This window comes from Syntrophales bacterium, assembly GCA_030655775.1.
Lineage (GTDB): Bacteria > Desulfobacterota > Syntrophia > Syntrophales > JADFWA01 > JAUSPI01.
In genome coordinates, this window is the sequence record JAUSPI010000186.1 from 1 (window position 1) to 57,671 (window position 57,671).

The 57,671-nt window shown below is 43.5% G+C and carries 48 protein-coding genes (1 of these 48 running past the window's edge); 18 read left to right on the top strand and 30 right to left on the bottom strand.

Going from position 1 to position 57,671, the window contains the following annotated elements; translation table 11 throughout:
- Positions 1-269: 269 nt before the first annotated feature.
- The 3 genes from Q7J27_09790 to Q7J27_09800 form a co-directional block, all read right to left on the bottom strand.
- Positions 270-1,475: a beta-ketoacyl-[acyl-carrier-protein] synthase family protein gene (locus tag Q7J27_09790; GenBank protein MDO9529438.1), complete on the bottom strand. Its 1,206-nt coding sequence runs from the start codon at positions 1,473-1,475 to the stop codon at positions 270-272.
- A 2-nt stretch (positions 1,476-1,477) separates the two neighbouring features.
- Complete coding sequence (locus Q7J27_09795) at positions 1,478-2,110, bottom strand: nitroreductase family protein (protein MDO9529439.1); 633 nt, start codon at positions 2,108-2,110, stop codon at positions 1,478-1,480.
- A 202-nt stretch (positions 2,111-2,312) separates the two neighbouring features.
- Complete coding sequence (locus Q7J27_09800) at positions 2,313-2,678, bottom strand: acyl carrier protein (GenBank protein MDO9529440.1); 366 nt, start codon at positions 2,676-2,678, stop codon at positions 2,313-2,315.
- Positions 2,679-2,871: 193 nt separating this feature from the next.
- On the opposite strand from Q7J27_09800, the gene Q7J27_09805 reads away from it, so the two are divergent.
- Positions 2,872-3,120 (top strand): type II toxin-antitoxin system prevent-host-death family antitoxin, encoded by a 249-nt coding sequence (locus tag Q7J27_09805; protein MDO9529441.1) that lies wholly within the window; start codon positions 2,872-2,874, stop codon positions 3,118-3,120.
- The gene (locus tag Q7J27_09810) at positions 3,117-3,533 is read left to right on the top strand and encodes a type II toxin-antitoxin system VapC family toxin (GenBank protein ID MDO9529442.1); all 417 of its coding nucleotides are present in this window, start codon (positions 3,117-3,119) and stop codon (positions 3,531-3,533) included. Before Q7J27_09805 ends, Q7J27_09810 begins: the two co-directional genes overlap by 4 nt.
- On the opposite strand, the gene Q7J27_09815 is transcribed toward Q7J27_09810, so the two are convergent.
- On the bottom strand, positions 3,519-3,752 hold the full coding sequence (locus Q7J27_09815) for a hypothetical protein (protein MDO9529443.1): 234 nt from the start codon (positions 3,750-3,752) through the stop codon (positions 3,519-3,521). The genes Q7J27_09810 and Q7J27_09815 overlap by 15 nt on opposite strands.
- A gap of 47 nt (positions 3,753-3,799) precedes the next feature.
- On the opposite strand from Q7J27_09815, the gene Q7J27_09820 reads away from it, so the two are divergent.
- Entirely contained in the window at positions 3,800-5,038 is a 1,239-nt protein-coding gene (locus Q7J27_09820) for an ATP-binding protein (GenBank protein MDO9529444.1), read from the top strand.
- 101 nt (positions 5,039-5,139) lie between these two features.
- Here the strand turns inward: Q7J27_09820 and Q7J27_09825 are convergent, their stop codons facing one another.
- The 4 genes from Q7J27_09825 to bioB all read right to left on the bottom strand — a co-directional run bounded on the left by Q7J27_09825 (position 5,140) and on the right by bioB (position 8,598).
- On the bottom strand, positions 5,140-5,883 hold the full coding sequence (locus Q7J27_09825) for an SDR family oxidoreductase (protein MDO9529445.1): 744 nt from the start codon (positions 5,881-5,883) through the stop codon (positions 5,140-5,142).
- Positions 5,880-6,164: a hypothetical protein gene (locus tag Q7J27_09830; protein ID MDO9529446.1), complete on the bottom strand. Its 285-nt coding sequence runs from the start codon at positions 6,162-6,164 to the stop codon at positions 5,880-5,882. Before Q7J27_09830 ends, Q7J27_09825 begins: the two co-directional genes overlap by 4 nt.
- Before the next feature lie 84 nt (positions 6,165-6,248).
- The gene (gene bioA, locus Q7J27_09835; GenBank protein MDO9529447.1) at positions 6,249-7,619 is read right to left on the bottom strand and encodes an adenosylmethionine--8-amino-7-oxononanoate transaminase; all 1,371 of its coding nucleotides are present in this window, start codon (positions 7,617-7,619) and stop codon (positions 6,249-6,251) included.
- Position 7,620: 1 nt separating this feature from the next.
- Positions 7,621-8,598: a biotin synthase BioB gene (bioB, locus tag Q7J27_09840; GenBank protein MDO9529448.1), complete on the bottom strand. Its 978-nt coding sequence runs from the start codon at positions 8,596-8,598 to the stop codon at positions 7,621-7,623.
- Positions 8,599-8,731: 133 nt separating this feature from the next.
- Here bioB and Q7J27_09845 point away from each other — a divergent pair, with 133 nt between their 5' ends.
- The 7 genes from Q7J27_09845 (at position 8,732) to Q7J27_09875 (ending at position 18,555) form a co-directional block, all read left to right on the top strand.
- The gene (locus Q7J27_09845; GenBank protein ID MDO9529449.1) at positions 8,732-9,721 is read left to right on the top strand and encodes a biotin--[acetyl-CoA-carboxylase] ligase; all 990 of its coding nucleotides are present in this window, start codon (positions 8,732-8,734) and stop codon (positions 9,719-9,721) included.
- A gap of 257 nt (positions 9,722-9,978) precedes the next feature.
- On the top strand, positions 9,979-10,341 hold the full coding sequence (locus Q7J27_09850) for a GTPase (GenBank protein MDO9529450.1): 363 nt from the start codon (positions 9,979-9,981) through the stop codon (positions 10,339-10,341).
- Positions 10,342-10,377: 36 nt separating this feature from the next.
- A complete protein-coding gene (locus Q7J27_09855) occupies positions 10,378-11,046 on the top strand; it encodes a DUF933 domain-containing protein (protein MDO9529451.1) in 669 nt (222 codons plus the stop codon).
- A gap of 41 nt (positions 11,047-11,087) precedes the next feature.
- Positions 11,088-12,899, top strand: coding sequence for a translational GTPase TypA (gene typA, locus Q7J27_09860; GenBank protein MDO9529452.1), 1,812 nt, complete (start codon positions 11,088-11,090; stop codon positions 12,897-12,899).
- Positions 12,900-13,210: 311 nt separating this feature from the next.
- Entirely contained in the window at positions 13,211-14,026 is an 816-nt protein-coding gene (locus Q7J27_09865) for an outer membrane lipoprotein-sorting protein (protein MDO9529453.1), read from the top strand.
- Between the two features lie 304 nt (positions 14,027-14,330).
- Positions 14,331-17,075, top strand: coding sequence for an MMPL family transporter (locus tag Q7J27_09870; protein ID MDO9529454.1), 2,745 nt, complete (start codon positions 14,331-14,333; stop codon positions 17,073-17,075).
- A gap of 22 nt (positions 17,076-17,097) precedes the next feature.
- The gene (locus tag Q7J27_09875) at positions 17,098-18,555 is read left to right on the top strand and encodes a hypothetical protein (protein ID MDO9529455.1); all 1,458 of its coding nucleotides are present in this window, start codon (positions 17,098-17,100) and stop codon (positions 18,553-18,555) included.
- 227 nt (positions 18,556-18,782) lie between these two features.
- Here Q7J27_09875 and Q7J27_09880 read toward each other — a convergent pair whose 3' ends face one another.
- From Q7J27_09880 to Q7J27_09955, 16 genes are all read right to left on the bottom strand, one after another.
- Positions 18,783-19,805: an aspartate-semialdehyde dehydrogenase gene (locus Q7J27_09880; protein ID MDO9529456.1), complete on the bottom strand. Its 1,023-nt coding sequence runs from the start codon at positions 19,803-19,805 to the stop codon at positions 18,783-18,785.
- Between the two features lie 168 nt (positions 19,806-19,973).
- On the bottom strand, positions 19,974-20,756 hold the full coding sequence (gene pssA, locus Q7J27_09885) for a CDP-diacylglycerol--serine O-phosphatidyltransferase (protein ID MDO9529457.1): 783 nt from the start codon (positions 20,754-20,756) through the stop codon (positions 19,974-19,976).
- Positions 20,753-21,394 carry a phosphatidylserine decarboxylase family protein gene (locus tag Q7J27_09890; protein ID MDO9529458.1) on the bottom strand — a complete coding sequence of 214 codons (642 nt, stop codon included), beginning with the start codon at positions 21,392-21,394 and terminating at the stop codon, positions 20,753-20,755. Before Q7J27_09890 ends, pssA begins: the two co-directional genes overlap by 4 nt.
- Positions 21,395-21,407: 13 nt before the next feature.
- Positions 21,408-21,632, bottom strand: coding sequence for a hypothetical protein (locus tag Q7J27_09895; protein ID MDO9529459.1), 225 nt, complete (start codon positions 21,630-21,632; stop codon positions 21,408-21,410).
- Positions 21,633-21,700: 68 nt separating this feature from the next.
- Positions 21,701-22,393: a tRNA (adenosine(37)-N6)-threonylcarbamoyltransferase complex dimerization subunit type 1 TsaB gene (gene tsaB / locus Q7J27_09900; GenBank protein MDO9529460.1), complete on the bottom strand. Its 693-nt coding sequence runs from the start codon at positions 22,391-22,393 to the stop codon at positions 21,701-21,703.
- A 132-nt stretch (positions 22,394-22,525) separates the two neighbouring features.
- The gene (gene rseP / locus Q7J27_09905; GenBank protein ID MDO9529461.1) at positions 22,526-23,593 is read right to left on the bottom strand and encodes an RIP metalloprotease RseP; all 1,068 of its coding nucleotides are present in this window, start codon (positions 23,591-23,593) and stop codon (positions 22,526-22,528) included.
- 4 nt (positions 23,594-23,597) lie between these two features.
- Positions 23,598-24,764, bottom strand: a complete 1,167-nt coding sequence (locus Q7J27_09910; protein ID MDO9529462.1) for a 1-deoxy-D-xylulose-5-phosphate reductoisomerase — start codon at positions 24,762-24,764, stop codon at positions 23,598-23,600.
- Complete coding sequence (locus Q7J27_09915) at positions 24,761-25,567, bottom strand: phosphatidate cytidylyltransferase (protein MDO9529463.1); 807 nt, start codon at positions 25,565-25,567, stop codon at positions 24,761-24,763. Before Q7J27_09915 ends, Q7J27_09910 begins: the two co-directional genes overlap by 4 nt.
- A 27-nt stretch (positions 25,568-25,594) precedes the next feature.
- Positions 25,595-26,326 carry an isoprenyl transferase gene (locus Q7J27_09920; GenBank protein ID MDO9529464.1) on the bottom strand — a complete coding sequence of 244 codons (732 nt, stop codon included), beginning with the start codon at positions 26,324-26,326 and terminating at the stop codon, positions 25,595-25,597.
- A gap of 250 nt (positions 26,327-26,576) precedes the next feature.
- Positions 26,577-27,134 (bottom strand): ribosome recycling factor, encoded by a 558-nt coding sequence (gene frr, locus Q7J27_09925; GenBank protein MDO9529465.1) that lies wholly within the window; start codon positions 27,132-27,134, stop codon positions 26,577-26,579.
- Positions 27,135-27,137: 3 nt separating this feature from the next.
- On the bottom strand, positions 27,138-27,854 hold the full coding sequence (gene pyrH / locus Q7J27_09930; protein ID MDO9529466.1) for a UMP kinase: 717 nt from the start codon (positions 27,852-27,854) through the stop codon (positions 27,138-27,140).
- Between the two features lie 447 nt (positions 27,855-28,301).
- Complete coding sequence (gene tsf / locus Q7J27_09935) at positions 28,302-28,901, bottom strand: translation elongation factor Ts (protein MDO9529467.1); 600 nt, start codon at positions 28,899-28,901, stop codon at positions 28,302-28,304.
- Between the two features lie 2 nt (positions 28,902-28,903).
- Complete coding sequence (gene rpsB / locus Q7J27_09940) at positions 28,904-29,767, bottom strand: 30S ribosomal protein S2 (protein ID MDO9529468.1); 864 nt, start codon at positions 29,765-29,767, stop codon at positions 28,904-28,906.
- 299 nt (positions 29,768-30,066) lie between these two features.
- Positions 30,067-31,266 (bottom strand): bifunctional glutamate N-acetyltransferase/amino-acid acetyltransferase ArgJ, encoded by a 1,200-nt coding sequence (argJ, locus tag Q7J27_09945; GenBank protein MDO9529469.1) that lies wholly within the window; start codon positions 31,264-31,266, stop codon positions 30,067-30,069.
- A 392-nt stretch (positions 31,267-31,658) separates the two neighbouring features.
- Complete coding sequence (gene secA, locus Q7J27_09950; protein MDO9529470.1) at positions 31,659-34,181, bottom strand: preprotein translocase subunit SecA; 2,523 nt, start codon at positions 34,179-34,181, stop codon at positions 31,659-31,661.
- Between the two features lie 156 nt (positions 34,182-34,337).
- Positions 34,338-35,228 carry a M23 family metallopeptidase gene (locus Q7J27_09955; GenBank protein ID MDO9529471.1) on the bottom strand — a complete coding sequence of 297 codons (891 nt, stop codon included), beginning with the start codon at positions 35,226-35,228 and terminating at the stop codon, positions 34,338-34,340.
- 265 nt (positions 35,229-35,493) lie between these two features.
- Between Q7J27_09955 and Q7J27_09960 the strand changes: the two genes are divergently transcribed.
- Complete coding sequence (locus Q7J27_09960; GenBank protein MDO9529472.1) at positions 35,494-36,882, top strand: radical SAM protein; 1,389 nt, start codon at positions 35,494-35,496, stop codon at positions 36,880-36,882.
- Between the two features lie 110 nt (positions 36,883-36,992).
- Here Q7J27_09960 and pyk read toward each other — a convergent pair whose 3' ends face one another.
- Entirely contained in the window at positions 36,993-38,408 is a 1,416-nt protein-coding gene (pyk, locus tag Q7J27_09965; protein ID MDO9529473.1) for a pyruvate kinase, read from the bottom strand.
- Positions 38,409-38,840: 432 nt separating this feature from the next.
- Here pyk and Q7J27_09970 point away from each other — a divergent pair, with 432 nt between their 5' ends.
- The 6 genes from Q7J27_09970 to ybeY all read left to right on the top strand — a co-directional run bounded on the left by Q7J27_09970 (position 38,841) and on the right by ybeY (position 47,373).
- Complete coding sequence (locus Q7J27_09970) at positions 38,841-40,355, top strand: pitrilysin family protein (protein MDO9529474.1); 1,515 nt, start codon at positions 38,841-38,843, stop codon at positions 40,353-40,355.
- A gap of 17 nt (positions 40,356-40,372) precedes the next feature.
- Entirely contained in the window at positions 40,373-41,842 is a 1,470-nt protein-coding gene (locus Q7J27_09975; GenBank protein ID MDO9529475.1) for a pitrilysin family protein, read from the top strand.
- Complete coding sequence (locus Q7J27_09980; GenBank protein MDO9529476.1) at positions 41,832-43,070, top strand: M20 family metallo-hydrolase; 1,239 nt, start codon at positions 41,832-41,834, stop codon at positions 43,068-43,070. The genes Q7J27_09975 and Q7J27_09980 overlap by 11 nt, the downstream gene beginning before the upstream one ends.
- A 298-nt stretch (positions 43,071-43,368) precedes the next feature.
- Positions 43,369-44,367, top strand: a complete 999-nt coding sequence (locus Q7J27_09985) for a PhoH family protein (protein MDO9529477.1) — start codon at positions 43,369-43,371, stop codon at positions 44,365-44,367.
- Positions 44,368-44,591: 224 nt separating this feature from the next.
- Entirely contained in the window at positions 44,592-46,916 is a 2,325-nt protein-coding gene (locus Q7J27_09990; GenBank protein MDO9529478.1) for an HDIG domain-containing protein, read from the top strand.
- Between the two features lie 7 nt (positions 46,917-46,923).
- Positions 46,924-47,373, top strand: a complete 450-nt coding sequence (gene ybeY / locus Q7J27_09995) for an rRNA maturation RNase YbeY (GenBank protein ID MDO9529479.1) — start codon at positions 46,924-46,926, stop codon at positions 47,371-47,373.
- A gap of 93 nt (positions 47,374-47,466) precedes the next feature.
- Here the strand turns inward: ybeY and Q7J27_10000 are convergent, their stop codons facing one another.
- The 4 genes from Q7J27_10000 to Q7J27_10015 all read right to left on the bottom strand — a co-directional run bounded on the left by Q7J27_10000 (position 47,467) and on the right by Q7J27_10015 (position 53,224).
- Complete coding sequence (locus Q7J27_10000) at positions 47,467-49,215, bottom strand: LysM peptidoglycan-binding domain-containing protein (protein ID MDO9529480.1); 1,749 nt, start codon at positions 49,213-49,215, stop codon at positions 47,467-47,469.
- Positions 49,216-49,628: 413 nt separating this feature from the next.
- Positions 49,629-50,718 (bottom strand): peptide chain release factor 2 gene (gene prfB, locus Q7J27_10005; GenBank protein MDO9529481.1). Its coding sequence is split into 2 segments (ribosomal slippage): positions 49,629-50,648 and positions 50,650-50,718, totalling 1,089 coding nucleotides; the frame shifts between segments, so codons are not numbered across the junction.
- On the bottom strand, positions 50,675-52,255 hold the full coding sequence (lnt, locus tag Q7J27_10010) for an apolipoprotein N-acyltransferase (GenBank protein ID MDO9529482.1): 1,581 nt from the start codon (positions 52,253-52,255) through the stop codon (positions 50,675-50,677). Before lnt ends, prfB begins: the two co-directional genes overlap by 44 nt.
- A gap of 162 nt (positions 52,256-52,417) precedes the next feature.
- Positions 52,418-53,224 carry a hemolysin family protein gene (locus tag Q7J27_10015; GenBank protein ID MDO9529483.1) on the bottom strand — a complete coding sequence of 269 codons (807 nt, stop codon included), beginning with the start codon at positions 53,222-53,224 and terminating at the stop codon, positions 52,418-52,420.
- A 482-nt stretch (positions 53,225-53,706) separates the two neighbouring features.
- On the opposite strand from Q7J27_10015, the gene Q7J27_10020 reads away from it, so the two are divergent.
- Positions 53,707-54,984: a glyceraldehyde 3-phosphate dehydrogenase NAD-binding domain-containing protein gene (locus Q7J27_10020; GenBank protein MDO9529484.1), complete on the top strand. Its 1,278-nt coding sequence runs from the start codon at positions 53,707-53,709 to the stop codon at positions 54,982-54,984.
- 50 nt (positions 54,985-55,034) lie between these two features.
- On the opposite strand, the gene Q7J27_10025 is transcribed toward Q7J27_10020, so the two are convergent.
- A protein-coding gene (locus Q7J27_10025; protein MDO9529485.1) for a PEP/pyruvate-binding domain-containing protein crosses the window boundary here: on the bottom strand, positions 55,035-57,671 show its 3' portion. The gene runs 1,581 nt beyond the window's last position; 2,637 of the gene's 4,218 nt are visible here — the last part of the coding sequence; its start codon lies beyond the right edge, outside the window; its stop codon occupies positions 55,035-55,037.

Sequence of the window (57,671 nt, forward strand, 5' to 3'; positions counted from 1 at the left end):
GGCGGGATATAGCCGGCTCAAGGGTAACGGTTTGTTGAATACGCTGAATCATTGTCGTCGAAAATTGTTGTCCATAAATTCGCATGATCGTAGTATGCCATGCATTACCCCCGGTGTCAAGTGTGTATTAAGACCAGCCACAGGGCGGGGCTTCCCGGTAAGGAATAATTTAATTATATTGCGCCCCTTGACCCGCCTACAAGGCGGGGCTTGCGGGGTGCGCTCCCGGTCAAATCTTGATGCGCTCTCAGAGTCCTGTTTCTCAAAACTCAAGCTTTTTTGATGACCAAAGCACTGTTATGGCCACCGAAACCGAAGTTTTCCACCACTACCGTATCTATAGAACATGTCTTCCCCTTTCGAACAAAGTTAATCCCTGGATGGCAGGGATCGTCTAAGTTTCTTACCTCGGGGAGATAATCGTTTTGCATGCAGATAAGAGAGATGGCCAGCTCCAGAGCGCCACAGGCAGCCGATATATGCCCGATCCATGATTTCAGCGCAATGACGCAAGGGGTGTGTCGATCATAGATGCGATTTATCATATTCGCTTCCATTGCATCATTGAGAAGCGTACCGGTTCCATGAGCAGAGACAACATCAACCTGATTGGGGGAAATTCCCGCCTCATGAAATGCCGTACGTACCGCCGTTTCTCCCCATTTTCCATCCGGGTCCGGAGCGGTCATGGCGTGACCATCAATCGAGCTCCCGAAACCAGAGATTTCACCATACATTTTTACTTCGCGTCTTTGTGCGTGGCCCATCTCTTCAAGGAGAAAAAAAGCACCTCCCTCCCCGGGAACAAACCCGGCTCTTTTACTGTCAAAGGGCCGGCTTGCACTTTCAGGATCACCATCTCCGGCAAAAAGAGCATACGCTTTTTTGTAGGCGAGGAGTCCTCCAGAACTTAAACGGGAATCACCTCCACCGGCAAATGCCAGATCCAGGTACCCATCTTTTATCTTTCGGAAGGCCTCACCTATGGCCTGCAGCGAAGCAGCACACGCAGCGGTTGATACAATGTTCTCTCCGTGAATTCCTGTTAATCTGGCAATAGAAGAAGCGGCAGTATTCGGGAGAAACTTCAAAATCCAGAGTGCCATAAGATCCTTCCGGTCCAGTTTTCCTTCCTGGATTTCAGGAAACTCCCCACCGATGTCGAGGTTGGGACCGGCTCCCGTGAACAGACCGGCCTTCCCAAGCAGTTCTTCGTCGATTCCTGCGTTTTTCACGGCCTCCATGGCCGATGCCGTTGAGAACTGCGCCCCCCTGTTCAGATAACGTCTGTCTTTAAATGGGCCGGTAAATTTTTTGATATCAAAGTTCCCTACGGGGCATGTAACCACACTGTCATCGAAAGAGGATCTTCCAAACGCAACTTTTCCGTTCTTCAGATTGTCAATGATCTGCCCCGGTGTAAAACCGAGAGAAGAAATGACTCCGATCGATGTAATGACAACTCTTCTCGCCATTCTTAAATCTCACGACAGATATCGGCAACGTTTATTCTTTCAGGTGCATCCGGTTTTTCATCCGGGAAGCCAACGGTAACAAAGCATTTAATCTTTACGTCCTCTATTCCAAGGATATTTTCCACATCCCGGACAAATGTAAAAGGTGCCGTCATGATACACGTACCAAGACCAAGCTCTTCCCCTTTGAGGAGAAATCCCTTTACGGCGAGGCCCACTGTGATATCTATATCGGTATCACCTCTGCCAACTTTTTTATTTATCCCGGTCCGGGGCAATTTCCCTGAAGAACCCCGCTCTGGAGAAACCGCCCCCACAGCAAAAAGGACAGGTGCATCAAACATGAATTTCGAGAATCGCCAGTACATATTGATCCGGTTTTTCAGTTTATTCGGAGTGCTGCTTTTCTGTGCGCTTTGCAAACGTCTCTTTTGCCCATTAGCCATAGCCCGGTAAAGATTATCCCTGCTTTCGGGGGAGACAATTTTGATAAATCTAACCGGACGGCTGTTTTTGGGAGAAGGTGCCATCGCGGCGTAGCGAATCATGCTATTGATCCAATCCTCTGGGGGAACATCAGTTTTATATTTTCTTATACTTCTTCTCTTGTTAATAAGCTCATCTAAATGTGACATCACATCACCCATAAAATGAATTCAAGCTAACAACTCTTCTCGTCATTCTGAACTGAACAGCGAGCACATTATTCTTCGAATTACTTCGTTCCCCGCTGCTTGCGGCGGGGTTAGCGAGCGAATAAAAAATAAATTTTTTCCTTTACAGTCGGAGATTCCCAGCAACTTGTTGCGGGGAGCTTCAATTTATTTCAGAATCTCATCATTCACTCCGCCAGGCTACATAACTGATAAGGTCTTTAACCTTGAGCGTGGGACCACCTTCGAGATCCGACATGATTTCTTCCACCCTGCTTTTGGTGAGGAACGGAAACTTATGCACAAGGTATTGCACGGTATCGCTCCCCTGCTCTTCTGCCTCGGTCATGTGAAACCTGAATGTCCTGAGAAAGAGTTCATCGTCTTTAACTTCTATATTAAATTTTGAGTTCAACGCCACCGCCAGCTCTAAAAGATCAATCGATTCTGCATCCAGATCTCTTATAACGTAGGTTTCAGGTGTAATCTCCTGATTTTCTATATCGAGGATTTCTATCAAAATTTTCTTTATTTGTTCTAAAATATCCATTTATACCTCTTAGATATCCCACCCTGGGGGGAATTTACTTGCCTGATTGGGAGCGCTTTTATATCAAAGGGAGGAATATATGTCAACCACAATTAAATTTCAGGTTGACAATTGGGGTTAGCATGGAATGATAATTGACTATGGTATTTGACCATGGTACACTTCTGCTATATTAATGGGAGGACATGTTTTTATGAAAGAAGAGACTATCGCGATATCAAAATTCAAGGCCACATGCCTGGCGGTTTTGAACAAGGTGAAACAAACAGGACAACCTGTTCTAGTTACGCGCCGGGGAGAACCTATTGCCCTTATTGAACCACCCCCAAAACCACAGATGCGTGAGTCGTGGCTGGGAATGTTCCGTTCGAGGGGAACGATCACGGGAGATATTGTATCTCCTGCAGTCAGTTCACGTGAATGGGAGGCTCTGGGGCAATGATGAAACTGTTACTGGATACACATATTTTATTGTGGAGCCTTCTGGATCCAGCACGCCTCGCCATGGAAGTTTCAGCAGAGTTGGAGAATCCCACCAATGAACTGTGGCTTTCCCCGATCAGCACATGGGAAATAATAATACTTGCTGAAAGGGGGCGCATTGTTTTGGATGCTGAACCGGCACACTGGATGAGGGATGTATTCAAAGCAATCGCTTTTAAAGAAGCTCCTGTTAATCATGAAGTCGCCATTCAGAGCCGCATGATTGATTTTGCCCAGGAGGACCCGGCTGACCGATTTTTGGTTGCAACGGCCATTGTCTATGATCTCACCCTGGTCACCGCTGACAGGTGGCTTATTGATTCTAAAGCGTGTTCTATACTGCCAAATAACACAAGTTCACAAACAGGTTAAGATGAAACTCAAAAAGGTTAGAACTTCTTCCTTTCTGGTTTGCAGGCACTTCTTCGCCCGTCCCGCGTCAACATAACCGGGGCGCAGCGTCACGATGGTGATTCCGCGTCCTCCCAATTCCTTTTCCAGATTTCCGTTCGCTTCGCCGGAATTTTGGCTGGTTTTTGGGGGCAAGGAAACCAACAGGTTAACCCCTTTTTCGACAACATTGTATACCATTACACAAATGTCTTGACAATTATGCAGAGGTATGCATAATAGGCCACATGGAAAGAATTGCAAGCACTTACATATTTGATCCTAAGATGACTGCCGGGAAGATGATCTTCCTGTCAGGTCCCAGGCAGGTCGGTAAGACCACCTTTGCGCAGATGTGGTTGAAGAATACCGGCGCCGAGGGTACATACTTTAACTGGGATGACCCGACGGTAATGGTGGAGTATAAGAGAAATCCGCTTTATTTCAAAAGTATCATAGAGGAAAGGTTTGGAAGAGAGCCCGTTCCGATTGTCTTCGACGAGATACATAAACATAAACAGTGGCGGAACATACTAAAAGGATTTTTTGATATCAACAAAGAGAGAATGCAACTGCTTGTGACGGGTTCGGGTCGGTTCGATACCTATCAGAGATCCGGTGACTCCCTGTTGGGGCGGTACTTTTCATATCAAATGTTTCCCATGGGTATTCCAGAGGCAGTCGGTGATTTTTCATATGTTATCAATAACGGTGACGTCTATGCCGACGGCGATAAACTGGCTAAAATCTCAAGGGACGCGATTGCAGAAGGGGCAGAGGAAGGATCCGAACTACTGTGGAAATTCGGCGGTTTCCCGGAACCTTTTTTAAGGGGGGAGGAAGAATTTCACCGTCGATGGCAGAAAGATTACAAAACATTGATCGCACGGGAAGAGGTGAGAGATCTCTCGCAGATCCAGGATATCAGGGGTGTTGAAACGCTGGTAGAGGTGCTTCCTGCGAAAGTTGGTTCACCATTAAGTATAAAATCGCTCAGCGATGATCTGGGATATAACCAGAGGACAATAGCCCGATGGATCGAGGTGCTGAGTGCGTTATATCTTGTGTTTACTCTACGCCCCTGGCACAAAAAAATTGCCAGGGCAATAAAAAAAGAACCCAAGCTATACTTTTACGATTGGTCCCTCCTGTCTGACCGGGGGAATCGATTTGAAAACTTTGTTGCGGTAAGCCTTATCAGAATGGCGGCAAGGTTAACCGAAAAAGGTCTTGGTGAGTTCGAAATCAACTATATACGGGACCGTGAAAAGAGGGAAGTGGACTTTGTGCTGGTACGGGACGGCAGCCCGATTTGTCTCTTCGAAACAAAAGAAGGCGGCAGGGACATCAGCCGCCACGGAAGGCATTTTAGTGAAAAACTGGGAATCCCGTACTACCAGATTGTCCGCCGGGCGGAAAGAGTAGAAGCGTTTCCAGGAAACTGTTTTATTGTTCCGGCAACAAATTTTCTGATGCTGACGGGATAATATAGCACAGAGGTAAACCCTAAATTTCCATACAGCATGGCTAAAGCCCTGCCCCACATCTGCCCTTGTGTCTTAGTCTATCGGCTTTAGCCGATAGCAGATTACTTCCCCGCGGTCAGCCCGCCATCCAGGACAATTTCGGTGGCGTTAAAGCCCGCGGCGCTGTCTGAAAGGAGAAAGAGGATGGTTTCCGCCACCTCGGCTTCGGTAATGGCCCTTTTTATAGGTACCATCCTGAGAACTTCTTCCTCTCTTGTCTGCATATATGTTTTTCCCCGCCCCGCGTCGATATAACCGGGGCGCAGCGTCACAGTGGTAATCCCGCGTTCTCCCAATTCCACCCCCAGGTTTTTGTAAAGCGCCTCCGAGGCCAGTTTGGCGGCCGCGTAAAAACCCTGACCGGGATTGGGCCTGTCCGCCGCCGATGAGGAAACAAAAACAAGACGCCCCCTTTTCTTTTTCAGCATCGCCCTTGACGCCCTTTTCAGGATTTCCGCGCGAAAAGAAATATTTTCAGCAAAATAACGGCGGACGCTGTCCTCATCGGCGGATGCTATATAGCTTTCAAAATCGCTTTGGGCGAAATCTACCAGAAAATCGATGTCGTCGCCGATCTGCTCAAACAGGGAATCCAGGGAATCACGGTCGCCGAGGTTGAGATAAAAATATCTGTATTTTCCCGCAAATGCCCCCAATTTTTCCGATATGTACTTCTGTCCCTTTTCGTTTCTGTAGGTCAGGATCGGAGAAAGAGACGCTTTAATCACGCATTCGGCAAGAGCTATGGCAAGATCGCAACTGCCGCCCAGGATCAGGGTGCTATTGCCTGAAAAATTGAGTTTCATCTTTTCAAAACCCCTGTGACAAGCGCTTTGTCTCCCCGGTAAAGCCGGCATTTCAGCCGATCCGGCAAAAGCTCGATGCTGAAGGAGTACTCACCGGGAGGAACGAATTCTCGAAACCTGAAATTTTCTATCGTGCAACCATCTGCCGTAAACCCGAGCGTTTTTCCTGCTTCTGAAAATGCATGAACTATCATACTACCCGGAACTACAGGACTTCCAGGGAAATGATCTTCGTAGATTCTGTCGGCCGGATCGAAGTAAAAAGTTCCTTTTGTTTGCATGGGATGTCCTCATCAGTAAGCAGTAAGCAGTAGGCACTTTTTTTACTCCTTACTTCTTGCTGCCTACTGCTTACTCCTTACTGCCTACTCTTCCGTAACCGCCCTGATCGATCTGTATACAGCATCACAGAGCCTGTCCAGTTCATCTGTTGAGATGCTGAGCGGGGGCATCAGGATAATCACATCTCCGAGCGGGCGTATTATTACACCGTGCTTTCTTGCTTCCATTATTACACTGTGTCCTATTCTATCTTTTGGGGGATAAGGTTCTTTCGATTCTTTATCTGCTACAAGCTCTATTCCCACCATAAATCCCCGCTGACGTATTTCGCCCACGTGATCCAGTGATACGAATGGCTTCAAATTGTTTGTCAGGTGTTCGATTTTCTCCCGAAGGTTTTCCAGTGTCCGCTCCTCTTCAAAGATCTCCAGATTGGCCAGAGAAACTGCGCAGGCCAGGGGATTCCCCGTATAAGTATGTCCATGAAAAAAGGTCTTGAATTCGTCATAATCCGCTAAAAATCCGCGGTAGATATCTTCGCTGGTGAGAGTTGCCGCCAGAGGCATATACCCCCCGGAAATACCCTTGGCTACGGCCATTATATCCGGCGTCACCCCTTCATGTTCACACGCAAACATCTTACCTGTCCTCCCGAAACCAACTGCTACTTCATCGGCAATCATGATGACATGGTGTTTTGTACAGAGTTCCCTCACTTTTTCAAGGTAACCCAGGGGCTGAACCAGCATACCCGCGGCCCCCTGAACCAGAGGTTCAATCACAAAGGCGGCGGCCTCATGGCAGTGTGCCTCTATCGTCTCTTCCAGATTTTTGAAACATTCAAAATCACAGGAATCCTGAGTCTTTCCGAATGGACATCGATAACAGTACGGCGATTCGACATGGATGGAGGGAAAGAGAAGGGATTTATATGTAGCGTGGAAGAGACCGATCCCCCCCACACTAACGGAACCTATGGTATCTCCATGATACGCATTGGTAAGCGAGATAAATCTGGTCTTACCTGGATCGCCCGTATCTGCCTGCTGATGATACTGAAAGGCCATCTTGAGGGCAATCTCAACAGCAGTGGAACCGTTGTCTGAATAGAAGACCTTAGTCAGACCTTCCGGTGCAATTTCGATCAGTTTTTTCGCGCACTCGATGGCCGGAGGATTGGATAGTCCCAGCAGGGTTGAATGAGCAATCGTGCTGATCTGTTTTTTGAGGGCGTTATCCAATTTTTCTTTTCTGTGGCCGTGTACGTTGGTCCAGAGTGAGGAAACGCCGTCTATGTATTCATTTCCGTAGGTATCCTTTAAGATGCATCCATTCCCCTCTTCGATTATGAGAGGGGTTTCCTTCACATAGTCCTGCATCTGGGTAAATGGGTGCCAGATATATTTTTTGTCATCAATTTCCAGTTGTCTGTTCCGCTCGGTCGTTGCTTCCATTTTAAATAAGCCCCATCTCCTGGATCATATTTGTATCCATTTCGGCATTTCTACCCTGTGTGGTAAGGTAGTTTCCTATCATCAATCCGTTTGCACCCGCCATAAATGTCCATGACTGATAATCTTGGAGAGTTACCTCTCTGCCACCGCATATGGTTATATCCTTTCCGGGGTTTATAAACCTGAAAAGGGCAATGCACTTCAATGCTTCCATAGGTGACAGCAAAGGCATACTTTCCATTCTGGTGCCGGCGACGGGATTGAGAAAATTTATCGGTACTATGTCGACGTCCAGCTCTTTGAGTGTAAAGGCCAGTTCGATACGCTGCTCCCACGTCTCACCCAGCCCTAAAATACCCCCCGAGCAGGCCTTGAGACCGGTTGATTGGGCAAATTTGACCGTCTGAATATCTTCATCATAGTCATGGGTTGTACAAATCTGGTCAAAATAGCTCCGTGCGGTCTCAAGGTTGTGATGATAGGTTGTGATTCCGCCCTCTTTCAACCGTCTTGCCATCGGCTCGGTCAGCATGCCCAGTGAGGCACAAATCATAAGGTCGGTCTTCTCCTTAATGTTTGACGCTGCCCGGCTGATCGTTTTAATTTCTTCGTCTGTAAGCATGGTCCCGCTGGTTACCATCGAGTATTTTGTAGCACCCGCTTCGTACATCCGAAGAGCATTATCTACGAGCTCTTCTTCACTCAATAAGGGATACGTTTCAATTTCGGTTTTATGATGTGCCGATTGGGCACAGAAGGCGCAGTTTTCAGGGCAAAAACCGGATTTGGCGTTGATTATGGAGCATGTAAAAACACTGTTTTTTTTGTATTTATTCCTGATCTTATTGGCACACATTATCAGGTCGATGGTATCATCGACAGGAAGTACGGAAAGTTCACAAGCCTCTTCATAAGAGATGGAATTTCCGGCATCTTCCATAATTTTTTCAGTTATGGTAATTATCTTTTTGTTGAACATGGTTTTTATCCTTTAGTTGTTTGTATTTACATCTTCCGACTTCGGGAGCGCTCTTATATCAAAGAGAGGAATATATGTCAACCACAATTAAATTATGGGTTGACAATGAAGTCCGCACGTGGTGTATTGGGGCATGACTACAAAAGAGCAATTGCTATCATACCTGAAAAAGGAGATGGGAAACTGGGTTTCAGGCGAGTCGCTGAGCAACAAGCTGGCGGTCAGCCGAGCTGCCGTTTGGAAACATATCGGCAAATTGAAAGCAGATGGCTATATTATAGAGTCCTCCCCTAAAAAAGGGTATCTTTTGAGTAAGATTTCCGATCTGCTATTACCCGCTGAGATTGAGGAAGGACTTGATACCAGAGTCTTCGGGAAAGGAAATATTGTCTACCTTAATGAAATAGATTCAACCAATATAAAGGCAAAAGAGTTGGCAGCTATGGGCGCCCCTGAAGGGACGGTAGTCGTCGCGGAGAAACAGACGAACGGAAGGGGAAGAAGAGGTCGAAGCTGGTTTTCACCTTCGGGTGATGGAATCTATGCTTCCCTTATCTTGAGGCCGGTCATGTCTCCGATCGAGTTACCGAGAATCACCCTGATGACAGCGGTTGCGGTATCAGATGCCCTGCTTTCACTTACGCAATTAAAAATCAGGATCAAGTGGCCCAATGATATCCTCGTGAACGGGAAAAAGATAGCCGGTATCCTTACAGAGATCAGTACAGAAATGGACGAGGTGGACTATATCATCGTTGGTCTCGGACTGAATGTTAACACGCCATCTGAAAGTTTTCCCGAGGAGATAAGGGAAGAGGCCACGTCAATTTCAACAGAGATGGGAAGACACTTTCCCAGAGCGCCGATTGTCCGTGAATACCTTCGATGGTATGAAAAGTATTACGAGATGTTTAAAAAAAGAGGGTTTGAATCCATTATGCACCGGTGGAAGGAACTTGCCGATATCACCGGAGAGCAGATTATGGTTGACGTGCTCGGTGAGAAGTATGTCGGGGAAGTCCTCGATGTTGGCAATGATGGAGTCTTGCTCCTGATGGATAAAGAGGGAAATACTCACAGGATATTTTCGGGGGACGTGCAAATAATAGGGGCACGCCCGTGAGATCCACTCCGTTGAACAAAGGCTCTCCAAAAAAGAAAAGGTGGCAGACGATAATTTCTCCGTAAGAATAGCCATCGTCCCAGTTTTTTAAAGATTGCCTCATCACTTATCGCAATGACAATACCGGCATTATGCAAGGCCTTCAGTTTCTGACACCAAATACCCTACCCTCTTTAAATCCCTTGACAAAAAATCTTTAAAGCCATATGGTGCCGGTCTTTCGAACAACCGATACATAAACAAGGAGACCACGTCATATGAAAATTGGACTGATCGGCTTGCCCAATTCGGGGAAGACGACAATTTTTAACGCGCTTACGAAAATGGAGGCCCACGTCACCACATACTCCAACGCAAAGGCGGAACCGAATGTGGCCGTCGTCAAGGTAAACGATGATCGCCTGATTCGCCTCACCGATATGTACAAGCCGAAGAAGACCACCGGCGCTACAATTGAAATGATCGATTTCCCCAGCTTGAAGGAAGGTTCCGCAAAGAACGGTTCTTTTTCAGGAAACTCCATGGAATGGATCAAAAACACAGATGCCCTGGCCCTGGTGGTGCGCAACTTTAATGATGACCTGGCGGGAGATCCCACGCCTCTTGGCGACATTGACTAAATCGATACGGAACTTCTCCTCGCCGATCTTATACTCGTGGAAAACAGGCTTGAGAGGCTTGAATGGTTCCAGAAACGGGGGCAAAAAACGAATGCGCTTGCACTGGAAGAAAGAGCTCTCCGAAAAGTCGCGGAGCAACTCAACAACAATCAACCCATCCGGAACCTCGATCTTGATGAAGATGAAGAGAAAACGATACGCGGTTTTCAATTTCTCACGAAAAAACCGTTTCTTGTTATCCTGAACTCGGATGAAACCGTTTTCGGACAGAATAAGAATATCATGGGCGAAATCGAATCGCGGTACAACGTCATTGAATTCGCCGGCAGCTTCGAAACGGAATTGACTTGCCTCAACGATGAAGAAGCGAAAATCTTTATGGAAGATATCGGCATCAAAAAGTCTGCCCGGGAGAGACTGACACAATTCGCGTACAGGACGCTCGGGTACGTAAGCTTTTTTACCATCGGTGAAGATGAAGTACGGGCATGGAGTATTCATGGTGGAGATACGGCGGTAAATGCGGCCGGCGCCATTCATTCCGATCTCGCGCGGGGATTTATCCGCGCGGAATGTTTTACATACGATGAATTAATCGAATGCGGGTCGGAAAAAGGGGTGCGGGCGAACGGCAGCTTCCGGCTGGAAGGAAAAGATTACATCGTCCGGGACGGCGATGTTCTGAGCATTAGATTCAGCGTCTGACAGAGCAACAAAAACAGAAAAATGGAGAAAAAACGTCAATTATGCGGAAACAAAATTTCAGGAATATCGCAATAATCGCCCATGTCGATCACGGGAAGACGACGCTCATCGACGGGATGCTCAAACAGAGCGGCATTTTCAGAGAAAACCAGCAGGTCGCTGAGCGTATCATGGATTCGATGGACCTCGAGAAAGAACGGGGGATCACGATCATGGCAAAAAACACGGCCATCTGGTACAACGGCGTTAAGATCAATATAGTCGATACGCCCGGCCACGCCGATTTTGGTGGCGAGGTGGAGCGAAGCCTGAATATGGTCGACGGGGCGATCCTGCTTGTGGATGCCAGCGAAGGCCCGCTGCCGCAGACAAGATTTGTTGTCAAGAAGGCCCTCGCCAAACGGCTGCCCATCATTGTGGTCATCAACAAAATCGATCGCAGCGATGCAAGAATCGAGGAGGTCGTGGACGAAGTCTATAATCTTTTTATCGATCTCGATGCCGATGAAGAGCAGATAGAATTTCCCATACTTTACACAAACGCCAAAACAGGCGTTGCGCATGTAACACTGGCTGATGACTCCGCTGACTTGCAACCGTTGTTTGAGACAATTATCGCCACTATGCCCGCGCCCGAGGCAAACGATGACGAAGTCCCGCAGTTTCTTATAACGAATCTCGATCATGATTCCTATGTCGGGCAGGTCGCCATCGGCAGGCTGGCAAACGGCGTCCTGGAGATGAATACAAATTATTCCCTGTGCGGAGCCAATGAAGTCACGCCGGGGATAAAATTTTCTGCCCTGTACACCTTCGACGGGTTAAAAAGGGTACAGGTCAACAGAGTGGAGGCCGGGGATATCGTTGCTGTTGCCGGTGTCGAACATATGACGATCGGCGATACGATCTCTTCAGTGGAAAACCCCTGCCCCCTGCCCCGCATTAATGTCGACGAGCCGACCGTTTCGATGATCTTTTATGTAAACAACAGTCCTACTGCCGGTATTGAAGGCAAATATCTTACGACGCGTCATCTCCGTGACCGTCTTGAGAAGGAGACTCTTCGAAATGTGGCGCTGAAAATCAGGAACCTTCCCCGCAAGGATATGTTCGAAGTCTGCGGCCGCGGGGAGTTACAGATGGCTGTTCTGATTGAAACCATGCGCAGGGAAGGGTACGAATTTATGGTATCCAAACCGCAGGTGATTACCAAAGAGGAAAACGGAAAAGTCCTTGAACCGACTGAGCGGCTTTTGATTGATATTCCGGAAGAATTTATCGGTGTCGTTACGGAAAAACTATCCGGACGGAAGGGGCGCATGACAAATCTGATCAATAAAGGCAGCGGTCGCGTCAAGCTGGAGTTTGTAATACCGTCGCGTGGAATGATCGGTTTCCGAAGTCATTTTCTGACGGATACAAAAGGCGCTGGAGTTATGAATACGCTCTTTGACGGACACGAACCCTGGTTCGGCCATATTCCTCAACGGGCGAACGGCGCTCTGGTCGCCGACAGAGCAGGGAGAGTCACGACCTATGCGAGTCTCGCGATGACGGATCGTGGCGAGCTGCTTGTCGAGGTAGGAACGGACGTGTACGGCGGAATAATTATCGGTGAGCGAAACAGGCCGGGTGATCTGAACGTAAATATCACCAAGGAAAAGCAATTGACGAATATGCGGAGTTCCACGTCGGAAGCCACGGTAACCCTGCGGCCGCCGCGCCGCCTGTCACTGGATCAGTCCATCGAATTTATCGCAGAGGACGAACTGATTGAAGTGACCCCGCAGAACATCCGTTTGCGCAAAATGGAACTGGACAAAAACAAACGGCCCGCTAAATTAATGGCTTAGAAATCCTCAAAAATAGGGCCTGAACCCTTCATGCACCGGTAGGCAGAAACACCTCCCAAATCCATTAGACTCCTTTAATCTTGACACTTAGTGATATTTTTCCTATAGTTCGATCTGATCCTATAGTGAAGCTCCCCGCCCACAGGGCGGGGCTGCTTCCCGGCAAGGAATATGTTTGTTTTATATTGCGCCCCTTACCCCGCATACAAGGCGGGGCTTGCGGGTGCGCTCCCGGTCATTTCATTTCCAGAGTAAAAACTTATTAAAATAAGAAGATAAACCGGTAAAATTTCAACATAAAGGAGAGGGATATGAACAGGAAATTTTGGACACTGGGTTTGATTATCTTGTGGCTGATTGTTCCACTTCTGGCACAGGCTGCAGAAATAACCGGACGCGAGGTTATGGAAAAGCAAAAAGGATTGCATAAAGTACAAAGTGAAATTGGAAGCGAAATTATGCTCCTCGTAGACAAGGACGGAAGCAAGGAAAAGCGGCTGGTCAAACGATATGCAAAAGAAGTGGGCGATGATGTTCACCGTTATCTTATCGTGTTCCTTGATCCCGCCGACATAAGGGGGACAGCTCTCCTTACTTGGGAACAAAAAGAACGAGACAACGACCAATGGCTGTACCTTCCCGCACAGAAAAAAATGCAGCGCGTTGCAAAGGGAAGCAAGAAAAATTACTTCATGGGTACAGACTTTACATATGAAGACATGGAACCGGAAGATCTTGACAACTTTAACTATAAGATTCTGCGTTCGGAAAAGCTGAATCAGGATGAGAAGGATTTTGATTGCTATGTAATCGAATCAACTCCCGCCAACAAAGAAAAAACGAGGGAAAGCGGCTATTCCAAACGGATTATGTGGGTAGAAAAGAGAAACCTATATACCCTTAAGGCAGAGTTCTATGATCGCAGAGGCAGGTTGCTGAAGAGACAAACCAATCATGCGTTAGAAAATGTTTCAGGAACGGTATGGCGTGCGAAAAAAACCCTGATGGATCATCTGGAAAGAAAGCATAAAACCCTTACGGGCATTAAGTCGAGAGAGATCAACACTTCTGTAAAGGATTCTGTCTTCACAGAACGCTTTATACTTTCCGGCAAGCACACACAGTAAGGAAAAGTGCCTAAAGTATATTAAAGTGCCTAAAATGCCTAAAGTTAATCCCGCCAGCAGGGTGGGATGCCATTTTATATCTGCAGGCAGGTAGGTTTCTTAAGCCATCAATGCACTATTGGGGCACAATTGTGATGGACTCTAAGTGGTTTTGGGTTATCAATCAGCACGCCGTAGGCGTACTACAACTTCAGGCACTTTAAATACTTTAGCTCACTTTAGGCACTCATGTTCGTGCCTAAGGAGCCCTAATTTGATATTTTTCTATGAGTTAAACGAATGCTGATGGTGAGAGGTTATATGTATGCGTAGATTTATGCTGTGGAGCCAGACTCACCCGTGGATTGTGATCGTTGGAGTTGCCATTATCACAATTTTTGCCTTATACAGTGCCCGCAACATAAGGATCGATGCCTCAACGGAAGGTATGATGATCCAGGGAGATCCCGCCCAATACTATTATCAAGAAACCCTGAAAAAGTTCGGAACGGACAATATCACCGTCATATTTATCCAGGACAAAAACCTTTTTACCCCTGAAAAACTGAAACTGTTAGACAAACTGGTCTTTAAGTTCGAGGAATTACACGGAGTCAGTAAGGTTGAAAGTCTCTATTCCGTAACCAACTTCAAGGGAGTTGACGGGGCGCTCGAAACCAATCCCTTGATGGATTGGCCCCCCGAAACTCAGGAAGAGGCCGAACGGGTAAAAGCAGACGCCCTCCGAAACCCTGTTTTTCTGAACAGCTTGATTTCAAAAGATGGTACTGCCACAGCAATAAACCTCTTTGTAGAGGGAGATCCTGATGATCCCGAATTTAATGTTAAGTTCTCCAGAGGGGTAGATGAAATCATAAAACCTTTCCAGAACCAGCTTGATACCATATTCCAGATTGGTCTTTCCTTCACCCGCCGTTTGATAAGCGATAATATTATAGGTGACACAGTCAAACTGGTGCCATTGTCAGCTTTTGTTCTCCTCATAACTTTGATTATATTTATGCGCTCTGCCAGTGGAGCCCTATTACCCATACTTACGGCGGGCACAAGTATCGTCTGTACCGCCGGTTTTATGGCCCAGGTGAATATTCCTCTCAATGTGCTTACCGTTATCGTACCGGCCCTTATAATTGTTGTAGGCTCAACAGAGGACATACATATCCTTTCCGAATATCTGGAAGGTGTGGAAGAAACGAGAGGCAACAGAGCTGAAGCTATCAGAATCATGGCGGGCAAAGTTGGCACGGCAGTGCTCCTTACCTCGTTAACGACTTTCATCGGGTTCCTTTCCATTACGTTAAACCAGATAACCCTGCTCAAACAATTTGGTGTTGTGGCTGCCTTTGGTCTTTTTGTTAATCCTGTTGCCACCTGTCTCCTCGCCCCGGTTTATCTCCATTTCTTCGGCCCTACAAAGGTCAAAACGTCCGGGGAACACAAGGCAAGTTTTACAGACCGCTTTTTCGGCGTTATTGCCAATAATATAATAAAAATTATTTACACCAATAAACGGCTGGTTCTTACTTTTTTTCTGGGTCTGGCTGCTATCATCGGACTTTTTACGTTGCAGGTCAATGTAGATAATGATCTTTTAGGCTATTTCAAAAAGAATTCGGCAATACGTAGCCGTAGCCGGATACTTCATAAGGATTTAGCAGGTGCTCAGACCTTTTTTATCCGTATAAATAGTGGTTTTGCCGATACTTTTAAGCAGCCTGAAAACCTTGCTCAAATTGCTAAAATACAAAAATATATCTCCGAAAAAGGATGGTTCGACAAAACAAAGTCCCTGGCGGATGATATCTCACTCATACACAGAGAAATGAACAACGGCGATGAAAAATACTTCAAGCTGCCTGATTCAGCTGACCTTATTGCCCAGTACCTCCTGTTCCTGCACAGGGACGAAATTTCCCGCTACGTCACTGCAGATTTCAGTGAAGCAAATATTCTGGTAAGACATAATGTCAGTTCATCCTATGAACTTGCCGAGGTACTTCAAGACCTTGAGGAACACATTAAAAAAACTTTGAATCCTCATTTTTTATGGGGACTCACCGGCGAAAATATTCTCATTAATACGGCGGCGGACAGCATGGCTGCAGGACAGGCAAAGTCTCTCTCCCTCGTTCTTGTTCTCATTTTTATTATTATGTCCATTCTATTTGTAAATGTTAAGGCTGGTGCACTTTCCCTCATCCCGAATCTATTTCCCATAGTTCTTAACTTTGGCATTATGGGTATTTTCGGTATTCCCCTAAATACCGGAACCGCAATGGTGGCGGCAATCGCCATTGGAATTGCCGTGGATGACACCATACATCTCATGACCCGCTATAACACTGAGATGCGACTGCTGCAAAGTCAGGATAAAGCCGTTAATGTGTGTATACACGCTGAAGCAAGGCCGGTTATTTCAACATCTATTGCTCTTGCTCTTGGGTTTGCCGTTCTGGGCTTTTCCAATTTTGTTCCCGTCATCAGTTTCGGCCTCCTTTCGTCAATGGTTATGATATTCGCCGTCATCGGTGATTTATTCATTACCCCTATTTTGCTCTCTTCAACTCAGCTTATGACTCTGTGGGATATGTTGGGCCTTCATCTTCAAAAAGCTGTCATACAAAATGCGGCTTTGTTCCGGGATCTCAGACCATGGCAAATGAAAAGAGTCGTTCTGCTGGGCAGGATGCTCACCAATAAGGCCGGAGAATTGGCCGTGGTACAGGGAGAAGAGGGCTCAAGTATGTATCTCCTTCTCGAAGGCAGTGCCGAAGTGGTAACAAGGGATGAGAAAACCGGCAAGGATATCTTCCTTACCGAACTTAATCCCGGTGATGTTTTCGGTGAAATAGCCCTTGTAGAGCCCGGTCCACGATCTGCCGACGTGCGTGCTTTAGAACCGATCAACTATCTCGAAATCGACTGGAATGGCCTTAAGAGAATTCAAAGAATTTACCCCCGCATTGCGAGTCGCTTGTTCCTCAATCTGTCACGGATTTTAGGGGGACGTCTGGTACAGACGGATAAACTTCTTCTTGAAACAAAATAGATTAAAAAAAGGATAGATGATTATGAACCGTATAAAATATTTGGTCGCATTTTTTTTAGTTCTTTTCCTCGCCTTTAGTTCTCAGCAGGCAATGGGCGCTGATGATCTTGATCTGCTAAATGACCTGGACAAGGAAATGTCAACCACAAAAGAGAAATCAAGTAGTGACCTTGATCTTCTCGACCAATTAGAGGCGGTGCCGGCTGAAGAAAAGGAGGATCCATTTAAACACCTCACCCAGATTAGCAAGAACTTCAAGGGAAGTCTTCGATTGCGCGGCCATGTTTTCTTGCGAGAACCGGAAGACCGGGAAGGTATCGATGAACGGAATCCTGTTGGAGAGGCCTTGCTTCGTTTCAATACATGGACCGGCAATGACAGATTACGCTTGAACTTTTCAGGCTGGCTCGAGGCTGGAAGTCAACAAGATACGTACGAAGGAATATTCCGGTGGCTCCAGGACAACGACCGTCAACGGCGCTATCTGGAATTGAATGAACTATACCTTACTCTCTTCCAGGACAGCTATGACGTAACATTGGGCAAAAAGATCTTCAAGAACGGAATTTCGACACTCTTCTCCCCTGCCGACAGATACCGTTTCACGGATTCGAATGACCCGATAGATCCTAAAGATTTTGGCATGTGGCAAACGAGGCTGGATTATTACCTTGAAAAGTTCACCATCACGGGAGCTATCTTGCCCGTATTCAATACGGGTAAAGTCCCCAGTGGACATTCCCGCTGGTCAGGTGATACGGGAGACTATGACATTTACGAAGAAGATATCTCCGACAAAGACATCGAGGAAGATTTCCCCACCATTTCAATTAATAACGTCAGTTATTTTGCCAGGGGCAAGACGACCTTCCGCGGCTGGGATCTCTTCTTCTCAGCATATCATGGCCTGAACCCATACTATGTCCTGAGGGAGGAACAACGAGGAAGTAAAACGGTAGCTATCAAGGAAAACGTAAAGGTAGGTAACTACGCCGCCGGTTTCTCTACTGCATACAAAAAATGGGAATTTCATGGTGAAGGTCTGTTTAACTTCAGCTATGACGGGAAAGATGACAACTATGTCAGCCTCGTGGGAGGCTTTACCTATACAGTTGATGAATTGGCGAAAAAGGTTTTTCTCGAGAAAATCGATATAACCATTGAATATGCCAACGAGATTATTACAAAGAAGCAATATGCCGACGGTTATACGAGAAGTTCACGGAAAAGCAGGTTGGGTCAAAATAACATATTCACGAGGGTGAATTTCAAATATAATGAAGACTTGAGTTTTCAATATATTTCAGATTTCGAATTCGATCCATCAGGTCGATACAATCGGTTTCAGTCCGAATATAAAATCAGGCCGGGGCTTGAATGGACGGTCGCAGCCGAATTCTTCAACGGCAAAAGTGACAGCTTTTATGGCAGATGGGAACGGAACGATCGGCTTATAACCGCCTTCAAATACAGCTTCTAAGGTGATTTAATCCGGCAAAGCCGCAACCAGAAGTCAGTAGTCAGGAGACAGAAGTCAGAATAAAAAACTATTCCGCTTCCATATATGTATTCTGAATTCTGACTACTGTCTTCGTTTGTGGTCATATTAATGCCAACATCTGCGCAAAAAACGCAGTTGTTGTGAATAAAGACTCTAAGGCCTAAGCTGATAACTTTAGGCACTTTAGCTCACTTTAGACACTTTAGTCACTCTTTTAAATAGTCCCTGATAAGAACTTCGGCAATCTGAATAGCGTTAAGAGCTGCCCCCTTCCTCAGGTTGTCCGATACTATCCACATATTGATCCCGTTTGCTATTGACTCATCTTCTCTTATTCTTCCCACAAAAGTATCGTCCTTGCCTGTGGCATTTATTGCAAGAGGATACTCAGATTTGCCTGGGTTATCAACAACAACTACTCCCGGTGCTGTTGAAAGTATGTCTCTAACCTCTCCAGGTGTGATTTTTCTTTCAGTTTCAATGTTGACCGATTCTGAATGAGAATAAAAAACAGGGACTCTCACCGTGGTTGCGGTAATGGCTATCGAATCATCTTCCAAAATCTTTTTGGTTTCGTTCACCATCTTCATTTCTTCTTTGGTATAACCATTATCCAGGAAGACGTCTATATGCGGCAGACAGTTAAAAGCAATCCTGTGGGGATATACCTCCACCTTTGGTTCATTAAGACTCAAAAGCGCTTTTGTCTGTTCAGTAAGTTCTTCAATAGCATCTTTACCTGTTCCTGACACAGACTGATAGGTAGACACCACAATTCTCTTTATTTTAACTGCATCGTGAATCGGCTTCAAGGCCACAACCATCTGGATTGTTGAACAATTCGGATTCGCTATGATGCCCTTTGTCTTATACTGCCCGATCGCTTCAGGGTTCACCTCAGGTACAACGAGAGGGACTGCGGGGTCCATTCTGAAGGCACTGGTATTATCTATAACTACACATCCTGCCCCGACAGCAAGAGGTGCAAAACGCTCACTGATACTACCGCCGGCCGAAAAGAGACCTATTTCTATCCCTTCAAAAGAATCTTCATCCAACACCTTTACGGGATAGGATTTCCCTTTAAACTCCAACATCTTTTCCTGGGAGCGTTCCGATGCAAGGAGCGTCAATTCGCCTACCGGAAAATCCCTCTCTTCCAAGATCTTAATCATCTCATTTCCTACAGCACCCGTCGCACCGACAACCGCCACATTGTATTTCCTCATATAATTAACTCCTTACTCATTGACAAGATCGCAAAAAGTCATAAACTGCACCATTTGTCATCCTGAACTTGTTTCAGGATCTCACTTGTTTCAGCATCTAATTATTTCAGTAAGTTAGAGACCCTGAAATAAATTCAGGGTGACAAAAAATGACTTTTCACGGGTGCATCACTTATTAATTCCCAATTCTTGCTTCTGCGCCTCTGTTTTTTCTTTAGAGCTCCTCTTCTTCACAACGTTCGACAGCTTCCACACAGGACCGGAGATGCTATAACCCACGGCAAAGGTAAAAAGCATTATCTGAGGCTCTGCAACAACTATAATCAGAAGAACAACAATTACGAAAAAAGTCATAAAGGGTTTTCGTGAAAAAAGATTCAGGTCTTTGAAACTGTAATATTTTATATTGCTGACCATCAATACGGAAAGTACTATAATACCGATTAATATGGATGGGTGATTAAGCTGCCCTACTCCCCCCAGATAATAGAAAAGGAGTACCCCTGTTGCCACAACTGAAGCAGCGGCCGGTATAGGGAGCCCGTTGAATACCTTGCTCTCTATAATGTCAATCTGAATGTTAAATCTCGCAAGCCTCAGTGCCCCGCAGACAACAAACAGAAACGAGGCGAGCCAACCCCATCTGCCGAAGGGGGAAAGTGACCATGTATACGAAAGGATTGCGGGTGCAACACCAAAAGCAACCAAGTCCGCCAGAGAATCATATTCAGCACCAAACTTGCTCACCGTACGGGTCATCCTGGCTATTCTTCCATCGAGCGCATCAAGAACAGCGGCAACCAGAATCGCAATTGCGGCCCGGGAAAAATCTTCTCTCATCGAAAAGACTATCGCATAAAATCCAAAAAAAAGACTGGCCGTGGTAAAGAGGTTCGGCAGGATATAAATCCCTTTTTTCATGTTATCTTTCTTAATTCTTTTCTTGTTCATGTCAGATATCCAATCGGCGTCTCGCCACCCTTGACCCTGTCTCCCACTTTTACTGAAATGGTTGAATCAAGGGGAAGAAAAACTTCGAGTCTCGACCCAAAACGGATAAGACCGAAACGCTGCCCTTTTGTAACATTCATCCCCTCTTTTATCCGGCAGACAATTCTCCTGGCTATCAGCCCTGCTATTTGAACGACAAGAATTTCCTGCCCATCATCAGTCTTAACAAGTACTGAGTTTTTTTCATTGAGAGACGAAGCTTTATCCAGATTAGCAGAAAAAAACTTGCCCTTTCTGTATAGAATACTCTCCACCCTGCCGGAACAGGGTATCCTGTTTACATGAACATTGAAGACACTCATAAATATGCTTATTTTCTTAAATCTGCCCTTTAATATGGTATCTTCCCTGATTTCTTCTATTCTGATAACTCTTCCATCGGCTGGTGATATAACCTCTTTCCCCCCCTCGGGAATGTTTCTTTTCGGATCACGGAAAAACCAGATGACAAATGAAGAAGCAATAAAGAAGAAAGCTGTCCACCAATACATTCCTACAGCCCCCAGAATAATCGTTGTGATTACAAGGGGCAGGATAAAGATTAACCCTTCACGAGCTATGCGATTACTATAATCCATAATTTTACCAACTTCAGGCCTCACGATATTGTGACAAGATTTTAAAAATCTTATCCTTGCCCCTGAGTTTCGTTTTCTGAATTTCCTTTTTTTCCATCTCCTCTTCTGGTGTGAGATGGAGTCTTCTGTTAAAATCTTCCAGGATAGCTTCAAGCTTTCCATGATCTTCCACAAACTTTTTTAACTCTTCGTCTTGATCAATATACCTTGCTATCAAATCCTCTTCTACTTTTTCCATAAATCACTGCCCTCCCAGCAAAATAGGTTTAGTTTAAGAGCGCTGTACGGGCTTTGAAAATCGGCCCCCTATTTACCTGCAACCCTTTTCATTTCTGCCTCAGAGAGGCGAAGATATTGAGGGATAAAAGTCATTATATCCAGGACATCTCCCTCAATAAATTTATTCATTCCTAAAAGGCCTACCGTAGAAGCCTTTATATATTGAAGGTGTGATAATGCAAAATACGATTTGTCAGGCAAAATTTCCTTGATAAGCCCACAGTAGTTTATTGCGCCATCACCAAGAAATATAACCTCCTCATCAATGCCCTTCAAAAATGTCTCGGGATCAACAATCATTTCTCCCACTATCTTTTCCGGCATGCCTCTTCTTCGGGATCTGTAAAGTGCAGTGTATACCTCTTTTTTTCTGGCATCTAACATGGGACAGATTGTGATCGTCGAGTTAGCAACGTTCAAAGCAAGGGCATCTATAGAGGATACTCCGACAACCGGTTTGTCTGCAGCAAGGGCAAGCCCTTTAACCGTACTTACACCCACACGGAGCCCTGTAAATGAACCGGGGCCTACCGTCAATGCAAATAAATCTACCTCCGCTATCTCTGTCCCCGCAACTGAAAGTATTCTCTCTATTGCGGGCAGAAGCGTTTCCGAGTGATTTATGCCTACATTTATCAGACACTCAGCCAGGACAGAATCACTGTTCAGAAGTGCAACGCTTCCACTTTGTGTAGATGTATCAACCGCTAATGTCAACATACTATTTATGTTAAAATATCACAACGCAAATACTTTTTTCTTTTGGACTTTTTAAGTGTTAAGCGGACCACCGGCACGATAAAAGCCTTTCGCCTGATTTTTTGTTTCTACTGAAAACTGACCGCTGCCTGTCTACTGTCCAAATATCCTCACAATATCATTATAAAAAACAAATATCATCAACATTATCAACAGAGCAAATCCTATCTGCTGTGCCATCTCTCTCCATTTAACATTTACTTCCCTGCCCGATATCAGCTCAATAATGAAGAATAAAAGATGCCCTCCATCAAGAAGGGGAACGGGAAAGAGATTGATTATTCCAAGATTTATACTGAGCAGAGCCATAAAAAATATAAACGGAATTATTCCTTCCTGGGCACGTGCCCCTGCCATCTGTGCAATCAGTATAGGACCACCCAATGTTTTGGCCGAAAGTTTACCCTCAACCATTTTTACAATACTAATCAGTGTAATCTTTGTAATATACCATGTCTGTTCAATTCCGGCCCACAATGCACTGAAAGGATTTAACCGTTCAATTATGGTATGCGAAGAAGCCTTTATTCCTATTTTATATGAATCAACCTTCTCACCAAAAATATTTTCTGATCTTATCAGTTCTGCCTTTAATCTAAAATCTTCTATCTTTCTATTTCTCTCTACTCTTATCTCCAGTTCACGCCCTTCACTATTAACGATAATGCCGGCAAGCTCACCCCAGTCCGAGACATCCTCACCGTTAATGGCTAATATGATGTCTCCCCCTTTGATCCCCGCTTGAAAGGCAGGAGACCCCTTTTGAACATCACCGACTTCCGGGGTGAGAACTGGGACTCCGACCATGTAAACGATGGCGAACACTATTATAGCAAAAAGGAAATTGAAGACAGGTCCCGCCGCAACGATTCCTATCCTCCTCAGTACATGTTGTCTCAGGAAAGATCTTTTTTCATCATCCTCCGACAATTGATCATCTGATGACTCCCCCAGAAGTTTTACATAGCCGCCAAGAGGTATCATTGAAATAATATATTCCGTTTCACCGATCTTTTTCCCGACCAGCTTTGGCCCAAATCCGAGAGAAAACTTTAACACACCAACCCCTGCCCACTTGGCCACGAGAAAATGACCTAACTCATGAACAAAGACTAATATTCCCAGAAGGATGATTACTGATATTATATTTATACTAACCAAGCACCTATTCCTTTAAAGTATTTATTATTTTCGCCGCCTTATCCCGTGCCCACCTGTCTGCTTCTAAAACATCTTCTATGGACGAAATCTCTTTTTTCCGATGCAAGGAGAGGGTCTCTCGTACCACTGTCGGTATATCCACAAACCTTATTTCCTCTGCAATAAATGCCTCAACAGCCACTTCATTTGAGGCATTAAGTACTGCCGGCATTGTCCCTCCCTGTGTTCCGGCAAGATACGCAAGTCTCAGATTGGGAAACTTTTCAAAATCGGGAGGGAGCAATTCCAGTGTTCCCATCTTCAGAAGGTCTAACGGGGGATAGTTCGTTCTCGAAAGCCTTTCCGGATAAGAGAGCGCATAGGATATCGGACCCCTCATATCGGCAACACCTAATTGAGCAATAACAGAACCATCTATAAATTCCACCATGGAATGGATCACGCTTTGAGGATGAATATGTACATCAATTTTATTAATATCAACGTCAAAAAGCCATCTTGCTTCGATAACTTCAAGTCCCTTATTCATCATCGACGCAGAATCTATGGTAATCTTTTTCCCCATCTCCCATCGGGGATGTTTCAGTGCATCGGCAGGTTTGACTTTCAAAAGCTCCTCCCCGGACACGTTAAGAAAAGGTCCCCCGGATGCCGTAAGAATAATTCTTTTTATATCCTCCTGCCTGCTACCTGCCAGGCATTGAAAAATGGCATTGTGCTCACTGTCAACAGGCAATATTGCAACTCCCTTCGATGCGGCCTCTTCAACAACGAGACTCCCAGCCATAACCATGGTTTCTTTATTGGCAAGAGCTATATTTTTCCCCGCATAAATCGCCTCCATAGTTGGAAGAAGCCCTGCTGCTCCAACTATAGCTGAAACCACCATGTCAGCCTCTTTTACAGAAGCAATTTCCCTGTATCCATCAACCCCGCAAAGAACCTTTATCCTGGAAGGAAAGTCAAGCATTTCCTTGAGCAGGCAAGCATAATTATCGTCTATAACCGAAACTACTTTGGGTCTGAATTTTTCAATTTGTTTTTTTAAAAGGGTGATATTGCTGCCGGCTGAGAGGGCTACAACTTTAAATATGGAAGGGTTGCTGCCTATTACATCAAGTGTGTTTACACCAATGGAACCTGTTGACCCAAGAATCGATATATTTTTCATTTGATTACGAACATATTATAATAATAAACAAAAGGAACAATAAAGAGAAGACTGTCCAGCCGATCCAATATTCCACCATGTCCCGGCAGTAAAAACCCTGAATCCTTCACACCTGAGGCCCTCTTAATTGTAGATTCACACAGATCCCCCAACTGTCCCAGGACACTCCCGACAAGACCCAGCAATATCGCGTGAACAAGAGAAAGTGCAGGGAAAAACAAAAACTTAAATATAACACATCCTGCGATACTTCCGCCTAACAGCCCTATCGTTCCTTCAACTGTCTTTCCCGAGCTTACATCCGGCAACAATTTCCTTTTACCAATAGATTTTCCCACGTAAAAAGCCGATATATCACCGGAAAATGCGAGAACTAAAGTAAAAAATATCCATACTGTCCCCTCTTCCAAACCCCGCATGAGTATTAGATACGACATCATCAGCGGGATGTATATAAAACCGAATACAACCTTACCAGGAGCGGCTATGCTTATTGAACCACCTTTAAACCTTAAGAGAAAAAGAAGGAATATTATAATTAAGGAGAATGTTACTACGGCAAGCTCAAGGTGAATGCCTCCAAGATATGCTGCAAGGGGTATCAACACACCTATCACCAAACCTTCCCCCTTTTCCCAATATAACCCCTCCGCAAAAACCATGTTGTTGTACTCTGTTACAGCTCCCAGTACAAGCAATACAACAAGTGCCGTAAATGCCATCTCTGAACCGTAAATTAGAACGGCAAATATGGTAGGCAGTGCTATAATTCCTGTAATCCATCGCTTGATATGAGAATTCATAACATTCAATTGCTGACGGTTAAATCATTACAATAGTTGTTCGCTCGTCTTACCGAATCTTCTCTCCCTCTCCTGGTAGTCTGCAATGGCTTCAATGAGATTTTCTCTGCGAAAATCCGGCCATAGAACATCCGTAAAATAAAATTCTGTATAAGCCATCTGCCATAGGAGGAAATTGCTTAATCTATATTCTTCACCTGTTCTGATAAGCAAATCCGGCTCCGGCATACCAGCGGTATACAGGTAGCCTGAAAATACATCCTTGCTAATGTCCATATCTGTTATATTACCGGCCTTGCTATCTTTTAATATCTTCTTCACCGCCTCAACAATTTCATCTCGGCCACCGTAACTCAGGGCCAAATTGAGTATCATACCCTTATTGTTGGAGGTTTTTTCAATGGTTTCCCGAAGAATTTTCTTTACCGTCTTGGGAAGCATCTCAGTATTACCTATGGTCATCAATTTTATGTCATTTTCAAGCATCTTCTGAAGTTCTGAACGGAGGAATTTTTCAAGCAAGTTCATTAACGCCCGCACCTCTACGGCGGGGCGAAGCCAGTTCTCGGTGGAAAAGGCATAAAGGGTAAGATAACCTATACCTATTTCCCGGCAGGCCTCTACGATATCCCTCACCGAATCGGCACCTTTCCTGTGCCCGTCCATTCTTGACTTGGAATTTATTTTAGCCCACCTCCCATTACCATCCATAATGATGGCTATATGTTGAGGAAGGTTGGTATTGTCAATTCTCTTCATGTTCATCTTTGCATGAAAATAGAGGATTCAGAAGTCAGGAGCCAGTAGTCAGAATAAAGAGATTGCAAACAACTCCCGTAAAATACAAAGACATACCGAGGCATTATGCCAATAACCACTTATTTAACGGTGTGAAACCACTTTGGTTGTCTTCCAAATACTGAATACTGAATTCTCTTTTCATGTTTCATTCTGACCAAAAGTATATGAAATCGGTAGGACTTATGACAAAACTACAGGAGGAACTTTTTTATATTTCCATGATTTCCTTCTCTTTGGCAGCAACAATGGTGTCTATCTTCTTCATATATTTATCGGTAACTTTCTGTACTTCATCCTGATATGTGTACAAATCGTCTTCTGATATTTCGCTGTCTTTTTGCAGAGTCTTGAATTGATTGTTTGTATCCCTCCTTGCATTTCTCAACCTTATCCTGCTCTCCTCACCCATCTTTTTTACAGCTTTTACAATCTCTTTCCTGCTCTCTTCCGTAAGGGGAGGTATGGCTATACGTACCACATTCCCGTCATTGCCCGGCATCAATCCAAGATCAGATTTTTGTATAGCTTTCTCAATATATCCTATCGCATTTTTATCCCAGGGAGAAATCAATATAAGACGGCTTTCAGGAGTGGAAAGTGTGGCCACCTGATTTATCGGTGTAGGTGTCCCATAGTAATCAACCTTGATTCCATCAAGAAGAGAAAGAGAAGCCCTTCCGGTTCTCACTTTGTTCAAGGATCTTTCAAAAGACCTTATGCCTTCTTCCATATTATCCCTTAACTCATCCAAAATCAGATCCTTCATTTCTCAACCCTCCACTACTGTTCCTATTGACCGTCCGACAACTACATTCTTGATATTTCCTTTTTCTCCAAGATTAAATACCACAATAGGAAGATCGTTGTCCCTGCAAAGCGTTATAGCGGTCGAATCCATCACCTTAAGGTTTCTGTTCAGGACTTCCAAGTAGGTTATTTTACTAAACATCTTTGCGTTGTCAAATACAACGGGATCCTTATCATATACCCCGTCCACTTTGGTAGCCTTCAGGATAACATCGGCCTGTATTTCCATGGCCCGCAACGATGCCGCGGTATCCGTCGTAAAATAAGGGTTTCCTGTGCCGGCGGCAAATATTACCACCCTGCCCTTCTCTAAATGCCGCAACGCCTTCCTTTTTATATACGGTTCTGCAACTTCTTTCATCTCAATGGCGGATTGAACCCTTGTTTCAACTCCGATATTTTCAAGGGCGCTCTGCAAAGCAAGACTATTTATTACCGTAGCAATCATACCCATATAGTCTGCAGACGTCCTGTCTATACCCATGGCATCCGCTTCCACTCCACGAAATATGTTTCCTCCGCCAACAACAACGCCTAACTGAACACCCAAGTTTACAACTTCTTTGATTTCTTCTGCAATAAACCTGACGACATCGGGACTAATCCCGAAGGAACCCTGACCTACGAGAGCTTCCCCGCTCAATTTCAGAAGAACCCTTTTATAAACTGGTTTATCCACTTAACTCCTAAAGCGGCAAAGCCGCAACCCCAAAAGTGCCTAAAGTTTGAAGTGCCTAAAGTGAGCTAAAGTTAATGTACACGCCTTCGGCGCGGTCAAATTCGAAACAGGATGCACTGAAAGCGCATTTTTCAACTTTGATGCACTCGTGAAAAGTCTTTTCATAGCGAATCTAAGCATTTTGGGGAAAAGATGGTGGCAGTGTCTGGCGTTAAAAAATCTAATTGTTTGAGTGTATTAGCACGAGTTTTTAGATTTTTAGCCAGGCAATGTCAGCATCCCCAAAATGGTTCTGAGCGAAGAAAACTGACTTTTTACGAACGTGTCAACTTTAGGCACTTTAGTTCACTTTACACTCTTAACTAAATCTTGCTGCTTGAACTGGTACCAACATCTGCGCAAAAAACGCAGTTGTTGAGAATAAAGACTCTGATAGCTGAATGCTTGCTATACTTCCTCACCCAGCTGGAATCTGGTAAATCTTTTTACTATAATATTTTCACCGGTCTTGGCAATCATATTCTTAACAAGTGCTCCCACGCTAACATCAGTATCTTTGACAAACTTCTGTTCTAAAAGACACACGTCCTCGTAGTACTTTTTAAGCTTACCTTCGATTATTCTATCAATTATTTTTTCCGGTTTCCCTTCAGCTAACGCCTGACTTTTATAAATCTCTTTTTCTTTTTCCAATATATTTTCAGGTATATTCTCCGGGTTTAAATAAAGAGGATTTGCAGCCGCAACATGCATAGCGATATCTTTTGCAAGTATCTGGAAAGCCTCCGTCTTGGCAACAAAGTCCGTCTCGCAATTAATCTCGACCATTACGCCTATCCTCCCTCTCATATGAATATAAGAGGTAACAACTCCATCCTTGGTCACCTTTGAAGACCTCTTAGCAGCTGCTGACATACCTTTTTTCCTTAAATATTCAATTGCCTTTTCAAAGTCACCATCACATTCAGTCAACGCTTTCTTGCAATCCATCATGCCCGTGCCGGTTTTTACCCTCAATTCCTTTACCATAGATGCTGAGATACCCAATTTTACTCCTCCTCCCCAGTTTTCTCACTTAAAGTCTCATCAATATCAGTTGCAGTAGGCTCTTCTATATCAAGGCCTTCATCTTTAGTTTCAATACTCTCCGGAACATCTAACTCAAGACCATATTCCTCTTTAACCTCTTCCGTCAATTCCTTGTCACTTTCCGCCTGCAAACGCTCCTCAAACTTTTTCTTGCCTTCAATTACAGCATCTGCGATCTTTGAAGAAAATAATTTTATAGCCCTTATTGCGTCATCGTTCCCTGGAATAATATAATCTATCTCGTTCGGATCGCAATTTGTATCAACTATGGCTACTATAGGAATCTTTAATTTTCTTGCCTCATTTACCGCAATATGTTCTTTCTTGGGATCAACAATAAAAACTCCTTTAGGCGGTCCTTCCATATTTCTTACACTGCCCAGAACTTTTTCAAGCTTATCCCGTTCTTTTTGAAGTTTCAGCACCTCTTTCTTAAGAAAAGTGTTTAAACTTTCATCCTCAAACATCCTGTCCAGAGTATTTAATCTGTCAACACTCTTCTTAATGGTATTAAAGTTGGTGAGCATTCCTCCCAGCCACCTCTGGTTGACATACGGCATACCGCATCTTTCCGCTTCTTCCCTGATCGATTCCTGACCTTGTCTCTTCGTACCGACAAATAGAATTTCTCCACCTTCAGCCACCAGATCAACGACAAAGCGATAAGCAATCTTAAACATTTCTACAGTCTGTTGAAGATCGATGATGTAAATACCGTTCCTTGCCCCAAATATGTAGGGCTTCATTTTAGGGTTCCACTTATTTGTCTGATGACCAAAATGAACCCCCGACTCAAGCAACTGCTTCATTGAAACATATCCCATAATATAACAACTCCTTTTAATTGTTTTTTCGAGACCTTTCTCAAAAGTCTCTTCTCCTCCACCCCCATCCTCTTGCCCGAGAACTTTTTAAAAAGCAACACTCAAACAATCAGAGGGTGTGTGTAATACGTTGGTGGCAGATAACATAAACATTATATATTATCAAGGGAAAAAGCCACCGACATCAGTTTGAAGTTTTAAGTTTAAAGTTTCAGCTTACTGTAACGACATGCCATTTATACTTTTCAAAATCGTCAACTTTAAACCTTAAACTTTGAACTTTGAACTTGAAACTGATTTTACGTTCGATAGTGCGCATTGATCTTAACATAATCATACGAAAGGTCAGTTGTATATATACGAACGGAATTACTGCCCATGCCCAGTTTTACGACTATCCTGATATGATCATCCCCCATTATTTTTATCAGCCTCTTTTCACCGACCCCTGCCCCCTTCCCACCAGCGAAGACAGGAACCCCTCCAATACTTAGTTCCATTTTACCGGTTGGCAGCTCTACACCGGATGCACCTATGGCGGATACAATTCTTCCCCAGTTGGGATCCTCCCCGAAAAATGCCGTCTTCACCAGATTAGACCTGGCAATACCATATGCAATTTTCTTCGCATCTTGAAGTGTTTTTGCACCGTCAACCACAATTTCGATCAATTTTGTTGCCCCTTCACCATCCCTGACGACAGACTTTGATAAACCAACCATTAAATCAAAAAGCATTTCTTTAAAGATCGTCAGATTCTTTGACGGCCCGGCAATCTGTTTGTTCCCGGCAACACCATTGGCTAATATTATGGCTGTATCATTTGTGCTCATGCATCCATCAACCGTAATAGAATTGAAACTGCAATTTACCGCCTGCTTGAAAAGAGACTTAAGACAACGCTTACTTATATTTGCATCCGTCATTATAAATGAAAGCGTGGTGGCCATATTGGGTTCTATCATTCCAGCCCCTTTGGCTATTCCGCAGATGGTAACTTCTTTTGAATCGATCTGCCCCTTACGATATTCAATCTTGGGAAACGTATCGGTTGTCATAATTGCTTCCTCGGCGCTTAAAATTCTCTCAGGACTCAATCCTTCAACCAGTCTGTCAACCCCATCTTTAATTTTCTTTATCGGAAGATTCTGACCAATAATACCCGTAGAAGCAACTAAAACCAGATCATCCTTTATATTCAATTTCCCGGAAACAGCTTCCGACATTGCAAGAGCGTCTTTATATCCCCTGTCTCCTGTGGCAGCATTCGCATTGCCGCTGTTAGCAACAATAGCCTGAGCAACCCCCTTTTTTATCCTTTCCATATCAAGAATAACCGGTGCTGCCTTAAAGAGATTTTTAGTAAACACCCCTGCTGCCACCGCCGGAACCTCGGAAAAGATCAAGGAAAGGTCTTTCCCGCCATCGGCTTTGATCCCAACGTCAATCCCATTCGCAAGAAATCCGGGAACTATCAAGTCCTTCTTATCCAGAACCATAAAACCCCCTAAGGCGGCAAAGCCGCAACCCCAAAAGTGCCTAAAGTTTGAAGTGCCTAAAGTTTGAAGTGCCTAAAGTGAGCTAAAGTTAATGTACACGCCTTCGGCGCGGTCAAATTCGAAACAGGCTACGCTGAAAGCGCATTTTTTAACTTTAGGCACTTTAGCTCACTTTACACTCTTAACTAAATCTTGATGGTCTCGTAAAAAGTCATAAACTGCACCATTTGTCATGCTGAACTTGTTTCAGCATCTAATTATCTCAGTAAGTTAGAGACCCTGAAATAAATTCAGGGTGACAAAAAAAGACTTTTTACGAGCACATCAAATCTTGCTGCTTGAACTGGTACCAATATCTACGCAAAAAACACAGTTGTCGAGAATAAAGATTCTCACTTTCCACAACATTTCTTATACTTCTTTCCGCTGCCGCAGGGGCAGGGAGAGTTTCTTCCGATCTTTTCACTTTCTCTTTTTACGGTCTTTGATACACCTGCATCATCCCCATGACTTAAGACATACTTATCGGTTGACGGCGCATGTATCCGTTTTATTTCTTCTTCCTTCTGAATCTGAACCATACACAATTTCTCAAGGGTATCTTCCTTAATCCGGTAGACCATATTGCTAAACATGTCATACCCTTCTATCTGATATTCTCTTTTGGGATCTTTCTGTCCGTATCCTCTCAAGCCGATACCCTCTTTGAGGTGATCCATACCCAGCAAGTGATCCTTCCAGTGCGTATCCACCGACTGGAGCATTATAACCTTCATAAGATAATCCATAATCGACTCGCCGAAGTCTTTTTCCTTGTCACGAAGCAGATCCCTGGCCCCTGAAATTATCTTTTCCTCAACGGTTTCCCTATTAATATCATCACGATTTGACTCGCTGAAGTTAAATTTTAAAGAAAATTGTTTGTAAATCCTGTCATCAAGACCCTTGAGGTTCCATTCTTCGGGGTGAAGTTTTTCATCAATATACTCATCCAGGATATTGCCAACAACTTCTTCCAGCATATTATCAATATTTGACCACAGCTCCTCACCCTTCAGGATATTCTTACGCTGATCATATATGACTTCCCTCTGTCTGTTCATCACATCATCATATTCAAGGAGGTGCTTTCGGATATCAAAATTCTGTCCTTCAACCTTTTTCTGTGCATTTTCAATCGCTTTTGAAATAAGATTATGCTCAATCGGCTGCCCCTCTTCAATGCCAATTTTGTCCATCACGGATGAAATTCTCTCGGCGCCGAATATGCGGAGAAGATCGTCCTCCAGGGAAAGATAAAATCGTGACGATCCTCCATCACCCTGCCTCCCCGATCGCCCCCTGAGCTGGTTATCGATCCGTCGACTTTCATGCCTCTCCGTCCCCAGTATGTGAAGTCCACCGAGCGCAGCAATTCCCTCCCCCAATTTTATATCGGTTCCTCTTCCAGCCATGCTGGTAGATATAGTCACAGCCACAGGTTGACCGGCCTGAGCAACTATTTCGGCTTCTTTTTCATGATTTTTTGCATTGAGTACGTGGTGTTTTACGCCTGCTCTCGTCAAGTACTTACCCAGAAGCTCGGACTTTTCAATAGATATCGTCCCGACCAAGACCGGTCTGCCAATCCTGTTTAACTCCTTTATCTCTTCTATAACGGCATCGAACTTTTCCTTTTCCGTTTTATAGATAACATCTGCATGGTCAATCCTTATCATAGGCATATTGGTAGGAGTAACAATAACATCCAGATTATATATCTCCTTGAACTCAGCAGCCTCAGTATCCGCAGTACCGGTCATACCGGCCAGTTTTTCGTATATCCTGAAGTAATTCTGAAAGGTAATCGATGCGAGCGTCTGGTTTTCACCCTCTATCTTTACCCTTTCCTTCGCTTCCAGTGCCTGGTGGAGGCCGTCACTGTATCTTCTCCCCGGCATGACTCTGCCAGTAAATTCATCAACGATGAGGACCTCCCCATCCCTCACCAGGTAGTCGACATCTTTTTTAAAGAGGGTATGGGCTTTCAGCGCCTGGTTAACATGGTGGAGTATCTCAATGTTTTTCGGTTCAAAGAGATTCTGAACTTTGAGATACTTCTCGGCATTTGCCACTCCATCCTCGGTCAGGACAACCGTTCTGCTCTTTTCATCTATGGTGTAATCCCGTTCCTTTTTAAGCCTGGGAATCATCTGGTTAATCCTGTAATACAGGTCGGTAGAATCCTCCGAGGGGCCGGATATTATAAGTGGTGTCCTTGCTTCATCAACTAATATACTGTCCACCTCATCAACAATTGCGTAATGAAACTCTCTCTGCACATAATTTTCGAGATTGAACTTCATGTTATCCCTAAGATAGTCGAAGCCGAACTCATTATTCGTACCATAAGTGATATCCGAATTGTATGCGGCTCGCCTTTCATCATCATCCATGCCATGGATAATCACCCCCACCGAAAGACCGAGAAGTTTATAGACAGGCCCCATCCATTCGGCATCTCTCCTGGCCAAGTAATCGTTAACCGTAATAAGATGGACACCACGGCCTGTTAGAGCATTCAGATATACGGGCATAGTTGCAGCCAAAGTCTTTCCTTCTCCGGTTTTCATCTCTGCAATCTTTCCCTCATGCAGGACAAGTCCACCGATTACCTGAACGTCAAAGGGTCTCATCATCAACGTTCTTCTCGCTGCCTCTCTGACAACGGCAAAGGCCTCTACCAAAATATCATCAAGCCCCGCTCCCCTTTCAAGGTTCTCCTTAAAGTATCCGGTTTGGGCTTGAAGTTCGGAATCGCTAAGAGCTTTCATAGAAGGTTCAAGGTCATTTATACACTCAAGAATCAAAGATAACCTCTTCAATTCCCTGTCGTTCTTACTCCCAACGACCTTTTTCAATATTGAACTTAGCATAAGTATCCTTCTTCAAAAAAAACCCGGCAATAAAATACCGGGATTATAAAAATAGGATCCAGGAATCAGGAGTCAGAATAAACCTAATCATTTTTAATTACATAATTCCTAATTTCTTCTGAATTCTGACTCCTGTCTTCTCTCTTTTTATATTGGTTAAAATAGATACCTCCCGGGATTTACAGGAACACCATTAAGAAAAACGCTATAATGAAGATGCGGACCCGTGCTTCGCCCGGAGTTACCGATATAACCTATAACATCGCCCCTCTTAACTCTTTTCCCTTTTTTGACAGCAACTTTCATGAGATGACCATAGTAGGTAGTTATCCCATTCCTGTGATTTATTTTTACCGTATTTCCCATACCAGGTTCTCTATACGCATCCACCACAATACCGTCAGCCGGCGCTACTACCTCTTTTCCCACTTTCGCCGCAATGTCTATCCCTCTATGAAACTCTCTCTTTCCGGTAAACGCAGAAATTCTATACCCGAACTCCGAAGTCACCCAACCCATAACCGGCCAGATAGATGGGGTAGAAGCAAGTATGGATTTCTGTTTCTCCAAAAATTCTAATAATTCTTTAAAACTCTTTTCCCGGGATGTGGCATCTTCCAGAAGTTTGTCGATGTTCTTGCGAATATTTCCGATAAGAATCTCCTGAGATCCTGTATTGTTTTCCTCAGGTATCGGTCCACCCACTCCAAGGATCTGATCATTATCAGTACCTCTCTCAAGATTGGTCATAATCCTTATTTTCTTATCAAATCGCTGGAGATCCGCCATTTTCCTGTCAAATTCGTCGATCTTGCCGACCAATAAATCGATCTGTTCCCTCTGAACCATAGTCAACCGCTTCAAACCGGCAAGTTCACCTTCTTTTCTTTTGATCATGATATAATCGTATGAAAAATATGCGGCAGAGAGAAAAACAGCAATAACTAAAAAGGAGATAAATTTGACAAAAAAGCCTGAGATATTTACTTTCTTAACCGAACTTTTCTTCCGGGGTATAATAAGGAGGGTATAATCATTTTCTGCCATTTCAGCTCCTTTAAATAAAGGTAGACAAAATAATTGATTAAAATTAACATAAAAATCCCAAAAGTCAAGTACAGATTGCAACCCTGATTCACCATCAAAATCGGAGAACCCTTGAGAAACATAGGTTTATAATGTTTTATTTGTAGTACTCAGGTGCAAGCAAAATTACTGCAAGACCTTATTACTAAAGGAATTCGTAAAATTAGGCGGTGGATTTTGGGCAAGCTCGATTATGTAAAATTTTTTAGTATAGTGAATTTGTATCATGAAGAGAAACTTTCTTTTAATTAATCCCTGGATATACGACTTTGCCGCTTATGATTTCTGGATAAAACCGCTCGGTCTTCTCTACATAGCCGGTTTACTGAGAAAAAACGGACATGACGTCCATCTCATCGACTGTCTGAATCCGGCACATCCGGAAATGAAGCATGAGGCCCATATCAAACCACCGAAGAGAAAACCCTGTGGCAATGGCAAGTACCCAAAGGAAAGCATCCCGAGGCCTGAACCGCTTACAGACATACCAAAAAGGTATAACAGATACGGCATAACCCCTCAAATTTTCATAAAAGAACTTCTCAAAACAAGAAGGCCCGACCTGATATTTATCACCTCTATGATGACTTACTGGTATCCCGGAGTTTTTGAGGCAATACATATCATACGTGAAACCCTTCCAGGCATACCGATAGTTCTGGGGGGAAACTATGTTACTCTCTGTCCGTCACATGCATCTGAAAATTCGGGCGCAGACTTTACAGTAACCGGCGAAGGCGAAAGGAGTATTCCCGCTCTCTTGAAGGATATTTTCGGTGACGATCCCCAGTTCACTGTAGATGTAAATGACCTCGATTCCTACCCCTACCCCGCCTTTGATCTTATGCCGGATAAAAACCAGGTCCCCATTCTTACCTCAAAGGGATGCCCTTACAGGTGCACCTACTGTGCGTCCCATATTCTGAACAGCGGCTTCAGGAAAAGAGATCCAATCAAGGTTGTCGACGAAATAGAGCACTGGAATAAACACTATGGCATCACAAACTTCTCTTTTTATGATGACGCACTTCTTGTCGGTTCTGATGAAAGAGCCATCACTATGTTAAAAGAGATAGCAAAGAGGAAGTTAATGTGCAGTTTTCATTGTCCCAATGGTCTCCACCTTAGAGAAATTACTGAGGAAATTAGCAATCTGATGTTCCGTACAGGATTTAAAACGATCCGTTTTGGTCTTGAGACTTCAAGTGTAAAAAGGCAGATGGAGACGGGTGGAAAGATCACCAATGAAGAATTGAGGAATGCAGTAATTCACCTCAAAAGAGCGGGTTATCGGTTCAGTGACATCGGAATATATGTTCTCTGCGGATTACCGGGGCAGACCGCTTCCGAAGTACGTGAAAGTATCAACCTTGTCAAATCATGCGGGGCAAGGCCGATTATAGCGGAATTTTCTCCTATCCCTGGAATTCTTATCTGGGAAGAATCGGTGAAGGAATCGCCTTACAATATCAGTGAAGAACCCCTTTACCATAACAATTCCATTCTCCCATGTCAGGGGGAAAAATTAACTTATGAAATGTACAGGGAATTGAAGGTACTCGCCAGGACTTCTCCGAAAAAAGAGGGGTCAGCCCTTGACATTGGACAAAGATAGAAATCATAGATTGTCTTAACCCTCAGCGGGCAATTTGTCCAATGTCAAGGGCTGACCCCAAACTCCCCCAAACTCCCGGTAGCCTATTTCTCTGGGGCGAAATCTGTGGATTAAAGTCTTTTTACCCGAACCATATTGGTGGTTCCAGCTACCCATACCGGGTGCCCTGCCGTTATGATCACTAAATCGCCTTTTGACACATAACCCGTCTTAAGGGCAGCTATAGCGGCCTTCTCAATCATATCGTCCGTATCCCTGAGGTCCGTCACCAGACGGGGAAGACATCCCCAGAAAAGGGCGAGCCGCCGCACCGTCAGCAGGTTAGGTGAAAGTGCAATAATAGATTTCCTGGGTCTGAATCTGGAGATATGTTCGGCCGTCTTGCCCGACTGAGTTGGCGCTACAATGGCAGAGGCATCAAGGTGGTCCATTAAATCGCAGGAAGCGTGAGCGACAGAATCTGAAATATCCTTTTCCGGTATCAGCCGTAAATATCGATCATGAGGGTAGTTCTTCTCTGCGCTCTCAATGATGCGAGCCATAAACCCAACGGCCTCCACAGGATATCTTCCCATGGCTGTTTCCTCGGAAAGCATGACTGCATCGGTCCCATCGAGGACCGCATTGGCCACGTCTGTGGCCTCAGCTCTTGTAGGCCGGGGAGAAGAAACCATCGACCCGAGCATCTGGGTTGCGGTTATAACCGGTTTACCCAGAGTATTTGCACGCTGAATCAGCATTTTCTGAATGCCGGGCACTTGCTCAAGAGGGATTTCCACGCCAAGGTCACCGCGCGCCACCATAACACCATCAGAAGCTTCCATAATCTCTTCAATATTCTTGATAGCTTCATGTTTTTCAATCTTCGCAATGACCGGCGTATCCTTCCCCTCCCCTTGAATGATTTTTTTAACCTTCAGGATGTCGCCCACAGTCCTGACAAAGGATAGGGCCACATAATCGACCCCGTTTCTCAAGCCAAAAAGAAGGTCTTTATGGTCCTTGTCAGTAATGGAAGGAGTTCGAATTGTCCCCGCCGGTAAATTAATCCCTTTATGAGAGGTAAGGACGCCCCCTGTAATTACCTCACATTCGACCTCGGAGTCCCTCACGCCTACAACCTTCAGTTCCATAAAACCGTCGGCAAGTAATATCGTGTCCCCCTTCTTCACTGCTTCGCACAGGTCCGGACAGGATACTGATACCCTTTCACTCGTACCTTCTATGTTCTGTGTGGTCAAGATAAAGGTCTCTCCCGCCTCAAGCCTCACCCCGGGGTCCGGAATATCTCCTACCCTTATCTTTGTCCCTGCAAGGTCCTGTAATATGGCAACGGGTCTGCCAAGCTCATCGGAAACATTTCTGATAGTATGAATTTTTTTCCCATGCCCGCTCAAGCTTCCATGAGAAAAGTTTAGCCTGGCTACACTCATGCCATTTTGAATTAATTTCCGAATGACTTCCGGCGATTCACTGGCCGGACCGATAGTACAGACAATCTTGGTCTTTGGAATAGATTTGCTCATCTCACACCCTCCCCAAAAAAGAGTATAGGAAACTGAAATGTAAGTGTCAATATTTAACTCTTGCACGATACGGGCAAACCGATTAACATGACGAGAGTTTTAAAAATATGATTCTTCGCTGCTCAAAACTTTCGCTCTCAGAATCATATTACCAAAGCTATACGCAACTTTACGAGAGCTTTTTCAAGAGTCTCAGGTGGTCAACGACAATGTACTGGTGGGGAAAACAGATTTTAACGGGAGCACTCTCATTATTTTTTCTTCTGTTTGGTATTGATCTCCTCATTTCATCTTACCATTTAAAAAACCCTCACCAATTTATTATCTGTTTTTTTGCATCAAACTTGATAATCATGATAAGCGCTGTCGGAGTGCTCTACCCTGCTATAAGAATATTTGCCCGCTTAAGAACAAAAAATGTAGACGAAGGCAATGACAATATTTAAACAGACAAATAGTAACAAGCCGGTTTTATTCATGCTTGTTATCTTAATATCTTTAAGTTTAACGGCAACGGCATCCGGCTATGACCTCGAAAAGAGTGTCAGGGAATTTTCCCTCGAAAACGGCCTGAAGGTTCTGATGCTTGAAAGACATCTCGCCCCGACGGTCTCGCTCTACATAAGGCACAAAGCAGGCGCCGTTGATGAAATAAGCGGCCGAACAGGCACCGCCCATCTCCTGGAACACATGATGTTTAAGGGGACAACGACTATCGGAACAAAGAACTTCAAAGAGGAGAAAAAGGTCCTCGATGAGATAACAGCATTAGGAAATGCCTTTGACAGCGAAAGGTTGAAGGGGGACACCGCCGACAAAAAAAAGCTGGAAAAATTGAAACAGCAATTAGAGATTTTACAGAAAAGGGGAAAGAAATGGATTGCGGGAAACGAAATCGGCAGACTCTACACGGAAAATGGAGGAGTTAACCTGAACGCCTCCACCGGCCAAGATCTTACAACCTATTACGTAAGCCTCCCTTCCAACAAGCTCGAACTCTGGGCAAGGATAGAATCTGACAGGATGACAAACCCAGTCCTCAGGGAATTCTACACCGAGCGGGATGTGGTCATAGAAGAGAGGAAACAGACCACCGAATCCATCCCTGCCAGATTGCTTATGGAACAGTTTCTTGCCTCGGCCTTCACGGCACACCCATACAGGAGACCTGTCATTGGCTGGGCTTCGGATATGCAATTTTTGAACATCAATTACACAAAGGAGTTTTTCAGATATTACTACGCCCCAAATAACACTGTAATCGCCATAGTTGGAGACATATTGCCTGATGTAACCATTAATATTATAAAAAAATATTTCGGTCCAATACCGGGCAGGAAGCTTCCCCCTTCGCACATAACAGAAGAACCCAGGCAGAAAGGGGAGAGGAGAATTGAACTGGCATACGATGCGAATCCCCGCATTACAATAGGGTATCACAAGCCTACATTACCCTCCCTCGATGATTATGTCTTTGATGTCATCGATTCGATCCTTTCAGGTGGAAGGACATCAAGACTCTTCAAGGTACTTGTCGAGGAGAAAGGTATAGCCGAAAGCGCCAACACGGCAAACGGCATTCCGGGTGCACGGTTTCCGAATCTGTTTACAATATTTGCGACACCGAGATATCCCCATACGACCGCTGAACTGGAGGATGCCATCTACAAAGAGCTCGAAAAACTGAAAAGGGAACCGGTGACCAAAAGGGAGCTTGAAAAGATAAAAAACCAACTGAAGGCAAATGTTATAAGGGACCTCAATTCAAACTCGGGACTTGCCGGCAGGTTGTCATATTTTGAAGCAATCGCTGGTGATTTTCGATATATAACCCGTCATATCAAGATCATAGAAAAAATTACCTCTGAGGATATCATGAGAACGGCAAAAAAATACCTGATTCGTGATAATCGGACGGTTGCCGTGTTAAAAAGGAAGAAGCAGTGAAAAAAACATGCCGCATAATGAAAATAATCCCCCCTAAGGGGGGACGGGGGGATTATCAGATAAAGAAAACCTGTTTTTTATCTGTATTAATATTCTTTACCATACTCATTTCAGGCATCTGTTCAGCTGAACCTACTCCACCCATAAATCCAGATGATATAAAATACCCACCGCTGACATTTGCGCCGCCAGAGGCCGAAAGGGTGGAGCTTAAAAATGGCATAATCCTTTACATTCTTGAAGATCGCGAGATTCCCCTCATCAATATATCGGCAGTTATCAGAACCGGTTCCATTTACGACCCGCAAGGAAAAGAGGGGGTCGCCGAAATCACAGGAGATGTGATGAGAACAGGCGGAACTAAAAAAAGAACAGGCGGTGAAATTGACGAAGAGCTTGAATACTTTGCCGGCACAATTGGTATTTCAACCGATATGGAGTCAGCATCAGCCACTCTTTCCGTACTCCAAAAAGACCTCGATGAGGGACTCGACATTTTCGCCGACATCATCATGAATCCAATCTTTGATGATAAAAAACTCAAGACGGCAAAAGATTTGAAGATCGAAGCTTTAAGAAGAATACTGGACGAGCCTCAAAAGGTGGCGTTCAGGGAATTTAAAAGACTAATATACGGGGGAAACACCAGGGGAAGATTGCCCTCCATGGAATCAGTCAAAAAAATTACAAGAGACGATCTGGTTAAATTTCACGGTAAATTCTATTATCCGGGAAATATAATGATGGCCGTAGTTGGCGATATAACCAGAGATGAGGCGGTATCAAAGATAAATTCATTTTTCGGGGCATGGGATAAAAAGGGAAAGACTAAAGAGATACCTCCCCCACAATTAAAACAAGATAAATCAATCAATTACGTATATAAAAATGTTCCCCAATCAATCATTATCATAGGGCACCTGACACCCGGCAGGAATAATCCTGATTTTTACCCATTTACGGTCCTCGATTTTATCCTTGGCAGTGGAGGCTTCCGATCACGCATTATCCATGAGGTAAGAAACAATTTAGGCCTTGCCTACAGCACCGGAAGTTTTTACAATGGGAGGAGCGAATATGGGGTTTTCGGTGCCTATGCCATAACAAAATCCTCCTCTACTGCAGAGGTTTTATCCCTTATCATGTCAATCATTAATGATGTCAGAAACAACCGTGTGGCTGAAAGCGAACTCCTATGGGCAAAAAAATCCATTAATAACAACTTTATCTTTACCTTTGACTCCACGGATCAAATAGCAATTCAGCAGATGATGATCAGATATAATAATCTGCCTGAGGATTTTCTGAAAACATACACGGCTAAAATAGAAAAAGTAACTTTTAAAGATTTGAAAAGGGTTGCAAAAAAATACCTTTCCCGCGACCAGTCAACCATAATTGTCGTTGGAAATGAAAAAGATTTTGATAAACCACTTTCCACTTTTGGAAATGTATACAAAATAGGGGGCAGCCACAATGGACACTAAGGTTTTTAAGCGGATAGCAAACAGAATAGATTCTTACAAAGATGATATGATCCGGATGCAGATTGAGCTTACCGCTATTCCGGCCATTGCTCCTGATAATGGGGGGAATGGAGAATATGAGAAGGCAAAGTTTCTCATCAGCAGTCTCAATGGTCTTGGCTTCAGCAATATCAGGGAATACAATGCCCCAGATGTCAGGGTTTCATCGGGTATTCGTCCCAATATTATCACCACCATACCCGGAAAAAATCGGGGAAAAACAGTCTGGATACTGACCCATATTGACATTGTTCCTCCGGGGGAAATCAATCTCTGGGAATCAGATCCTTATAAGGGATATGTTAAAGATGGAAGAATATTCGGCAGGGGAACAGAAGATAATCAGCAGGATCTGGTAGCGTCATTATTTGCAGCCAGGGCTTTTATTGACGAGGGTATAACCCCTGAAAATGAGATAGGATTGGCTTTCGTGGCCGATGAAGAAACCGCCAGCAAATTCGGTCTCGAACATCTGCTTAAAAACGAAAAGGGTATCTTCAAGAAAACCGATATAATTGTGGTTCCGGATTTTGGGAGTAAAGAAGGAAACATGATAGAGGTAGCCGAAAAAAGTATACTCTGGCTTCGCTTTAAAACAACAGGTAAGCAGTGCCATGCAAGCAGGCCATCTTTTGGAAAAAACGCCTTTTCGGCAGCATCCCATCTTGTTGTAAGGCTAACTGACCTCCACAATATCTTTAATAAATCAGATCATCTTTATCAGCCTTCGACAAGCACCTTTGAACCAACCAGAAAAGATGCCAATGTACCAAATATTAATACGATCCCGGGTGAGGATGTTTTCTATATAGACAGCAGGATCCTCCCAGAGTACAAATTAAAGGATATAATATCCGAAACGAGAACGATGGCTGATGAAATAGAGGAAAAGTTCGGGGTATCAATCGAAATTACCGCCGTTCAGCAAGCACAGGCTTCTCCTCCAACTGTCCATGATGCACCTGTTGTAACCTCCCTTCAAAAGGCCGTTTCTTATGTATACGGAGTTGATGCCTATCCTGTAGGAATAGGTGGTGGAACTGTCGCAGCTTTTTTTCGCAAGGAAGATTTTCCCGTAGCTGTATGGTCAAGATTAGGGCAGACTGCACATCAACCGAATGAAAACTGCCTGATTTCAAATATGATCGGAAATGCAAAAGTATATGCGCATCTGTTTCTTCAGGAATAACTTCCGAGTTCAAAGTTCAAAGTTCAAAGTTCAGAGTTCAGAGTTCAGAGTTTAAAGCCCGAAACTCGGAACTCAAAACCCGAAGGATGAAAATGGGGTTGCAATCAGAATTTGACAGTGGTAGCATTCCAACTATTAAAACTCACATGGCCTTTCGGCCACAACGAAGTATGGAAGTTATATCGCAGTTTACGGTGAACTGGTGACCGACAACCGTCGACTTTGAACTCGGAACTCGGAACTTTGAACTCGGAACTTTGAACTCGGAACTTTGAACTCGGAACTTTAATGTAGAAGGTTGGAATTTTTGAAATCACAGCCTGAAGACAACTCAGTTAAAAAGCTGAGTTTCCCGGATAATGCTGCAATTAAAGTACTGCTCGGGGAACGCGATAAAAACATAAAGCTAATAGAAGGATTAGAAAGTGTAAAACTTCACGTCAGAGGGAATAATGTCTCAATATCTGGAGATGTTATAGGAGTTAGTATAATTGAAAAACTCCTTGTTCAGCTTTACTCCCTCATCAAAAAAGGATACCCCGTATATAACTCCGATATCGACTATGCCCACAGAATACTTTCCGAAAACAGTTCAATAAACATTGAGAAAATCTTTTTAGATACTGTCTTCATATCAGCGAACAAAAGGGTTATTTCTCCTAAAAGTATTGCCCAGAAGCTTTACATTGACTCCATGAGAAAATATGACATGGTCTTCAGTATCGGTCCCGCGGGAACGGGTAAAACTTATTTAGCCATGGCCATGGCCGTTGCGCTACTTCTTGAAAAGAAGATTAACCGTATCGTACTGACAAGACCAGCGTTGGAGGCCGGTGAAAAACTCGGTTTTCTTCCGGGTGATCTTGCAGAAAAGGTGAATCCATATCTCAGGCCACTCTACGATGCGCTCTATGACATGGTGGATTTTGATAGGGCATCAACTCTGATAAATAAGGGAATAATAGAGGTCGCACCCCTTGCCTTCATGAGGGGAAGAACCCTGAATGAATCCTTTATAATTCTGGACGAGGCACAAAATACGACCCCGGAACAGATGAAGATGTTTTTGACCAGAATGGGTTTTGGCTCGAAGGTCGTGATAACCGGAGACGTAACTCAAACAGATCTTCCACCTGATAAGATATCGGGATTAATACAAGTTGAAAGAATTTTGAAAAAAACAGAAAATATTAAATTTGTTTACTTCTCGGAGGTTGATGTAGCCAGGCATTCTCTTGTCCAGGATATCATACGCGCTTATAACAACCTGGATCGAAGCAAAGGGGAATTCAAGTGACTAAAGTTTGAAGTGCCTAAAGTGATCTAAAGTTAAAGTGACCAAAATCCTTAACTTTAGGCACTTTAGTTCACTTTACACTTCTTTGACCGGGAGCGCACCCGCAAGCCCCGCCTTGTAGGCGGGGTAAGGGGCGCAATATAAAACAAACATATTCCTTACCGGGAAGCTCCGCCCTGTGGGCGGGGAGCTTCACTTTAGGCACTTTAGCTCACTTTTATCTTATGAAGACACTTGCGAACGAACTTTTCACAAAGGTAAAAAAAAGTGCAGCCCAAAGTGGGCTCATGCTCAGATTTACCAGAAACATTCTGCTTCAGAGATGGGTAACTGTAATCTGTATGAGCTTGCTTCTCTCTTTACTTCTCACACCCCATATTCATTTCATACATCCAACATATAAAGTCGCTTCTATTGCCACCAAAAACATAAGGGCTGACCGTGATTTCCTGGTTGAAGACAGAGCGTCAACCGAACAGAAAAAAATGGAGGCGATTGAAAACATAAAACCTGTCTATGACTATGACAGAGATATCCCTTTGGCTCTCGGAATGAATATAGCGAGGGCATTTACATCGATGGAAGAAAAATATTGCGAGATCAATGAAGAAAACTCTCATGAAAATAAACAGGCTATCTTAAAAAAAGCTAAAAAAGAATTCGAAGAAACATTGGGAACAGTTCTTACAGTCAGCGAATTTAATGTTCTCAGTAAGTACAATTTTTCATTCGACGTATGCAATGACATTGTGAAGCTGATCTACTCCACCTACAATAACAACTTGATAAGTCAGGGGCTCCCTTCAAAAAGGGAGAAAGATACCGGTATTATTGTCAGGAATGTAAAGACGCAAAACGAGAAAGAAATAAAGGATCTCTCTTCGATCTTCAATATAAAGGAAGCAGGGGCGCTACTGCGAAAACAGTCAAGGATAGACCTTGACAATCAAAAAACTGGAATTGAAAAAGTTGCTGTTTCATTAACAAAAAGGCTGATCCGGCCAAACCTCACCTTCAACAAAAATGAGATAGAAAAAAGAAAGCAGATCATTTTAGACAATGTGAAACATGTGTACTCCAAGGTACAGAAAAATGAGATGATTATTCGTGAAGGAGAAAAGATCACCCCTGCCGCCCTGGAGAAGCTTGAAGCCTTTTTCAAGGTACAGGAGGGGAAAAGGCTCGTAGATTACTCCGCGTTTCTGGGAATGTTCCTCATAATTATCATCCTCTCCATCACATTCTACTATATGTCTAAAAACCGGCTAACAACCCTTGGAAAAACCAACGTGGATATCTTATTTCTGGGAACCACGTTAATTCTCCAGATACTCCTAATAAGGGCAGGAATCTTCACGTCTGAATCGATAACCCGTGTTTTCACCTTCATTCCTGCCGACGCAGGTTTTTATGCCATACCTTTTACGGTGGGTGCCATGCTCATCACGGTTCATCTCAGCAGGAGCATTGCGACCATCTTTTCTGTTTTTTCTTCGTATCTTGCAACTTTTCTCTTTAATGAAAAGATGGCCTTCTTCCTCTTTTCCTTTCTTGGAAGTGTAGTAGCAATCAACTACCTGGTTCACTGCAAGCAGCGTACCGTATTTCTTAAAGCCGGCTTATTGGTGGGCATGATTAACATTATTGTTATTACATGCCTCGCTCTACTCACGGGCAACACATTCTCTGCGGATACACTTATAAAACTGGCCATGGGAATCATCGGTGGTGTAGTTTCAGGGATAATTGTAGCGGGAATTGCCCCGCTGTTTGAAAGCCTCTTCGGTTACACCACCGACATAAAGCTTCTTGAACTTGCCAACCTCAATCAACCTGTCTTTCAACAGATGATTATCAAGGCACCGGGAACGTATCACCACAGCATAATAGTGGCATCAATGGTAGAAGCCGCCGCCGAGGCCATTGGTGTAAACTCACTCTTAGCCAAGGTGGGCGCTTACTATCACGACATAGGTAAGATGAAAAAATCCCCTTACTTTATAGAAAATCAACGAAACGGGGAAAACAAACATGACAAACTCTCACCCAAAATGAGCAGCCTAATCATTATCTCACATGTCAAAAACGGATGTGAGCTGGCTAACAAATATAAGCTTGGAAAACCAATCACGGACATCATAAAGGAACATCATGGAACAGGTCTTGTCAGCTACTTTTATGAAAAGGCAAAGAAGGACAGTAACTCTTCCATCCGGTCAATACCGGAAAGTGATTTCAGATATTCCGGGCCAAAACCTCAAACAAGGGAAGCCGGGCTCGTTTTGCTTGGTGATGTAGTAGAAGCATCATCGCGTATGCTGACAAACCCGACACCCTCAAGAATAAGAGCTCTCGTTAAGGAAAGATTCGCACAGGTTCTTGCTGATGGACAGCTTGATGAATGCAAGCTTACGTTGTCTGATCTTAATGGAATTTCTGAGAGTTTCATCAGGATTCTAAACGGCATATTCCATCAGAGGATAGACTATCCCCAACCAGTAATCAAAAAAAATGACAAAGTGAGACCCTTTAAAAAAGTCTCACTTTAAGAGAATAATGGCAGTACTTATAAAAAACAGTCAAAAAAAAATAGTGATAGATTTTGAGCGAGTGCGCCAGGCCCTGCACGATATATTGGAAAATCTTGATTGTCAGGATAAAGAGATAAGCTTTCTTTTTGTCGATGACGACGGCATACGGGAAATCAATAAAAAATATCTGGGCAGAGATTACCCCACCAACGTCATCGCATTCTCCATGACTGAGGGTGAATTTGGTGACATTAGTCCCGATATGCTTGGTGATGTCATCATCTCGGTAGAAACAGCTTTAAAAGATGCAAGGAGCGCTAATATTGAATTTGAGGAAGAGCTGGATTTTCTCGTGATTCACGGTATTCTTCATCTTCTCGGGTATGATCACGAGACATCCGAGGCAGACGCAAAGCGGATGAAAAAGAAAGAAGAGGAACTGTTCTTCGCGTTGAATAATTATCTGATTGAGTAAGCGCCGGCTTTAGCCGGCAGCTTTAGGCACAAAGGAATATTTCTCTACTTTTTTCCTTTGTGCCTCTGTGCCTTAGTCACTTTGTGCCTTAAATTACCTTTCCACAATTATGATCTGGCCGGGATAAATTCTCTCAGTAAGACTGAGACTGTTCATTCCTAAAAGTGAATTTAAACTGATATTATGTCTCCTGGCAATCCTGTCAAGACTGTCTCCCCTGCGAACCGTATAGATCCCGGTTGCAGTACGACTCTTAATTTTGATTATCTGACCGACACTAAGCCTGTTGCTGCGAAGATTATTAACCCCTTTTATCTCGGAGATGGTCGTATCGAAATGTCTTGCCATAAGCCACAGAGAATCCCCTCGTTTCACCTTGTATTTAACGACTTTACCGGGTAAAGGTCTCTTGCTAATACTCTTAATCCTGAGACGTTCCTCTGATTTCGGCTGGATATAGCCGTAACCGCGGGCCGGAATTCTCAGATGCTGTCCCTCCCTGATTTTATGGCTGCTTTTCAAACGGTTATAGGCGACAATAGCCCGCACAGAACTCTTATACTTATCCGCAATAACAGAAATGGACTCTCCGGGTTTTACCCTGTGCTTCACAAAGGCCGGACGGGGAACTGTCGATTCAGGGATTTCATTGGCGACAAGTGCAAACCGTTCTGCTACTTCGGGAGGAACTTTCAAATCATATTTTCTGTCAGGTGTAAGATTATACCTGAGTTCCGGATTGAGCGACGTTAATGTCTCTTTTGGAATATTGAGGCACAGGGCAATGTCCTGCAATCGCATACACTTGCTCGTCTCAACCAGTTTATAACAGAGCGGTTTTTCTAAATTATCACTCAGATCTATCCCATATTTGTCCGGATCCTTAATGATATGAAGCGTTGCCAGGAAACGGGGAACATACCGTGCAGTTTCATAAGGCAGCTGTCGGTAAAGATCCCAGAAATTATCCAAATAATTAACATGCTGTCTTGATATGGCTTTTAGAACCCTTCCTTCACCACAATTGTAAGCAGCAAGCACGGTCATCCAGTCACCAAATATTCCATGTAGCTCTTTAAGATATGCAATGGCTGCTTTTGTTGATTTTACCACATCCATCCGTTCATCGACGAAGCTGTCACGTTTGAGACCGAATTTATACCCTGTCGAGGGAATGAATTGCCACAGTCCGAGGGCACGGGCCCTTGAAAGTGCCTTGACTTTGAATCCACTCTCAACCAGCGGCAGCCAGGAGAGTTCTTCGGGTAATCCAGCCTCTTTCAAATAATCCAGGATGATTTGACGGTAGAGGCCGGAACGCTGATAAGACATGATAAAAAATTTCCGCTCTGAAGTCTGAAAAAGCTTAATTTCCTTTTTAATATCATCATTTATAGGGAGTGGTATTTCACTTTGATTTCCCGTTGCGACGGTGTGCATTGAGGCATAAATCTCCAGGATACGTTTCGATATCATGAAACGGAGATCATCTTTCTGCCTTGAAATATCCAGATCCCCGTCAACATCCAATATGAGATCATACGCCTTATCGAGCGACTTCAGGGCATTTTCAAGATCTCCTTTTTCCCAGAAATCCTGCGACTGACCGAGCAGATCAATTGCTTCATCCATAGTTTCCTGCTTATGATTTTTGCTTTTTTGCTCGGGCGGACTTTTCTTAACCGCTACATCAGTTGCCGATTGTTCTTCACTAACAGCTACATCAGGAGAAGAACTCCGGGGAACATCCTGCGTGGATGATTTGTAAATTGTATGCATCGGATGGGAACAGGAGCACAAAACAAGTAGAATAATTGGTAACAATATTTTTAATCGCGACATCGAAAAGAACTCCTTAAGTTTAAGTGAACTAAAGCCGTTAAGTGCCTAAAGTTTGAAATGCCTAAAGTGAACTAAAGTTAATGATGATGCATTCGTAAAAAGTCAGTTTTTGTCACCCTGAATTTATTTCAGGGTCTTTAACTTACTGAACTGATTAGATCCTGAAACGAGTTCAGGATGACAAATGGTGCAGTTTATAACTTTTTACGGGTACATTAATGATGATGCATTCGTAAAAAGTCAGTTTTTGTCACCCTGAATTTATTTCAGGGTCTCTAACTTGCTGAAATGTTTAGATCCTGAAACGAGTTCAGGATGACAAATGGTGCAGTTTATAACTTTTTACGGGTACATTAATGATGCTTCTCCACAATTTTAGCTCACTTTAGTCACTTCAAACTTTAGGCACTTTTTTAACTCATAAGATAGGCATCTATAAAAACATCTATATTCCCATCCAGGACACTGTTGACATTACCTACCTCTACATTTGTCCTGTGATCCTTAATCATTTTATAGGGATGAAGTATGTAGGAGCGTATCTGGCTTCCCCAGGCAATTTCTTTTTTTGACTTGCTTATCTCATTCAATTTTTCGTCCTGCTCCTCGCGTTTAAGCTCGTAAAGTCTTGATTTCAAAACCTTCATCGCCATAGCCCTGTTTTTATGCTGGGATCTTTCATTCTGACACTGGACAACAACTCCTGTGGGTATATGGGTAATTCTGACGGCGGAGTCAGTCTTATTAACGTGTTGTCCCCCAGCCCCGGTAGATCTGTATGTGTCTATTCTCAAGTCGTTTTCGTTAATTTCTACGATTATTTCATCATTCACTTCCGGACACACAAAGACAGATGCAAAAGAGGTATGCCTCCTTCCACCTGCATCAAACGGTGATATCCGTACGAGCCTGTGTATCCCGACCTCTGCCCTCGCATATCCATAAGCATAGTCCCCCTCCAGGGTCATAGTAACACTCTTTATGCCTGCCTCATCACCCGGCTGGAAGTCAACGATATTTGTGGAGAATCCTCTCCTCTCAGCCCATCTAAGATACATCCGTAAAAGTATTTCAGCCCAGTCCTGTGCTTCAGTACCACCGGCACCGGCATGGATTGACATTATAGCGTTCAACGGATCCTGCTCACTTCCGAGCATGATCTTCAATTCTTCATCTTTTACTCTCGCCTCAAGTTTGTCAAGATCCTCCTTAATTTCCTTCAGTGTTTCCTCGTCATTCTCTTCACAAGCCATTTCAAAAAAAATTCCCAAATCTTCGATGGTACTCTCGTACCGCTTCAGGTTCTCTACCACGGCTTCCAGCTTTGTCTTTTTCTTCAATATTTCTTTAGCCTTCTCAGGATCGCTCCAGAAATCTTCACCTGAAGAATGCTTTTCGAGCTTTTTTATTTCCACCTCTTTGCCGGCAACGTCAAAGACAACCTCTAAGGATATCGACTCTATTTTTTAAATCTTTTATAATCCCAGACAACTCTTCGATCATTTTCTTCTCTCCTCCTCAAAAGTGAACTGATAAATAACAAAAATAATAATAAAAAGCAAAAATAGGTAAATAAATCACCATACCTTGAATAAAAGGTCTCACGGTCAAAAAACTGTACAGTTCCCGTCAGTACCGTTCTTTTGAACAATTCCGTCTTCAAAATGATCTCCCCTGTTGGTCCTATTATGGCGCTTATCCCTGTATTGGCCGCCCTTGCAATAGAGACCCGGTTTTCAATCGCCCTGAACACGGTCATTGAAAGGTTCTGATAGGGAGCTGATGTCATGCCAAACCAGGCATCGTTCGTTATATTTACGAGCAGCGATACCCCGCTTCTCCCATACTCCCTGCTGATTTCAGGAAATATACTTTCAAAACATATAAGGACACCTATCTTCTTTTCATCCATTAAAAGAGGATGAAATCCCTTGCCTGAACGAAAGTCCCCTACACCAGGCACCAATTTCCCCAGAAAGGAAAACAAAGAGCTAAATGGCACATATTCACCATAAGGAACCAGATGGACCTTATCATATTTTCCGGTAACGCTACCTTCCGGCGATATCATATAGGCACTATTAAAATAGTATGTACTGCCCTCTTTCTTTTCAAAACCAGGGCTCCCGAAGAGGAGATAAGCATTTGACTTTTTTGCAACGTCCAGGACATCCATGTGTTTATCATCTATGTCTTGGAAAAAAAAGGGGGTGGCAGTCTCAGGCCAGATAATCAATTCCGGTTTTGATTGTAGCGCCCCAAAGGACAAATCTCTGTATATATCCAGAGTCTTCCTTTGATACTTCACATCCCACTTTATGCTCTGATCAATATTCCCCTGAATAAGTGCAACTTTACTCGATTTAACACCCTTTAAGGTCTCTTTCAAGTCAACGACACGTAACATACCATAACATAAAATGAGCGCGACCAGAACACTTCCAATCAATACTTCAAATAAAACTTTTCTTTTATCATTACGGTTAAATATCAAGTCATAAAACACACAATTTATGAAAACCACCACAAAAGATATCCCGTATATGCCAGTTACATCGACAATCTGAATCAGAAAGGTGTTAAGATACTGAGAATAGGCAAGGTTTTCCCATGGAAATCCCGTAAAAAGGTGTGATTTACCATATTCAAGACATGTCCACAACAATGGCGCCGAGACTATCTCTGGTATCCCTCTTCTTCCAAAGAAAACCACCCCGGCAGAAAAAAGGGAAACATACATGCTCAAACAGACCGCAAGGAGCAGCATGACAGAAACGCCAAGGTAAAAAGGAAGATAACCATACCTTACGACCACAAAGGCGATCCAGTAGATTATGCCGATATTGTATACAAGACCTGCAATAAGGCCAAGTATAAAACCTTCTGAAGGGGTTTTCCCCCTGAGAGCATATAAAAGGGGTATAAGCGAAAACCAGACAAAAATCCCCAGCCCAAACTTAGGAAAGGAAAGAAAGAGGAGGATTCCTGAAGCTATAGATAGAGCTAAATTAACGGGCGTCAGGACCCTGTTATCAGGCATTATTTCCTATGAACCTCCACCAACTTCCAGGTATCGTCACTTCTTGAACTGAACAGCGAGCACACTCCCCGCTGCTTGCAGCGGGGTTAGCGAGCGAATAAAATCAACAATTTTCCTTAACAGTCGGAGATTCCCCGCAGCTTGCTGCGGGGAGCTTCAAACTTACTCCTTACTGCCTACTTTTTTACCGTCTTCCTTTACCTTCTTTATCTTTACCTTCTTTATGCTTCTCTCATCAGCCGATTCGATTATCATCTCAAAACCATCATGATAAACAACCTCTCCAGCAACTGGAATCTTTTCGATTATATGTAAGATCAATCCGCCCAGGGTCTCAAACTTTCCTGCCGGAATCTCCATGCCAAAATATTCTTCAACCTCTTCAATCTCTACTCTGCTGTCTACAAGTACGTAACCATCTGGAAGTTCGGTTATTTCTTTCTCTTTTACATCATGTTCGTCATGAATTTCCCCGACAATCTCCTCTATCAAATCTTCCAGGGTAACGAGACCGGATGTCCCTCCATACTCATCAATAACGATAGCCATGTGATACTTTCTCTGCTGCAGTTCATGGAGAAGAAAGTGTATGTTTTTTGTTTCAGGTATATAGTAAGGCTTCCTCAGGTTTGAAAGAACATCTACTTCGGAAACCTGTCGCGACCAGAATTTCAAAAGGTCCTTTACATTCAATATTCCGATAATATTATCCACACTGCCGCTATAGACAGGCACCCTTGTATGACCATGCTTCATAATAAGATCAAGAATTTCCTCTATTGCGGCATCATTGCTTATCGCAATCATCTCCGTCCTCGGAATCATGACCTCGCGAACAAGGGTATCTCTAAAATCAAGGATACTCTGTATCATTTCGCCAGACCGCTGGTCTATCAGACCCTTCTCCTCGCCCTCATCGATGATAGATTGTATTTCTTTCTCCAGATGCGAGTGATCTTTCTTGAGCAAGAGCCCCTTAATCCAGACTTTAAATTTTTTACTAAAAATAATAATGCTCTCCTTTAAAATTCCAGTCCACTTTATACCAGGACGGAGGAAAAGGCAAGCGCTTAACAAGGTTTACGGCTATAATATCTCTGGAAGCATAAATTGATAGAACAGGAGACGATGTCTTGATTCTGTTATCTGATAACAGCTTTACAAGCAGGCACTACATTTTGCAGTGAAGCTCCTCGCCCACAGGGCGGAGCTTCCCGGTAAGGAAATCGAAGATTCATGAGCCGAAGGCAAATCAATCGAAGATTCATGAGCAAAGCGAATAATCGGAGATAGTGAGCTATTGCGAATAATATATTCCTTTTATATTGCGCCCCTTACCCCGCCAGGGCGGGACTTGCGGGTGCGCTCCCGGTCAATTTTTCTTGACACAAAAGGACATTTCGCTCTATATTACCCCCACTAAAACAGGACAAAGCTGAATGGAGATATCAATGAGTAAAGTCGATTTATTCGCCGAGAAAAAGCCAATCCTGGGCATTAACGGCCTTGGAAGAATTGGCAAGCTGACTTTATGGCATCATATCGAGAGAAAATATTTCAAGGAAATTGTTGTCAATCATGGAAGAGATATTGGACAGGGGTTACATGCCGTCGCACAGATGATAGAGAAAGACTCAACCTATGGGTTAATGCATACATTCTTATACGGGATAAATGCAAAACCCATAATCAAAATTATCGATGAGAAACAGGGCAAACTACTAATTGACGGAATTCCTGTGACCATCTTACGAAAAGCGAGAAATCCCAAAGATATTTCCTGGCGCGATTACGGAGTCGATGTCGTAGCAGAATGTACGGGTAATTTTAGAGATCCAACGCTAAAGCCGAATGACGAAAAAGGAACAATAAGGGGCCATTCTTTAGGCGGGGCAAAAGTTATAATCAATTCATCCGCCTTCAGGATTAAAAACAAAGCGCTGTCTATGCCGGAAGATGCTGTTACGTTGATCTATGGTATTAATCATCAAGTATTCAACCCGAAGAAACACACCATTATTTCAGCTGCATCATGTACAACCACAGCACTTGCACACATGATAAAACCTCTTTTGGAAAATGAAAAAACCAACTCTATGCTTACTGCTTCAATGTCAACCATCCACGCTGTGACAAACTCACAAAAGGTGTTGGACAGTGTACCTGAGGCCGGAGCAGAAGACTTAAGAAAAAACAGAAGCATTTTAGATAATATTATTTTAACCTCAACGAATGCAGCTGAGGCCCTGGCCCAAGTCATTCCCGAAGTTAGCAAGATCGGCTTTATGGCAGATTCGGTCCGGATTCCTATCAAAACAGAATCTTTGATAATTTTAAACATGACTTTCCAAAGCCGAATGGGAAAGGATGGGAAAATCAGTTTGATTGATACCGAAACAATCAATGAAATATACAAAAAGGCATACGAAAGTGATCCTGAACGACTTCTGGTTTATTCAGAAGAACAAAATGTGTCAAGTGATGTTTCCGGAATAGATGCTTCCGTAGTCATTGAAGGACAATTCAATCATAGCAGAATTGCCTTTTTCAGTGTTGACCTTTCTCACATTCCAGATCTGTCTCCGGAATTTCTGAAATCTTTTCCTCTGAAAAAAATGGACATTCCTGTTGTTCATGCAAAAATATTTGGCTGGTATGATAATGAATATGGCAGCTACACAAATAGAATGGGGGATTTAACAGTTTACGTACACAAAGCGTTAAAATAGAAAACTGGAAAACTCGCTTATTAGCTCAGTTTTCTGAATAAATGTTCCTCTTATATCTTTACTCTATACGTTTCTGTCGATTTAATACGATGTTTACCTAAATAAACGGCGCCGCTCCATCCATCAATGCTAATAAAATCACCGCCTTTTAATTTCCGGTCATTGATTTTAATAAAACCATCCCGCTCATAAACTTTCAAACTTTTCAAACCAACAACACCGACTTTATTAAGCTGAGGAATAGTCACTGCAGCATGTGAAGTACTTCCGCCTTTGGCAGTAAGCAATCCATCGACTTGACAAACCAATCCAATGTCTTCCGGAACAGTATCTGGACGAATCAAGATGAGGTGTGTCCCTGGTTCCTTTTTTCTTAAAACTTTAATTTCTTCGTCTGAAAAAACCACTCTTCCACAAATCGCACCGCCACCAACCCCGATACCAACTCCCAATAAAGACATCTCCAGCTTTTTCGACTCGGCAAAATGCTTTAATTCCATTGACTCCATAGGAGACATATCTCTTGTCTGGAGAATATAAAAGCCATCTTTTGAACCGTTTACAAAAGTAAATTCAATCTCCTGATGGACATATCCTTTTTCGTAAATCAACTCTTCTGCAATTCGCTTTAGTTTAGAAAACACTTCCGGAAAATCTTTTTCTAACGAAATATTATAATCTTTTTTTTCAGTTTTTCTTTGGGCTTCTGAAATAGGATAAGTATCTACAAGACCGGAAACGATATCCTCTCCCTGAATCCCGAATATAAAGTCTCCATTAAGCGCTACTGAAGTAGACAAACCTTTAGGGTGTCGGGTAAAAACCACACCAGAGCCTGATCTTTCATTCAAATTCCCAAAAACCATTTCCTGGACAACCACGGCGGTTCCCCATTCATCTGAAATATTTAGCTCTTGCCGGTATAATCTCGCCCGGGAAGAATTCCAGGATTCCAATACTTTCAATATGGCTTTTCCTAATTGTTTACGAGGTTCATCTTCTATATTTATCCCATTCCTGAGCAGTTCCTGCTTATATAATATTGCTATTTCCTTCATTTGATTCGGTCTAAACTGCAACTTTTTCGAAACGTTATATTTTCTTTTAAAATCATCTATGATTTCATCAAAAAAATCACGATTCAACCCTTCAAACATTCCCCAAGCCTGAAGAAACCTTCTATAACAATCCCACGCTGCCCAACCATGGCCCTCCTTTTTGCTCAACCCTTCAGCTATCTCTTCGTTCATTCCTACATTTAAAAACGAACCCATCATTCCCGGAAGAGAAATGGCTGCTCCACTTCTTACAGAAAAAAGCAGAGGATTTTCAGGATCACCGAATTTTTTCCCTGTAACATTGTTGATCTTCAATATTTCTTTATCGATACGTTCATCAAGGTCCTTTATGATGCTATCGTATCCAAGAACAGCCTCAAGGCAGCGAAAAACTTCTGTAGTAATAATAAAACCGGGAGGAACGGGAAATTTGAACGAGGCCAATTGTTTCAAGAAATATCCCTTGTTCCCCAAAATAATTTGATCATCGTTTTTATGGGGCTTTGTGTGTATTGGACGAATCGCGATATTCGGATTATAGGTCATGAGAATATTCAGTATGTGCCTGCGCTCTTTAAATTTATCATGCTCAGCACTTAGCGTCCCGATTATGTCGCTAATAAAATTGTCCAGCGTTTGCAACGCAAATGCAGAAGCGATCATTGATCGGATAAGTTTTTCCGAGATTTTATAGACAGTTCCTTCGTCTATTTCAGAAAGGCCTTCCCCCCCCTCTCCCTGTTTTTTTTCAACACATTGCTTAACAATGACAGGTAGATTGGCCTGGTGGGCATCGATATAATAAACTCTGACAATATCTTGAATACTTTTTGAAAGAAAACGAAAGATATCCATATACTGATCTATGCCAAAGCGCTTTATCCTAAGTGCACTGTTAAAATATTTCATTTTTGATTCCAAGCCTTCAGTAGCAATCCCTTCCAATTGAAGCGCTTTGATAAACAGCCAAAGATATTTGTTAATTTCTGTCAGGGTTATCTTTGTTATAAATTGATGGTTTAAATCATTAATCATCTCCTCAAACAGAACAGTGGCCATACTTTGCAGGCGGAAAGATAATCCTAAAGCCTCAAATTTTTCTTCGCGATAGGTTCCATACATGGACGGAATACCCGCAGCGATGTGTCTTTTACGGTAAATGTTTTCGAAAGATTCTGTCTTTTCAGGTGAAAGGATGCGTGTTTTCAATACGCTCAATAAATCTAAAAGAATGACCAGGCTTTTGTAATAGTTCCTGCGCTGTAAGAATTTCTGTAAAGCATCTATTTTTGTTTTCTCAAAAACGGAAGAAGATTCTAAATCTTTTATTAAATCCAGATGCCCTATATAATATTTTTTGTATAAAAGCTGATAAAATTTTAATAAGAGAGCAGCTCTCTCCTTATCTCTTTCCGGAACACGAGGAATTGTTTGCAGGGTTTTCTGAACTTTTGATTCGTCCCATTCCAGGAATGTACTTGTTTTTTGATTAGCTTTTCTTAGCATCGTTCTAAAAATCTTATGCATTCCATCAAAGTATTCACCAGAATTATCAATTTCCTCATAAATTTCGTCAGGCAAATACTCTCTTATCTCCTTCTTGTTGCGGGAATTCCAGAATCGAAATAT

Excerpts from the sequence above, each read along its gene's own strand:
- Q7J27_09790 (MDO9529438.1), bottom strand. The coding sequence starts at position 1,475 with ATGGCGAGAAGAGTTGTCATTACATCGATCGGAGTCATTTCTTCTCTC.
- Q7J27_09795 (MDO9529439.1), bottom strand. The coding sequence starts at position 2,110 with ATGTCACATTTAGATGAGCTTATTAACAAGAGAAGAAGTATAAGAAAA.
- Q7J27_09800 (MDO9529440.1), bottom strand. The coding sequence starts at position 2,678 with ATGGATATTTTAGAACAAATAAAGAAAATTTTGATAGAAATCCTCGAT.
- Q7J27_09805 (MDO9529441.1), top strand. The coding sequence starts at position 2,872 with ATGAAAGAAGAGACTATCGCGATATCAAAATTCAAGGCCACATGCCTG.
- Q7J27_09810 (MDO9529442.1), top strand. The coding sequence starts at position 3,117 with ATGATGAAACTGTTACTGGATACACATATTTTATTGTGGAGCCTTCTG.
- Q7J27_09815 (MDO9529443.1), bottom strand. The coding sequence starts at position 3,752 with ATGGTATACAATGTTGTCGAAAAAGGGGTTAACCTGTTGGTTTCCTTG.
- Q7J27_09820 (MDO9529444.1), top strand. The coding sequence starts at position 3,800 with ATGGAAAGAATTGCAAGCACTTACATATTTGATCCTAAGATGACTGCC.
- Q7J27_09825 (MDO9529445.1), bottom strand. The coding sequence starts at position 5,883 with ATGAAACTCAATTTTTCAGGCAATAGCACCCTGATCCTGGGCGGCAGT.
- Q7J27_09830 (MDO9529446.1), bottom strand. The coding sequence starts at position 6,164 with ATGCAAACAAAAGGAACTTTTTACTTCGATCCGGCCGACAGAATCTAC.
- bioA (MDO9529447.1), bottom strand. The coding sequence starts at position 7,619 with ATGGAAGCAACGACCGAGCGGAACAGACAACTGGAAATTGATGACAAA.
- bioB (MDO9529448.1), bottom strand. The coding sequence starts at position 8,598 with ATGTTCAACAAAAAGATAATTACCATAACTGAAAAAATTATGGAAGAT.
- Q7J27_09845 (MDO9529449.1), top strand. The coding sequence starts at position 8,732 with ATGACTACAAAAGAGCAATTGCTATCATACCTGAAAAAGGAGATGGGA.
- Q7J27_09850 (MDO9529450.1), top strand. The coding sequence starts at position 9,979 with ATGAAAATTGGACTGATCGGCTTGCCCAATTCGGGGAAGACGACAATT.
- typA (MDO9529452.1), top strand. The coding sequence starts at position 11,088 with ATGCGGAAACAAAATTTCAGGAATATCGCAATAATCGCCCATGTCGAT.
- Q7J27_09865 (MDO9529453.1), top strand. The coding sequence starts at position 13,211 with ATGAACAGGAAATTTTGGACACTGGGTTTGATTATCTTGTGGCTGATT.
- Q7J27_09870 (MDO9529454.1), top strand. The coding sequence starts at position 14,331 with ATGCGTAGATTTATGCTGTGGAGCCAGACTCACCCGTGGATTGTGATC.
- Q7J27_09875 (MDO9529455.1), top strand. The coding sequence starts at position 17,098 with ATGAACCGTATAAAATATTTGGTCGCATTTTTTTTAGTTCTTTTCCTC.
- Q7J27_09880 (MDO9529456.1), bottom strand. The coding sequence starts at position 19,805 with ATGAGGAAATACAATGTGGCGGTTGTCGGTGCGACGGGTGCTGTAGGA.
- pssA (MDO9529457.1), bottom strand. The coding sequence starts at position 20,756 with ATGAACAAGAAAAGAATTAAGAAAGATAACATGAAAAAAGGGATTTAT.
- Q7J27_09890 (MDO9529458.1), bottom strand. The coding sequence starts at position 21,394 with ATGGATTATAGTAATCGCATAGCTCGTGAAGGGTTAATCTTTATCCTG.
- Q7J27_09895 (MDO9529459.1), bottom strand. The coding sequence starts at position 21,632 with ATGGAAAAAGTAGAAGAGGATTTGATAGCAAGGTATATTGATCAAGAC.
- tsaB (MDO9529460.1), bottom strand. The coding sequence starts at position 22,393 with ATGTTGACATTAGCGGTTGATACATCTACACAAAGTGGAAGCGTTGCA.
- Q7J27_09910 (MDO9529462.1), bottom strand. The coding sequence starts at position 24,764 with ATGAAAAATATATCGATTCTTGGGTCAACAGGTTCCATTGGTGTAAAC.
- Q7J27_09915 (MDO9529463.1), bottom strand. The coding sequence starts at position 25,567 with ATGAATTCTCATATCAAGCGATGGATTACAGGAATTATAGCACTGCCT.
- Q7J27_09920 (MDO9529464.1), bottom strand. The coding sequence starts at position 26,326 with ATGAAGAGAATTGACAATACCAACCTTCCTCAACATATAGCCATCATT.
- frr (MDO9529465.1), bottom strand. The coding sequence starts at position 27,134 with ATGAAGGATCTGATTTTGGATGAGTTAAGGGATAATATGGAAGAAGGC.
- rpsB (MDO9529468.1), bottom strand. The coding sequence starts at position 29,767 with ATGGGATATGTTTCAATGAAGCAGTTGCTTGAGTCGGGGGTTCATTTT.
- argJ (MDO9529469.1), bottom strand. The coding sequence starts at position 31,266 with ATGGTTCTGGATAAGAAGGACTTGATAGTTCCCGGATTTCTTGCGAAT.
- secA (MDO9529470.1), bottom strand. The coding sequence starts at position 34,181 with ATGCTAAGTTCAATATTGAAAAAGGTCGTTGGGAGTAAGAACGACAGG.
- Q7J27_09955 (MDO9529471.1), bottom strand. The coding sequence starts at position 35,228 with ATGGCAGAAAATGATTATACCCTCCTTATTATACCCCGGAAGAAAAGT.
- Q7J27_09960 (MDO9529472.1), top strand. The coding sequence starts at position 35,494 with ATGAAGAGAAACTTTCTTTTAATTAATCCCTGGATATACGACTTTGCC.
- pyk (MDO9529473.1), bottom strand. The coding sequence starts at position 38,408 with ATGAGCAAATCTATTCCAAAGACCAAGATTGTCTGTACTATCGGTCCG.
- Q7J27_09970 (MDO9529474.1), top strand. The coding sequence starts at position 38,841 with ATGACAATATTTAAACAGACAAATAGTAACAAGCCGGTTTTATTCATG.
- Q7J27_09975 (MDO9529475.1), top strand. The coding sequence starts at position 40,373 with ATGAAAATAATCCCCCCTAAGGGGGGACGGGGGGATTATCAGATAAAG.
- Q7J27_09980 (MDO9529476.1), top strand. The coding sequence starts at position 41,832 with ATGGACACTAAGGTTTTTAAGCGGATAGCAAACAGAATAGATTCTTAC.
- Q7J27_09990 (MDO9529478.1), top strand. The coding sequence starts at position 44,592 with ATGAAGACACTTGCGAACGAACTTTTCACAAAGGTAAAAAAAAGTGCA.
- ybeY (MDO9529479.1), top strand. The coding sequence starts at position 46,924 with ATGGCAGTACTTATAAAAAACAGTCAAAAAAAAATAGTGATAGATTTT.
- Q7J27_10000 (MDO9529480.1), bottom strand. The coding sequence starts at position 49,215 with ATGTCGCGATTAAAAATATTGTTACCAATTATTCTACTTGTTTTGTGC.
- lnt (MDO9529482.1), bottom strand. The coding sequence starts at position 52,255 with ATGCCTGATAACAGGGTCCTGACGCCCGTTAATTTAGCTCTATCTATA.
- Q7J27_10020 (MDO9529484.1), top strand. The coding sequence starts at position 53,707 with ATGAGTAAAGTCGATTTATTCGCCGAGAAAAAGCCAATCCTGGGCATT.